General features: G+C 48.7%; 41 protein-coding genes and 1 tRNA gene. 20 read left to right on the forward strand and 22 right to left on the reverse strand.

The genetic code is table 11. The features are described 5' to 3' along the window. On the reverse strand, positions 1–603 hold a 603-nt coding region (locus ACTTKA_RS07670; RefSeq protein ID WP_442724575.1), incomplete at its 3' end, for an RNA polymerase sigma-70 factor. Between the two features lie 131 nt (positions 604–734). Between ACTTKA_RS07670 and ACTTKA_RS07675 the strand changes: the two genes are divergently transcribed. From ACTTKA_RS07675 to ACTTKA_RS07685, 3 genes are read left to right on the forward strand one after another with little or no spacing between them, the layout of a single operon-like run. Then, a complete protein-coding gene (locus ACTTKA_RS07675; RefSeq protein WP_041590785.1) occupies positions 735–968 on the forward strand; it encodes a DUF4492 domain-containing protein in 234 nt (77 codons plus the stop codon). 22 nt (positions 969–990) lie between these two features. Continuing rightward, positions 991–2,541, forward strand: coding sequence for a cytochrome ubiquinol oxidase subunit I (locus tag ACTTKA_RS07680; RefSeq protein WP_442724576.1), 1,551 nt, complete (start codon positions 991–993; stop codon positions 2,539–2,541). Between the two features lie 26 nt (positions 2,542–2,567). Continuing rightward, on the forward strand, positions 2,568–3,722 hold the full coding sequence (locus ACTTKA_RS07685; RefSeq protein WP_442724577.1) for a cytochrome d ubiquinol oxidase subunit II: 1,155 nt from the start codon (positions 2,568–2,570) through the stop codon (positions 3,720–3,722). 341 nt (positions 3,723–4,063) lie between these two features. Here the strand turns inward: ACTTKA_RS07685 and ACTTKA_RS07690 are convergent, their stop codons facing one another. The 10 genes from ACTTKA_RS07690 to ACTTKA_RS07735 all read right to left on the reverse strand — a co-directional run bounded on the left by ACTTKA_RS07690 (position 4,064) and on the right by ACTTKA_RS07735 (position 13,118). Beyond that, positions 4,064–4,318: a hypothetical protein gene (locus tag ACTTKA_RS07690; RefSeq protein ID WP_442724578.1), complete on the reverse strand. Its 255-nt coding sequence runs from the start codon at positions 4,316–4,318 to the stop codon at positions 4,064–4,066. Between the two features lie 16 nt (positions 4,319–4,334). Further along, positions 4,335–4,979: a Crp/Fnr family transcriptional regulator gene (locus tag ACTTKA_RS07695; RefSeq protein ID WP_442714541.1), complete on the reverse strand. Its 645-nt coding sequence runs from the start codon at positions 4,977–4,979 to the stop codon at positions 4,335–4,337. Between the two features lie 156 nt (positions 4,980–5,135). Further along, positions 5,136–5,210, reverse strand: a tRNA-Val gene (locus ACTTKA_RS07700). 412 nt (positions 5,211–5,622) lie between these two features. Continuing rightward, positions 5,623–6,336: a DUF6261 family protein gene (locus ACTTKA_RS07705; RefSeq protein ID WP_442714542.1), complete on the reverse strand. Its 714-nt coding sequence runs from the start codon at positions 6,334–6,336 to the stop codon at positions 5,623–5,625. Between the two features lie 537 nt (positions 6,337–6,873). After that, on the reverse strand, positions 6,874–7,416 hold the full coding sequence (locus ACTTKA_RS07710) for a hypothetical protein (RefSeq protein WP_124751487.1): 543 nt from the start codon (positions 7,414–7,416) through the stop codon (positions 6,874–6,876). A gap of 89 nt (positions 7,417–7,505) precedes the next feature. Further along, the gene (locus ACTTKA_RS07715) at positions 7,506–10,094 is read right to left on the reverse strand and encodes a TonB-dependent receptor (RefSeq protein ID WP_442724579.1); all 2,589 of its coding nucleotides are present in this window, start codon (positions 10,092–10,094) and stop codon (positions 7,506–7,508) included. Continuing rightward, positions 10,095–10,859: a FecR family protein gene (locus ACTTKA_RS07720; protein WP_442724580.1), complete on the reverse strand. Its 765-nt coding sequence runs from the start codon at positions 10,857–10,859 to the stop codon at positions 10,095–10,097. It abuts the gene before it with no gap. An 11-nt stretch (positions 10,860–10,870) separates the two neighbouring features. Continuing rightward, positions 10,871–11,356 carry an RNA polymerase sigma-70 factor gene (locus ACTTKA_RS07725; RefSeq protein WP_260442350.1) on the reverse strand — a complete coding sequence of 162 codons (486 nt, stop codon included), beginning with the start codon at positions 11,354–11,356 and terminating at the stop codon, positions 10,871–10,873. A 286-nt stretch (positions 11,357–11,642) separates the two neighbouring features. Continuing rightward, entirely contained in the window at positions 11,643–12,776 is a 1,134-nt protein-coding gene (locus ACTTKA_RS07730; protein WP_442724581.1) for a PspC domain-containing protein, read from the reverse strand. Between the two features lie 12 nt (positions 12,777–12,788). Next, positions 12,789–13,118, reverse strand: a complete 330-nt coding sequence (locus ACTTKA_RS07735) for a PadR family transcriptional regulator (RefSeq protein ID WP_014224092.1) — start codon at positions 13,116–13,118, stop codon at positions 12,789–12,791. A gap of 274 nt (positions 13,119–13,392) precedes the next feature. Between ACTTKA_RS07735 and ACTTKA_RS07740 the strand changes: the two genes are divergently transcribed. From ACTTKA_RS07740 to ACTTKA_RS07765, 6 genes are all read left to right on the forward strand, one after another. Further along, positions 13,393–14,256, forward strand: coding sequence for a metal ABC transporter permease (locus ACTTKA_RS07740; protein ID WP_385994145.1), 864 nt, complete (start codon positions 13,393–13,395; stop codon positions 14,254–14,256). An 82-nt stretch (positions 14,257–14,338) separates the two neighbouring features. Further along, on the forward strand, positions 14,339–14,707 hold the full coding sequence (locus ACTTKA_RS07745; RefSeq protein ID WP_442724582.1) for a YraN family protein: 369 nt from the start codon (positions 14,339–14,341) through the stop codon (positions 14,705–14,707). 18 nt (positions 14,708–14,725) lie between these two features. Next, positions 14,726–15,079, forward strand: a complete 354-nt coding sequence (locus ACTTKA_RS07750) for an MmcQ/YjbR family DNA-binding protein (protein WP_279172697.1) — start codon at positions 14,726–14,728, stop codon at positions 15,077–15,079. Beyond that, the gene (locus ACTTKA_RS07755) at positions 15,069–15,812 is read left to right on the forward strand and encodes a biotin--[acetyl-CoA-carboxylase] ligase (protein WP_385994149.1); all 744 of its coding nucleotides are present in this window, start codon (positions 15,069–15,071) and stop codon (positions 15,810–15,812) included. Before ACTTKA_RS07750 ends, ACTTKA_RS07755 begins: the two co-directional genes overlap by 11 nt. 106 nt (positions 15,813–15,918) lie before the next feature. Further along, positions 15,919–19,116, forward strand: coding sequence for a glycosyl hydrolase (locus ACTTKA_RS07760; protein ID WP_442724583.1), 3,198 nt, complete (start codon positions 15,919–15,921; stop codon positions 19,114–19,116). Positions 19,117–19,848: 732 nt separating this feature from the next. Further along, complete coding sequence (locus ACTTKA_RS07765) at positions 19,849–21,387, forward strand: YifB family Mg chelatase-like AAA ATPase (RefSeq protein ID WP_442724584.1); 1,539 nt, start codon at positions 19,849–19,851, stop codon at positions 21,385–21,387. 16 nt (positions 21,388–21,403) lie between these two features. Here ACTTKA_RS07765 and ACTTKA_RS07770 read toward each other — a convergent pair whose 3' ends face one another. From ACTTKA_RS07770 to rsmA, 3 genes are read right to left on the reverse strand one after another with little or no spacing between them, the layout of a single operon-like run. Further along, positions 21,404–22,855 carry a potassium/proton antiporter gene (locus ACTTKA_RS07770; RefSeq protein ID WP_442724585.1) on the reverse strand — a complete coding sequence of 484 codons (1,452 nt, stop codon included), beginning with the start codon at positions 22,853–22,855 and terminating at the stop codon, positions 21,404–21,406. Between the two features lie 20 nt (positions 22,856–22,875). Next, entirely contained in the window at positions 22,876–23,823 is a 948-nt protein-coding gene (gene corA / locus ACTTKA_RS07775; protein WP_442714788.1) for a magnesium/cobalt transporter CorA, read from the reverse strand. A gap of 4 nt (positions 23,824–23,827) precedes the next feature. Then, positions 23,828–24,643 carry a 16S rRNA (adenine(1518)-N(6)/adenine(1519)-N(6))-dimethyltransferase RsmA gene (rsmA, locus tag ACTTKA_RS07780; RefSeq protein ID WP_442724586.1) on the reverse strand — a complete coding sequence of 272 codons (816 nt, stop codon included), beginning with the start codon at positions 24,641–24,643 and terminating at the stop codon, positions 23,828–23,830. 176 nt (positions 24,644–24,819) lie between these two features. Between rsmA and ACTTKA_RS07785 the strand changes: the two genes are divergently transcribed. Then, positions 24,820–25,836, forward strand: a complete 1,017-nt coding sequence (locus ACTTKA_RS07785; protein WP_442724587.1) for a lysylphosphatidylglycerol synthase transmembrane domain-containing protein — start codon at positions 24,820–24,822, stop codon at positions 25,834–25,836. Positions 25,837–25,853: 17 nt separating this feature from the next. Here the strand turns inward: ACTTKA_RS07785 and xerD are convergent, their stop codons facing one another. Next, on the reverse strand, positions 25,854–26,759 hold the full coding sequence (xerD, locus tag ACTTKA_RS07790) for a site-specific tyrosine recombinase XerD (protein WP_442724588.1): 906 nt from the start codon (positions 26,757–26,759) through the stop codon (positions 25,854–25,856). Positions 26,760–26,837: 78 nt separating this feature from the next. On the opposite strand from xerD, the gene aroQ reads away from it, so the two are divergent. The 4 genes from aroQ to ACTTKA_RS07810 all read left to right on the forward strand — a co-directional run bounded on the left by aroQ (position 26,838) and on the right by ACTTKA_RS07810 (position 29,977). After that, complete coding sequence (gene aroQ / locus ACTTKA_RS07795; RefSeq protein ID WP_442724589.1) at positions 26,838–27,257, forward strand: type II 3-dehydroquinate dehydratase; 420 nt, start codon at positions 26,838–26,840, stop codon at positions 27,255–27,257. Beyond that, positions 27,254–28,699, forward strand: a complete 1,446-nt coding sequence (gene pyk, locus ACTTKA_RS07800; protein WP_442714793.1) for a pyruvate kinase — start codon at positions 27,254–27,256, stop codon at positions 28,697–28,699. The genes aroQ and pyk overlap by 4 nt, the downstream gene beginning before the upstream one ends. Before the next feature lie 17 nt (positions 28,700–28,716). Further along, positions 28,717–29,346, forward strand: a complete 630-nt coding sequence (locus tag ACTTKA_RS07805; RefSeq protein WP_442724590.1) for an O-methyltransferase — start codon at positions 28,717–28,719, stop codon at positions 29,344–29,346. Between the two features lie 100 nt (positions 29,347–29,446). Continuing rightward, positions 29,447–29,977: an RNA polymerase sigma-70 factor gene (locus ACTTKA_RS07810; protein WP_442724591.1), complete on the forward strand. Its 531-nt coding sequence runs from the start codon at positions 29,447–29,449 to the stop codon at positions 29,975–29,977. A gap of 448 nt (positions 29,978–30,425) precedes the next feature. Here ACTTKA_RS07810 and ACTTKA_RS07815 read toward each other — a convergent pair whose 3' ends face one another. The 4 genes from ACTTKA_RS07815 to purN form a co-directional block, all read right to left on the reverse strand. After that, positions 30,426–33,185, reverse strand: coding sequence for a transglutaminase domain-containing protein (locus ACTTKA_RS07815; RefSeq protein WP_442724592.1), 2,760 nt, complete (start codon positions 33,183–33,185; stop codon positions 30,426–30,428). A 159-nt stretch (positions 33,186–33,344) separates the two neighbouring features. Next, positions 33,345–34,106, reverse strand: coding sequence for a lipopolysaccharide kinase InaA family protein (locus ACTTKA_RS07820; RefSeq protein WP_442724593.1), 762 nt, complete (start codon positions 34,104–34,106; stop codon positions 33,345–33,347). Beyond that, positions 34,103–35,140, reverse strand: a complete 1,038-nt coding sequence (locus tag ACTTKA_RS07825; RefSeq protein WP_442724594.1) for a glycosyltransferase family 9 protein — start codon at positions 35,138–35,140, stop codon at positions 34,103–34,105. Before ACTTKA_RS07825 ends, ACTTKA_RS07820 begins: the two co-directional genes overlap by 4 nt. A 43-nt stretch (positions 35,141–35,183) precedes the next feature. Further along, entirely contained in the window at positions 35,184–35,771 is a 588-nt protein-coding gene (gene purN, locus ACTTKA_RS07830) for a phosphoribosylglycinamide formyltransferase (protein WP_442724595.1), read from the reverse strand. Positions 35,772–35,930: 159 nt separating this feature from the next. Between purN and ACTTKA_RS07835 the strand changes: the two genes are divergently transcribed. The 3 genes from ACTTKA_RS07835 to rnc are packed head-to-tail and all read left to right on the forward strand — an operon-like array spanning position 35,931 to position 38,250. Continuing rightward, the gene (locus tag ACTTKA_RS07835) at positions 35,931–36,167 is read left to right on the forward strand and encodes an acyl carrier protein (RefSeq protein WP_014224504.1); all 237 of its coding nucleotides are present in this window, start codon (positions 35,931–35,933) and stop codon (positions 36,165–36,167) included. A gap of 17 nt (positions 36,168–36,184) precedes the next feature. Then, a complete protein-coding gene (fabF, locus tag ACTTKA_RS07840) occupies positions 36,185–37,441 on the forward strand; it encodes a beta-ketoacyl-ACP synthase II (RefSeq protein ID WP_442714936.1) in 1,257 nt (418 codons plus the stop codon). An 8-nt stretch (positions 37,442–37,449) separates the two neighbouring features. After that, the gene (gene rnc / locus ACTTKA_RS07845; protein WP_442724596.1) at positions 37,450–38,250 is read left to right on the forward strand and encodes a ribonuclease III; all 801 of its coding nucleotides are present in this window, start codon (positions 37,450–37,452) and stop codon (positions 38,248–38,250) included. Positions 38,251–38,809: 559 nt separating this feature from the next. Here the strand turns inward: rnc and pckA are convergent. The 3 genes from pckA to ACTTKA_RS07860 form a co-directional block, all read right to left on the reverse strand. Next, positions 38,810–40,402 (reverse strand): phosphoenolpyruvate carboxykinase (ATP), encoded by a 1,593-nt coding sequence (pckA, locus tag ACTTKA_RS07850; RefSeq protein ID WP_442724597.1) that lies wholly within the window; start codon positions 40,400–40,402, stop codon positions 38,810–38,812. Between the two features lie 236 nt (positions 40,403–40,638). After that, positions 40,639–41,070: a phospholipase gene (locus ACTTKA_RS07855; RefSeq protein WP_074449644.1), complete on the reverse strand. Its 432-nt coding sequence runs from the start codon at positions 41,068–41,070 to the stop codon at positions 40,639–40,641. 31 nt (positions 41,071–41,101) lie between these two features. Continuing rightward, the gene (locus ACTTKA_RS07860) at positions 41,102–42,337 is read right to left on the reverse strand and encodes a 3-phosphoshikimate 1-carboxyvinyltransferase (RefSeq protein ID WP_442724598.1); all 1,236 of its coding nucleotides are present in this window, start codon (positions 42,335–42,337) and stop codon (positions 41,102–41,104) included. A gap of 226 nt (positions 42,338–42,563) precedes the next feature. Here ACTTKA_RS07860 and ACTTKA_RS07865 point away from each other — a divergent pair, with 226 nt between their 5' ends. The 3 genes from ACTTKA_RS07865 to ACTTKA_RS07875 all read left to right on the forward strand — a co-directional run bounded on the left by ACTTKA_RS07865 (position 42,564) and on the right by ACTTKA_RS07875 (position 45,242). After that, positions 42,564–44,255, forward strand: coding sequence for a tetratricopeptide repeat protein (locus tag ACTTKA_RS07865; RefSeq protein ID WP_442724599.1), 1,692 nt, complete (start codon positions 42,564–42,566; stop codon positions 44,253–44,255). Between the two features lie 75 nt (positions 44,256–44,330). Further along, entirely contained in the window at positions 44,331–44,909 is a 579-nt protein-coding gene (locus tag ACTTKA_RS07870) for a hypothetical protein (RefSeq protein ID WP_014224356.1), read from the forward strand. Positions 44,910–45,077: 168 nt separating this feature from the next. After that, the gene (locus tag ACTTKA_RS07875) at positions 45,078–45,242 is read left to right on the forward strand and encodes a hypothetical protein (RefSeq protein ID WP_442724600.1); all 165 of its coding nucleotides are present in this window, start codon (positions 45,078–45,080) and stop codon (positions 45,240–45,242) included. Positions 45,243–45,378 lie beyond the last annotated feature (136 nt).

Below are 45,378 nucleotides of genomic sequence, written 5' to 3' on the forward strand. Positions count from 1 at the left end.
TTTTCCATTCCTACGGAAACGTAGTGGAACTCCGGTTAACGCCAGCAAGAAGAAATATTCTTTCGGCAGATTTTTTCTCAGATGTTGCAAAGCCTTCGTGATATGGAACTCTATTGTCTTCACAGACAAGCCATATCTATCCGCGATCTCCTTATTTTTTATGCCCTGGATACGACTCATCTCAAAAATCGCACGTGTTTTTTCCGGCAACGATTCCATCGCCTTGCTTATTATAAGTCGCAAATCCTCCTCTTCCAAAAGTCCGGAGGCATCATCCTCTAATGTATACAAATGAGCTTTCATGTACATCGCTCCGATATCCATCTCGTCGATCGATACAAACTTATGCCGGAAAGACCTCAAATAATTTATGCATTTATTTCGGAGAATAACCGTCAGATAAGGAATTAATCGAGTATTTTCATCCAAAGAATGACGGTTTATCCATAACGACAGAAAGGTGTCAGACACGATCTCTTCGGATACTGCACGGTTTTGTGTGTATATCATGGCAAATCGGTTCAATCGGCCTTCGCAAGACTGAACGATTTGTCTGAAAACATGCTCATTGCCTTCTTTCAGAAGTCTGAGATCAACATCCATGCGTATAACATTTATCTTATTAGACGGTTATGTTCCTTTGTGCAAATTTATAAAAAAGATGCGGGTGTTGCATGTTTCCAAAAAAGAAATTACATTTGCATAAGCATTAATTTTGTAATCAATACAATGTCATGAACTATCGCAATCTGTCGATGCGTATCTTCCGATTCTATGTTGAGGGCTTCAGGTCAATGACTTGGGGAAGGACGCTTTGGATATTGATTTTGATTAAACTGTTCGTCATGTTTGTGATCCTGAAAATTTTCTTTTTTCCACGATACCTGAACCGGTTCGACACGGCGGCAGAAAAAGAGCATTATGTCTCGGAAGAACTCGTTGAGAGGGCGTTAAATCCATCCAATTAATAAATGACTAAAATAAAACACGATGACTGAAAATTTAGATTCTTCTTTGGTTGATTGGTCGCGGGCGCAGTTTGCCTTGACGGCCATCTATCACTGGTTATTCGTTCCGCTCACCCTTGGGCTGGGAATTGTGATGGCCGTGATGGAAACGATCTACTACCGTACCGGAAAAGAGTTTTGGAAAGAAACAGCCAAATTCTGGATGAAACTCTTCGGTATCAATTTTGCGATTGGAGTGGCTACCGGTCTGATTCTGGAATTCGAGTTCGGCACGAACTGGTCGAACTACAGTTGGTTCGTTGGCGATATCTTCGGCGCTCCGTTGGCGATCGAAGGTATTCTGGCATTCTTTATGGAAGCCACGTTTATCGCCGTCATGTTCTTTGGCTGGAACAAGGTCAGCAGAGGTGCACATCTGGCTTCTACCTGGCTGACGATTACGGGTGCAACCCTTTCGGCCTTCTGGATTCTGGTAGCCAACGCGTGGATGCAATATCCGATCGGCATGCAGTTTAATCCGGACACGGTGCGGAACGAGATGTTCGACTTTTGGGCGGTTGCTTTCTCGCCGGTAGCGATCAATAAGTTCCTCCACACCGTACTCTCCGCCTGGGTGCTTGGCGCGGTGTTCGTGGTGGGTGTCAGCTCGTGGTTCCTGCTGCGGAATCGTCAGCGGCAATTTGCGACGGAAAGCATAAAGATCGGTGCGATATTCGGTCTCGTATCATCCGTATTACTGATGTGGACGGGCGATGGTTCGGCTTACTGCGTCGGACAATATCAACCGATGAAGCTGGCTGCGATGGAGGGTTTGTATAAGGGCTCGAACGGAGTAGAGCTGGTGGCTGTCGGGGTCTTAAACCCTTCGAAGAAAGCGTACAACGATAACGAGGACCCGTTCATCGGAAAGATCGGCATCCCCAAGCTGTTGTCGTTGCTAACGGAACGCGATCCCAACGCGTTTGTACCCGGTATCGGCGACCTTATCGACGGCGGTTATCCTTCGGGCGATGGTGTGACGATATCGGCACAGGAAAAGATGGCGCGCGGGAGACTGGCAATTCAGGCAATGGCCGATTATCGGAAGGCCGTCAAGGCCGGTGACGAGGCGGCGATGCAGACGAGCCGTTCTACTTTGGAAGAAAACTTCCGCTATTTCGGCTACGGTTACATCAAAGATCCGGCCGAACTGATCCCGCCGGTGGCGCTGACGTTCTACTCGTTCCGCGTGATGGTCGGATTAGAACTTTTCTTTATGTTGATTTTCGTACTGGTGCTGGTACTCGGACGGAAAGAACAAATCACGAAACATCGCTGGCTGCAAAAGGTTTCTCTCTGGTCTATCCCGTTGGCTTACATTGCCAGTCAGGCGGGATGGGTCGTAGCCGAAGTAGGGCGGCAGCCGTGGGTGATCCAGGACCTGATGCCGACGGGAGCAGCCGTATCGAAACTGTCGACCGGTTCGGTGCAGTTGACGTTCTTCCTGTTCCTCGTATTATTCACGATCTTGCTTATTGCCGAGATCGGCATCATGACGAAGGCCATCAAGAAAGGCCCTGAAATTTCCGAATAATGACAACCAATTAAAAACGAAACACTATGAATCAAATAAGTTATCAGTTTCTTCAAGAATATTGGTGGTTTCTGGTCTCGTTGCTGGGAGCGCTGCTGGTATTTTTGATGTTTGTGCAGGGCGGTCAATCGCTGCTGTTTACGATAGGAAAGACGGAAAGACAGCAGAAATTGCTGATCAACTCGATCGGTCGCAAGTGGGAGTTTACATTCACGACGCTGGTCACCTTCGGAGGGGCTTTCTTCGCGTCGTTTCCCCTGTTTTATTCGACGAGCTTCGGAGGCGCCTACCGGGTATGGACGCTGATTCTGCTTTGCTTTGTGCTACAAGCCGTCTCGTACGAATTTCAGGCTAAAAAAGGTAACCTCTTAGGAAAAAAAACCTACCGGATTTTTCTGATCATTAACGGAGTGCTTGGGCCGCTGCTGCTCGGTACGGCGGTCGGCACGTTTTTTACGGGCGCCGAGTTCGTGATCGATAAGGCGCAGCTCACCGAGGTAAGCATGCCGGTGATTTCGCGTTGGGCCACGCCGTGGCATGGTCTGGAGGCCGTGACGGTAGTCTGGAATCTGTGCCTCGGAGCAGCCGTATTCTTTCTGGCGAGGGTATTGGCCATCCTTTATTTCGTGAATAACATCGAAGACGACGAGGTGGATAAGCACTGCCGTAAGCGTCTGCCGATCGAAGCAGGCGGATTTCTCGTTTTCTTCCTCCTGTTCGTCGGTCGTCTGATGACGATGGAAGGGTATGCGGTACAGCCGGAGACGGAAGCAATCTTCATGCAACCGTACAAATATCTGAACAATCTGCTGGAGATGCCGGTCGTACTGGTACTTTTCCTCGCAGGAGTCGTACTGGTGCTCTACGGTATCATCGACACGATGCTCTCGAAATATCACGTCAAAGGGATCTGGTTCGCCGGGGCAGGGACGGTACTGACAGTGCTGGCGTTGTTGCTTTGTGCAGGATGGAATCATACGGCGTACTATCCGTCGACGGTCGATCTGCAAAGCTCCTTAACGATTCAAAACAGCTCGTCGAGCCATTTTACCCTTCAGACGATGATGTACGTTTCGTTCCTGATTCCGTTCGTGCTGGCGTATATCTTCTATGCATGGCGGGCGTTGGATTTGCATAAGATCAACGATCAGGAGATACGCGAGGGAGAACATACATATTAATTAAATGTATAGTTGTCTGTTGTTAATTGTCATGCCGGGTACATGATTCGTGTACCTGGCAAATAACCATCAATAACCAACAATTGGAAAACAGCCCTGAAAGGGCGTGTTAATTCAGCCCAATGCGTAGCGAAGCAAAGCGTTGGGAAAAAGGATGCACCCCCGATAAGAGGGCTGCATGCCTGAATTAATCAGCGTTCGTCATTCGTAACTTATAATTCGTAATTCTCCTACCCTGTCATTCAGAGTGTCAGCGATGAATCTATTTCTGTCACTTTGGGCTTGACCCAAAAGTGACCCAAAGGTCAAGGCTTCGTGCGCTTCACACGCCTTCGCGACGCTTACAGGTCGAAAATCAGGTAACTCGCTTCGCTTCGGACAGCCTGATTTTCTTTCGTCCTGCTCGCTGCTCTCGTCGGCTCACCGCCCGATGCCCAAGTACGAACGCCGAAGCGTTCGAGGCAAGATTCCTCACTACGTTCGGAATGACAGGAGGAGGCGTTCGTCATTCGTAATTTGTCATTCGTAATTTTTACGGTGGTTAGCCGTCTCAGCTCTTCGAAAGTTGGGAGAAGTGCGGAGGGGAGTGTCAACACGGCACGCCCTTTCTTTTTATGAATCGGATTTCGGAAGCGAGCGTTTCAGCAGGGTGATTTTTCCGTGTTCGAGTTTAACGATTCCTTCGTGACACAGTTCCTGCAACACGCGGTTGAGTGAAGGACGCGCCACGCCTAACCGGTCGGCGATTTCCTGCTGTTTTCCGTAGTGCTCTCGCGTGTGAAGATATTGCAATAATTGTTCGCGAAGCGATTTCAGGGCGAAGCTATGGAGTCGTCCGGTCAGTACGGCACACTTGTCCGAAATTTCGCGCAGGAAATTTTCCATCATACGCAGGTCGGCATGCAGCATCTTGAGCAGCGTGTCCTTGTTCAGCACAAGCACTTCGCAGGGCGACGTGGTTTCAATATTGACAGGGAAGACGTTGTGCGTAGCCAACAGAAAAGCAGGCGCAAGCACCGACCAGTCCGTAAATTGCTCGACAATAATCTGACGCCCTTCGTGATTAATCATCAAAGCGTTGATATGGCCGTGGCAGAGAATAAACAACGAACGACACGTCTCGCCTTGCATCGCCAGAAACGACTGTTCGGGATACGAGCGGAGCGCATAGCCGTAGCGGTCGAACAAGTCTTGGACCGTCTCCGGCTTCACACCCTGAAACAATGTGCAATGTGCTGTTAATTCTTGAATAAGCATACGGCAAAGATACTGTTTTTTTTCATCATTGACTCTGCCGGATATCGAGAAATGAGATTCGGATACAAAAAAACCTGCGAATCATCATCGATCAGCAGGCGTAACTTATTATTAATTTGTCCTATGAAAACACTTATGCTTGTATTTTTTTCTTCGTGGGCGCTGAGGGATTCGAACCCCCGACCCTCTGCTTGTAAGGCAGATGCTCTGAACCAGCTGAGCTAAGCGCCCGAATAGACCGGGAAAAAAGTTTTGTCTTCCTCTGAAAGACGCTGCAAAGATAGATGATTTTTTATTCCCCACAAACTTTTTGAAAAAAAACTTTTCGGATAAGAGAAAAAAGTAGTCAGAGTAGTTAAGGTAGTAAAGAATGACGGATGACGAACGCCGTCTTTGTCATTCCGAACGCAGTGAGGAATCCCGCCCCCGGGAAAGGAAAAAAGATTCTTCACTTCGCTCTGAATGACAAATTAATTGTTAATTGTCAATGGTTAATTGTTATGCCGGGTTATCAGAACGCAAATTTCGCGAATGGACGCGAATGGACACGGTACGCGCCGTAGAGACGCAAATCATGGCGTCTCTACAACATGTACCACGCATAACAATCAATGGCCCATGGTTAATGGCGATCTTAAAAACATCACGATGCTTCGGGCGTTTTTCCCGTGCGACGGGCAATGACGGCATTCATGTCGTCGATCACCTTTTCGACTATGGCCGCGAACGAGGCATACTTGGCACGGTCGACCATTACCATCGTGTCGATATACGTAAGCAGTCGGCCGTTGATCAGTTCGAGCAACGTTTTTCTGATCTCGGACGCGTTAAGTCCTTCGGCGCCGTGCGCCAGATGCGTTTCGTAGGCGATGCGCTTGGCGGTGAAATCGGTTTGTGCCGTGCGCAGGGCGGCAATCGCTTCAGGCATTCCTGCCAGCGCATCGATATGCAGCTGGGCTTCGGCGGTTGAGAGATCGAGCAGCAGGGATTCGATAAGCGACGATTCGGAGGCATAATTCTCGCGGGTCATCTTCATGCCGTACTTGGCAAAGACGGTCCAGAGCGCCGCGGCCGCATTGCTTTGTGCCGGCAGGGGCAGGGCGCGGTAGCCGCGGATAATGTCGCGCAGGTCGCGCACACGGTCGTCACGCAGGGCATCGGCCGAGTCGAGTTCGGACAGGGCACGGTCACGTTTAATCGCTTCCGTAATGCCATGCGATTGGGTACGTATCTCGCCGAACGTAGCGGCAAGAAAAGGATCGGCTGCAAGAGCCGGGTGCGTGTCATAGACGGCAATCAGACGGTCGGATACGTCGTCCACCTCGGTGGTACGAGCGTGAGAATTGAGCTTTTTCATATCATTCAATTTTAAAAAGATGTTTCATATTTAAACGTTAATGGTTTTCTCCGCACAGCGTTTTCATTTTTTGTATCGTCTCCGTTAATTACCCGAAGACCGCTGCACTTTGTTTCAGCTTTCGGGCGATTGCCCGAAGGCTTCTTCATTTTGTTTTAACACTCGGGCAATTACCCGAAGCCTCCCACACTTTGTTTTAACATTCGGGCAGCTACCCGAAGCTTCCCACATTTTGTTTTAACATTCGGGCGGTCACCCGAAAGCTCCCGCACTTTGTTTTAACATTCGGGCGATTGCCCGAGGCTCTACCGTTTTTTATTCTTTTAACGATTCGAAATTACGTCATTTTCCGAAACCGACGAAATAATTACAGTATGTTTTACAACATGTTTTCCCGATTTTATAACGCAAGCTAACTTCGATTCGTATAATCCCATACAAAAGCCATATCCGACTTCAATAATAATTGACTCAGACATGGCTTGTTTTACAATATTATTTTTTTGATTTTTATCGATGCAATACAACAATCACTTTTCAATTTTTGTATCGACCTTCTTTCTTCAACTGATCGATAAATTTTTTCCATTCCGACGCGATGGTTTGTCTGTTCTCGTTACGCAGTTTCTGTGCTTCCTGCGGGTCTGACAACACGGCCACTTCGGGATAACCATCCAACAGGTAATATTTGTTTTCCACCATATTGTAATAAAGTACCAGACTGTTAAATATCTGCGAATTGAGGCTGCTCACACAAATCATGGACGAAAACAAATATTCGTTACCGATATAGATTTTTACCGATTGGTGAATGGAAATCACGTTTTTCATCGACACATTTTCTTGAAAACGAATTTCTTTTGTTGTTTCATTAAACCACAGGATATCGCTTCCCGTAAAAACGACCGATTCTCGTCCTTTATCTGCCACAAACGAACTTCTCATAAAAGTTTCCGTATGAGAAGCCCTTGCGATTATTTCGGATAATGTGGTATCCGGTTTGTCTTCTTCCAGCTCTTGTTCGCACCCACCGGATAAGAGGCAGATGACTGACAGGAACAATAAATACATCTTTTTCATACGATTGTTTTTTATTTATACGTTACGCGTTATACTATTATACCGTGCGAACGAGCCAATACCCTACCTCCCGGTTCTGAAAACGAAGTCTATCGTTCCGGCTTATGCAGCATCTTTATGGTTTTGTTTTCAACCGGTTCTTTTCTCGTTCCATGGTCAAAACGAAGACCGACTTTCAGCAGCAATGTCGGATGGTACGAAGATAAATCGGTCGTTGTTCTTTCTTTGTAGAGCGGTGTGTCCAGATATTTGATCCTGTCGTTTCTGACCCCGAACTCAATCGGCGGAATATAAGACAACATCACGGAGATACGATTATTCCACAGTTCTTTTCGTGCGGTAATACTCCAAAAATCCTTTCCCGACATGTAATAACCTTGCCAAAGAATATTCTTTTTCATATTTCGATAATATCCGAACTGTATCCCGGCCGCCCAATCCGGGTGGTAGAAATTACCATCGGAATAAATCATCCATCCATTGACGGAATTCCGATTTGCCTCATATAATGCGTCCTGATGATAAAAGGTAAGGGAACTTTTCAAACGAAAATATCTTCCGAACGATTGATTATACGATACATTCAGGCTATATTCACGAAAATCGATCTGATTGAACGTACGGTAGAGTTTATATGCTTTTCTGTCATATACTTCACTGATACCATCGTTAATAAAAACAACTTGGGGCATAAGTTTCAATTTATCCCCCAGTGAAATCTCCATAAAACCATGGTGACGAACGGCAGAGGTTACATCAGGATTGCCAATCTGTGTCAAAAATGTATCGACGACAATACTCATCGGGCTAAGCTGGTAAAGAGACGGATAAAGGCTATTAGCCGTATATCCCGCAATAAGGCTTCCTTTTGAGGTGATTTTAACGTTCATCCATACATAAGGAAGTATCCGGGTAGTATGCTTTCCGATTATTCCGTTATGTGAATATATATGCTCGAATACGACACCGGCCCTCATGCGCGTTTTATCTGAAAAGAGACGGGAAAAATAGACAGAAGCTCTATTCCTGTTTTCTTTATAGTTTAAAAAACCTATCCCCTGGCTGCTTTTAGACGCATATCGACGAGATAGATTGGAATATCCTGCCTCTATCGACATGTTATGTGAAAGGCTGTATTTCCCTTCGAAATTCAATCCGGTCTGTTTCTTATATTCATTCCATAAGTCCGAATACCGGTAAACATCCTCTCCTCCCTGACGGTATTCATTCTTCATATCGTTATCGTAATAATTGTACGAAAAATCAGCGTAAACATGCAGACGATTGGCAAACTGACCTTTATAAAATAATGAACCTGTAAATGTATGTGCCTGTATGAGATTTTCCGTTTCGCTCGTAAAAGAGCGATCGTAATTATTCGACAGATCGGTTCGTCGCATCGTGTATTGTTGAAGCGTCTTAGTGCTCCCACGCGTATAATCGGACTGCATACCTAAGATTTGAAAAGGAGTCAGATGATAATTGATCCCTCCGTTTACGGTATGATTGTCGTACCGATATCGATGCGCAGGATGAGCAACAGAATGAGAAACAAGTTTATATCTGTCGTATGTTAAAGATTTAGCCGCATGATAATTACTTTTTTCACGATCATATTCATACATTCCGAAAAAGTTCAGGCGATGAGTCGTATAGATAAATCCCAGAGAAGGATGATTTTCCGGCAAGTGATGGTTTTCGGCAGTCTTCGAAAGATTCATCCAGACAGCATTCGACGCATGCAAATCATATCCGGTATAATTTTTTTTAAGAACGAACTGAATAATTCCGGCATAATCGTCAGAAACAAACCGCCCCGACACGGCTTGAATCACCTCGATTGCTTCGATCCTGTCAGGAGAAAGATGTCGCAGATATGTCTCGGAATAGGGTACGCCGTCTACTAACAATAAAATATTGGCGTGATGGTTCAGCCAAACGGAGTTTGATGATCGATCAAAATATATGCCGGGGATTTTGTCCGACAGTTCCAGCGCATCATGTACCCCACGCAACATCTGCGGAGTGATAACGTAAGTCGTATGGTGTATCTCCTTCGAAGTCTTTTCCGCTGTTACGACCACCTCACCCAATGGAATCATGCAATCATTCAGATGAATAACACCAAGATTTCCATCCACGTCGCGGATGTTTTCATATCGTGTTCGGTATCCCAGACTGCCGATTTTTATGCTTGCCGGAACACGTGACGTCTTGATTGCAAATTGCCCTTTATCGGTCGTAAAACCTGTCGCTATGGGAATACTGTCTGCATCCAATAAACTCACAATGGCATATTCCAACGGTTCACCGGTTGTTTGCGATACAACCGTTCCTTTAAAACTAAAAGGCCGAACTTCTATATTCCCGAAGACACGGTCTGCAGGATTCTCTTTTTGATTATCGCACGGGATAATCACATATACATTTTTTATTCTCTCTACACGGAAAGGCTTGTCCTCGAGTAGCCACAATAATGCAGACTCGGGATTTTTAAACGATTTCGAGACCGATATATTATATTCCGACAACGTCCGATCATCAAACGACAACTCTAACTGCAGCCTGCTCAATACCTTGTTTAACGGCTCATTGTGCACATCCATTCTGACCGACTGCGAACAAACCGTCGCAGCCGTCACCCACAGGAATAACAAAATAATACCGGTGGGTCTCATTTATTCGATCCTGAATGTGATTCCAAAAGGCTTACCGATAATTTCGAGAATCTCTTCGGGCTTCTCGGTTTTCGAAAAGTTTCCCGAATAAATATGATGGGGATAAGACGCAGGAGTAACATGAATGTTGTATTGACGTTCTATTTCTGCAATAACATCTTGCAGCGGCATGGCGATAAATACGAATTTTCCTTGCATCCACCCAATCACGGTCGAGGATACGACATCACGATCAATGCGGAAGGTCGAATCGTGAGTCGTTACCTGCATATTGGAATGAAGCACAACAGATTTTTTACCTGAATTTACCTTTACCTCTCCCGAAAGACAGGTCACACGATACATTCCGGAACGGGCATAGACATTGAATGCAGTACCTACTACTTTCACCGTGTGACGATCTGAATGTACGCTGAATTGACTGCCGGGTTTTACATCGAAATACGCTTCACCTTCAAGGTCTACCTTTCTTGAAAAAAACCATGCAAGGGGTTTATATGATAATTTAGTCGCTGCATTCAACGTTACGGTTGAGTGATCCGGAAGTTTTACGGTCGAATGTTCTCCTCTCTTCGCTTCTTCTGTCACTGTATAAAAATAACATGCTAAAAGAACAGCCACTGTCAGCCCCGCCACATAGCCCCATATGGGAATTCGTTTCAAGAATGTTTTCGGGAGCTCTTGTTCACTGATATTTTCAAAGACTTCATCCCAGATTTCTTCTTTACTTTTAGGCCAAACCGGTTTCATCTTCATATTCTCCATCTTCATTTCACTTATAAAAGTCTCTTTTTTAAAAATCGTAATGCCGCACTTATGTACTTTTCGACAGCTTTTTTACTGACATTAAGACAATCAGCTATTTCCGCATACTTCATTCCGTCTTCCCGATTCATAAGAAAGACGATCCGCTGTCGTTCAGGCATCTGTTGCAATGCTTTGGCATATGTAACAGACAGCTCCCTGAACGATGCTTCATCTTCGGGCGAAAGCTCTCCATCTTTGTTGAATATCATCTCATGTTCAAAATTCATCCGGATTTGGTTCTTTCTGTAATAATCCGTACAACGATCCATAGCCATTTTATAAAGCAGGGATTTGACAGAATGGCTGTTCAGCATACTTCTCTTTTCCCAGACCTTTAAAAACACATCCTGCGCAATATCCGAAGCCATCTCTATATCACCACACCGATAATAGATAAAATTTCGGATCGCATCAAAATGAACATAAAAAACTTCTTTAAATTCGTCCTTGTTCATCACGGCTCTTTTTTATTTTATGTGGGCACTTACAGTTGCAACGTAAAGATATGTATCGTTATTGTGTGTATGCTGTTCCGGTATTCCTTCCTTATTCTCTTCCGACCATTCCATCAACCCACAAAGGCGTCCCGCCGAAACGGAACGCCTGTGGAAAGAGATCGTAAGATCGGGAAAATTAGCATCACTTTTCTTCTCTTTTTTTCGGCAACGGCTGCCGTATGCGGTCTATGATCTTACATCTTTTGCGAGATGTAAGCTATTTTACAAGCGACTTCTTCTTTCATCATGCCTGTCCGAACCATGACGAAAGGGCCGGGAGCGTCTGACTGATTGTCTCGAAATAGAATCCGCCGTATTCTTTTAGTGCCCAGACTCCGATCGCGCAAACGCCTACCAACGAGGCGAGCCAGACGAGAAGCAGAACCCATTTCACGGCCCCGGCCATCGGGCCTAAGTTCAACGAGCGTCTGAAAAGCCGGTACAATAACGCCATCAAAGGAATTCCGAGCAGTAAGATACCGGAGATGCTTCCCCATACGGCCATATAGTTGGGCATCTCGGATACGAAGTACATATCCGAATCGATCGGCAGGTAACTGAATACGGCGCTCCACCCTCCGACAATCAGCGCGAAGACAACGATCAGCAGAATAAACAACACAAAGATAAACACGGGTATCAGCAGGATACCCAACAGCACGGCTCCTACTTTGAACACGGCGGCAAAGAACGAAACGATAAAATCAGCGATTTTCTGGAACTGCGTGCGCGGCGCGTTTGTACGGATATAAGCCCGCATATCGTCCGATGCTTTCTCGAACCCGTCCGTCACCGTCCGCCCGATATTTTCGAGATTGACCGGTTCGCCACGCATCACGAGCCGGTCGGTAGCCGTTCGCGCAAGCGGCAGCACGAGCCACAGTACGATGTATATGATCGTGACGGGAACCGTCATCGACACAATCAGGAGCAAGATCATGACCAGTCGCAGCAACGTCGTATCGATCCCAAAATAAGCGGCGAGTCCGCTGGCTACTCCTCCGAGCATCTTATCGTCCGGGTCTCGCATCAGTCGCTTGCGGAACTTCCCCTCGGCAGTGCCAGCCGTCGTTTCCGTAGCGGCAGAAAATTCGCTTCCGGCATTTTTTTCTTCTCCGGCAAACAGTTCTTCGGGCTTACCCATGCGCTGAATCACCTCTTCCACATGTTCTATCGTGATCACACTAAAGCCAAGGCGTATTCGCTCGTTGAGCAATTCGGAGATACGCGCTTCGAAATCACTCATAATCTCGTCCGAGCCTTCTTCACGGCTGAAATGAATGCGCAGATTGGTCAGATAGCTATCCAATAATTGATATGCATCCTCGTCGATATGAAAGACGATTCCGTTTAAATTTACGGTGAATGTTTTTTTCATTGTCTTATTATTTTATTCGTTATTTCTAATATGATTAATCGTATCGTTCAGCTCTTGCCACGAAAGCTCCAGCTCCTTCAGAAACGCTTCTCCCGCTTCCGTCAGCCGGTAATATTTCCGGGGCGGTCCCTGCGTCGACTCGATCCATTGGTAACTTAACAGTCCGCTGTTTTTCAAACGCGTAAGCAATGGATACAATGTACCTTCCACAACAATCAACCGTGCTTCTTTCAACTTCTGAATCAGATCGGAAGTGTACGACGGCTCCTTTTTTAAGAGCAGGAGGATACAATATTCCAAGATCCCCTTCCTCATCTGCGATTTTACATTTTCTGCATTCATATTGTTCTATGTTTTGGCACAAAAGTATGTATTGCAAACAACCTATGCAATACATAATACCATATTTAAAATTATTTAACATGGCGTAAATTGTCATATCCCTCCTTTTTTACATCTATATCGCTCGAATTTACAGCCCGTGGCCGTGTGCCGTTTCAATTCTTTTATTTATCTTCGTCCGCTATTTCGGAGAACCGGAATAACAACGGACCAAGCGCTTTATAGAGCGTGTGCCCGAAACCGTCGAAAAAAAAGAAAAAGAAAGGACTGTCTGATGGAAATCTTGCGTTATACGTTTTTTCAGAATGCCCTCTGGGGCGGTTTATTTACGGCCATTGCCTGCGGTATCGTGGGGACATACGTCGTTTCGCGCCGGCTGGTATTTATCAGCGGAGGCGTCACGCACGCCTCGTTCGGCGGACTGGGGTTAGGCTTTTACTTGGGGATTAACCCGTTTCTGACGGCACTCGGATTTGCCGTGCTGTCGGCTTTCGGTGTCGAATGGATGAGTCGTTCACGGCGGGTGCGCGAAGATTCGGCCATCGCCGCCATCTGGTCGTTAGGCATGGCTATCGGCGCGATCTTCATCGTGCTGACTCCCGGTTACGCCCCTAACCTCTCTTCTTATCTGTTCGGTAATATCCTGACCATTTCGCGTACCGATATTTACTGGACCGGCGGATTCGCAGCGGCCCTGAGCCTGTTCTTTACCTTATATTATCGGGCAGTCCTGTATTCGGCCTTCGATCGCGACTTTGCCCAGACGCAGGGGCTTCCGGTCAAAACCATCGAATACGTGATGACACTTTTTATTTCCGTGACCATCGTACTGTCCATCCGGCTCGTAGGCATTATGCTGCTGATGAGCCTGCTCACCGTCCCGCAGATGACGGTCAATCTCTTCACCTCCGACTTTCGTAAAATCATCTTCGGAAGCATCGGCTTAGGCTTTGCTTCGTGCGTCACCGGACTGTATCTCTCCTACATCCTCCAGATACCTTCCGGCGCATTTATCATCGTCGTACTGATTGCGTGTTTTTTAGCGGCAAAACTCTTTCACCTCATTGTACGTAAAAAATCCTCCGCGTCCGCGACATGTCCGGCTTCTCCTCCAACGCCTGCCGATCGTTCGCGCTAAGACCCGGAAATGCCAAAAGCTCAACTTGCCGGAATTGAAAATTATCCCGTACATTTGTCCTGAAAAAGCGAGAAAAAGAAGCATGGCCGAGAAAAACGAAACAGGAAAGACGGGCGAACACATCGCACGCTCCTATCTGGAGCGGCATGGCCTGACGGTTCTGCATACCAACTGGCGATTTCATCGATACGAACTCGATCTGATCGCCCGTACACAGACGGAGCTGGTCGTGGTCGAGGTCAAGACCCGTTCGAAAGGCTACCTGCTCTCGCCCGAAGAAGCCGTCGACAGGAAAAAAATCCGTCGGATCGTCGCAGCAGCCGACGCCTACGTGCAACACTTTCAAATTACTCTGCCCGTTCGTTTCGACATTGTTTGTCTGATCAAAAACGGCCATTGCTACGAGGTGGAACATATCGAAGACGCGTTCTACGCTCCCCTGAAACGCTAACCCATTTTCCGAAACGCAATGAATATAGAAGAAGTACGCGACTATTGCCTGACCCTGAAGCATACGACGGAGTCGTTTCCGTTCGATGAGGTGACGCTCGTCTTCAAGGTCGAGAACAAGATGTATCTGCTGATAGCGCTGGATGCGGCGGATCCGCATATCGCCGTCAAGTGCGACCCCGAGCAGGCCGAAGAGCTGCGGGCTCATTATGCGGCCGTCGAACCGGCCTATCATCTTCATAAGAAATATTGGAACGGCATCTATCTGGAACGGGATATGCCCGACGACGAAATCCGCCGCTGGATACGTCACTCCTACGAAGAGGTGCTCCGAAAACTGCCTAAACGAATCCGCGAAACGTATGGTCTCTGAAACACCTGCCATCATCCGTCTGCGGGAAACGCAGTCGACGAACCGGTATCTGCAGGAACAATTGCAAACCGGACATATACCGGCCGACGAGACGATTGTGGTCACCGATTTTCAGACGGCCGGCCGCGGACAGACCGGCAACACGTGGGAGTCGGAAGCCGGACAGAACCTTACGTTCAGCCTGCTCTATCATCCGGCATCGCTGCCGGCCAACGAGTCGTTCCGGATCGCACAGATCGCCGCGCTGAGCGTAAAACGTATGCTCGATCGTTATGTTCGGGACATAACCGTCAAATGGCCGAACGATGTGTACCGAAAAGAGCAAAAAATCTGCGGTATCCTGATCGAGAACCTTCTTTCCGGTAAGTTTATCGCCCATTCCATCCTCGGCATCGGCCTCAACATCAATCAGCAGATTTTTCGCAGCGATGCGCCCAACCCGGTTTCGCTCGCGCAAATCACCGGGAAGACATACGATCGGATGACCCTACTCGAAGCATGGCATACGGAATTTCGTCAACTGCGCGCATTGCTCGAAGCGGGAGATGTCGTAGCTCTTCACGCCGAATATCTCCGTTCGCTCTACCGACGCGACGGCTTTCATCGCTATCAGGATGCCTGCGGAGCCTTCGAAGCACGGATCGTCGATATCGAGCCGGACGGACACTACGTGCTCGAACGGCGTGACGGATCATTCTCCCGCTATGCCTTCAAAGAGGTGAGCTTCATCTGAGAACAACCGAATGACCTTCTGTCATATTATAGCAGCGTTCTTCCCATGCAAAATTTCGAGACGTACTCTCCACAGAATCTCCGGCTTTTTCGCTAATTTTGCTCGCATGAAACGCAGAGACAGCATGAAAAGCATGGCTTGTTACAGGAGATCGCTCCTCCGGACGCTCTTCCTCTCCCGGGTGATCGGTCTGATCATCGGGGCAGCCCTGTGTTTTTGCTGTATCACCTGCAAACAAAAGGAGGCGGCCGCTCCCGCGCCGACGGAACCGGCACAGGTAAGGCTCGGCAGCGAAAAGCGCACGAACGACGTCACCCGGTTTAACGACAGCGACGACCTCGAAAGCGATTTTCTTAATCCGCCCGCCTATGCACAGCCGCGCATCTACTGGAGATGGCTCGAAGGAAACATCTCGAAAGAAGGTATCCGGAATGACTTGACGGAGATGAAGAAAGTCGGTATCCGCGGTGCGGTCATCTACGATACCGATTCATTATCGTATGATCAGGTAGAACGTACCAAGCCGGGACCCGGCTTTATGAGTCAGGCATGGCGTGACCTGTTCCGGTACGCCTGCGAGGTGGCAGACAGCCTTGATATGGAAATCACCCTGAACCTCGGCAGCCGATGGCATAACGGAGGACCGTGGATCACCCCGGAACTGTCGTCGAAAAAATTAGTCTGGAGTCAGATCGATGTAGACGGAGGCAGACGCATCCAGACGAAACTGAATCTTCCGGAGGGTCTGCTCACACGCCCCGGCTCGGACGAACTCTACTATGTGCCGGTGGCGGTACTGGCCGTCCGCCTCGACGAGGATAACATGTACACCGCTCCACTCGAACGTTTTAAGATCAAGGCCCTGCACACCATTCACGATATCCCCGAAATCAGCGGGCTGGGTTATCACTGGGAGGCCTTTATAAAAGAAGAAGAGTCGTACGATGACGATTTCAACACGCGCCTGAGCGATATTTACGACATCAGCCACAAGACAGATGTGGAAGGCAATCTCTCGTGGGAGGCGCCCGAAGGACGTTTTCGTATCTTCCGCTTTGTTTATACCGGAACGGGGCTTCAGGTTTCGTCGTCCGGCACAGAAGGGTTAACCATGGATTTTATGAGCGCCGAGGCGATGGACGTCCACTTCGACCATAGCGCGACGGTTTTGCTCAAAGACATGCAGGGCAAACATTGCGACAGTTGGAAATACCTTCAGGACAATTGTTGGGAACCGGACGCCGCAAATTGGACGGAGTCGCTACCCCGGGAATTCAAGAAAACCAACGGCTACGACATCACCAAATACTTGCCCGTCATCACCGGACTGATTATCGAAAACCGCGACGTGTCCAATCGTTTTCTGTACGACTTCCGGCGTACCATCAGCGATCTGATCTGCAAGAATCACTACGGACGTTTCAAGGCGCTGGCGCACCAATATCGTCTGAGCATCCATCCCGAAAGCGGAGGGCCTCATCCGGCGCCGATCGACGCCCTGCAAAACCTCGGTCAAAACGACGTCCCGATGGGGGAATTCTGGCTTCGCGCGACGACTCATCGCATCCGGCCCGAAGAGCGCTTTTTTATCAAGCAGGCCGCTTCGGCCGCCCATATCTACAACCGCCGGTTCGTTGCGGCCCAAGGCCCGATGTGCATCGGCCCGATGTGGGAAGAAGATTTCCGTTACATGAAACCGACGCTCGACCGTGCGTACTGCGAAGGCATGAACCGCGTCATGCTTCATTGTTTTACGCACTCACCCGCGTCGGCGGGAAAGCCGGGCAACGCCTACTTCGCCGGCACTTGCTTCAATACGAACGTGACGTGGTGGAAGCAATCGAAAGCTTTTCTGACATGGACTGCCCGTAACTCGATGATGCTCGCGCAAGGCAAACCCGTCAGCGATGTCTGCATTTATTATGGCGACAACACCCCGAATCAGGCTTATCTCAAACACCTCATCCCCGGACTGGGCGAAGGCTATGACTACGATGTCACCAACACCGAAGTCATCCTGAACCGCATGAGCGTGCGAAACGGACGGATTGTCTTGCCCGACGGCGTCAGCTATCGAATACTCGTACTGCCCGACCGCAGAGGGATCAAAGCCGAAGTACTCACGAAGATCAAGGAACTGGTAAGAGCCGGTGCGACAGTCGTCGGGCCGAAGCCCCGAACATCAGTCGGTTTACGTAACTATCCGGATGTCGTGAAGCAGATACAGGCCGATGCAGATTCGGTATGGGGCAAATCGTTCACCGGACGGCATCACTTCGGAAAAGGACGGGTGATCTGGGGCAAACCCTTGCGAACTATTTTGCAGGAGGCAGGCGTCGCTCCGGATATGGAATACAAAAGCCGGCGTTACGGAACGTACATCGATTACATCCATCGCACGCGGCAAGACGCGGAGATTTACTACGTGGTCAACCGTAGAGAGCAGCCCGAATGGGTAACCCTCACCTTCCGGGTGAAGAAAATGCAGCCCGAAGTATGGGATCCAATCGACGGCTCCCTTACGACACAACGCATTTTCACCGTCGAGAAAGACAACCGCATCACCCTGCCCGTATTTCTCGAGCCGTACGGCTCACGATTCGTCGTGTTCCGCAAACCGGTAACGGGCACTCATTTTACCGAGCTTTCGCGTAATGGCGTCTCACTCTTTCCCCGTCTGCCGGCACATACATTCTCCGGCGCTCCGGTCGTCACCCTGCCGGACGGTTCGTTCTATTTCCTGTCGGGCAAAAAGTACGAGTTGAAGAAGCATACGGGACGAAAAATCACGCTCTACAACTACGAAACGGAGACGATGGTGATCCGTACTCCGTGGAACGTATCTTTCGATCCGGCTTGGGGAGGTCCTGAAAAGACGACGTTCGAACGACTGATCTCATGGCCGCATCATCCCGACAAAGGCATCCGTTACTACTCCGGCGCCGCCGTGTATGAGAATCGTTTTATACTGACGCCGCAACAGCGAAGAAGAAACCGGGTGATCCTTACGCTCGGCCAGGTGTACCATGTTGCCGAAGTGACGATAAACGGTCATTCTGCCGGTATCTGGTGGAATGCTCCTTTCGAAAAAGATGTAACCGAGCATGTCAAAAGCGGAGTGAATACCCTCGAGGTGAAGGTTGTCAACCTTTGGCCCAATCGCCTGATCGGCGATCTTCAGCTGCCCGAAGAGGAACGGTTTACCCGCACGAACGTCCGCAAGTTCACGAAAGACGCTCCGTTACTTCCTTCCGGACTGCTCGGCCCGGTCGGATTAACCTTTCGTCCCATTAAAAAACCGTAGGTACATCCGCCAACACAACACAAAAAAAGGGCAAACAAAGAGGTTCGCCCCTACATTGACGACCTTTGACCACTTTAACTACTCTTTCCCGGTCATTCATCGCCGACGCTCTGAATGTACAAAAGAAGTGAACAGGGACCTCTGCAAAAGTCTTTTTACCGCGAAATAACCTTTTTCTTACATCGAACTCACGTTAATCCCAGATTACGCAATAGAAGAAATAAGAATGAATTTAATTCAGGCCTTCAGCCCTCCGAACAAGGTCCGGATGTCGATACCCCACCCTTGCGGGATGGTTCTGAAATAATTCGGGCTTTCAGCCTTTTCGGACAATGGTTAATGGTTATGCGTGGTACACACCGAATCATGTACCCGGCAAATAACCATTGACAACCAACAATTGAAAAACAGCCCTGAAAGGGCGAGATAATTCAGCCCAATGCGAAGCGGAAGCGAAGCGTTGGGGAAAAAGCAATATCCCCGTTGAGAGAGCTTAAGCCTGACGTAACCATTGTCGTACATTCGCACATCCATTATTAAATGGTAAACGCCGAACAATCTATCGCGTAATTTGGGATAATTAGTATTCAGCTATCAGTAGTCATAATGTTTATACCAGCCTTTATAACTCGTAATTTCATAATACGTCATTTTAAATTTGTAACTCTCCGCAAATTCTTATAGCTTTGCATGTGTGATTTGTATATTGCAGTTAACGAAACGAATACGCCTATGTTAGTCAAAACGTATGCCGCCGCCGTACATGGGATATCAGCCACGCTGATCACCATCGAGGTCAATTGTACGAAAGGGATTCAGTTCTTTCTGGTCGGCCTGCCCGATGTGGCCGTGCGCGAGAGCCATGAACGCATCGTCTCAGCTTTGCAGGTGAACGGTTATGCTTTTCCACGCAGCCGTGTGGTGATCAATATGGCGCCGGCCGACATCCGGAAGGAAGGCTCGGCCTACGATCTTCCGTTAGCGATCGGGATTCTTGCAGCCGCCGGCACTTTAAGCGACGAGCGTCTGAGCCGGTTCATGCTGATGGGCGAACTCTCGCTCGACGGCAGCCTGCAACCGATCAAAGGGGCGCTGCCCATTGCACTCAAGGCACATGAAGAAGGTTTTAAAGGACTGATCCTGCCAAAGCAAAACGCATGTGAAGCCGCTGTAACCGACGGATTGGAAGTGTATGGCGTAGACAATATCCGTGAAGTGATCGAATTCTTCAGCGGGCAGCGTGAGTTGGAGCGAACGACGGTTGATATGTACGATGATTTTTTTCGCCGACAGCAAGATGACGGGATGGATTTTTCGGATGTGCGCGGGCAGGAAAACGTCAAGCGTGCCCTTGAGGTAGCTGCAGCAGGCGGACATAATCTGATTATGATCGGCCCGCCGGGTAGCGGCAAGTCGATGCTCGCCAAGCGCCTGCCTACCATTCTTCCGCCCCTCACGTTGCAGGAGGCTTTGGAAACGACAAAGATCCATTCCGTAGCCGGAAAAACGGGCACGAACACGGGATTGTTGGCACGGCGTCCGTTTCGGGCACCGCATCATACCATCTCCGACGTTGCCATGGTGGGCGGTGGCACTTTTCCGCAGCCCGGAGAGATCAGCCTGGCGCACAACGGCGTGCTTTTTCTCGATGAATTGCCCGAGTTCAACCGCAGCGTCCTCGAAGTGCTTCGTCAGCCGCTCGAAGACCGGCATATCAGTATCTCGCGTGCACGTTTCGCCGTCGATTATCCTGCCAGCTTCATGCTCGTGGCCTCGATGAACCCTTGTCCATGTGGCTATTATAATCATCCGTCGCGGCCGTGTGTCTGCTCTCCGGGGGCTGTACTGAAATACATGAACCGGATTTCGGGCCCGTTGCTCGACCGCATCGATATACAGGTGGAGATTGTACCTGTACCGTTTGAAAAGATATCGGAGCAGCGGCCGTCGGAGCCGAGCGAGGCGGTGCGCGACCGTGTCATCAAAGCGCGCGAAATACAGAAACAACGCTTTGCCGGACATCAGAGTCTTTATTGCAATGCGCAGATGGGTACGAAAGATTTGCATCGGTATGCTGTGCCCGACACCGAGAGCCTCGCTCTCCTGAAAAACGCCATGCAACGACTCAATCTTTCGGCACGCGCTTACGACCGCATCCTCAAAGTATCGCGTACTATCGCCGACCTCGAAGGAGCAAACCGTATAAGAGCTCAGCATATTGCCGAAGCGATCGGATACCGCAATTTAGACCGCGAAACGTGGGGAGCATAGAGGATCTCTGCGTCTTCTATTTTTTTCCTTCCGAAATCAGTAAGAGTTTATCGCCTTCATGCAAGCGCAGAGTGCCGTTGGGAATTAGAAATTCGTCGTTACGTTTGACAATCATCACCAGTGTGCCGGGAGGCAGATTCATGTCGCGAAGGGTGTCAGCCTCTTCAAGCATCTCGGTCGTGACGGTTACCTCCGAAAGGTCCGATCCGATTTCTTCAGGCAATTCCACACCGAACTCGTTTCCGGTCTTTTCGAGTGGAGCGGAAAGCTTGAGAAAACGCGCTGCCTGTGAGAGGGTTGTTCCCTGAACAACAAGCGAGATGATCGTGATAAAGAAAACGATATTGAAAATCAGATCGGAATCCTCGATACCTGCTACGACAGGATAAGTCGCAAAGATAATGGGCACAGCTCCACGTAGTCCCACCCACGAGATAAAAAGTTTCGACCGCATTGCGATACGCCGGAAAGGGAGTAGACAAAGCATGACACTCACCGGGCGTCCGACAAAGATCATAAACAGCCCGATGAGCAGTGCGACGAGCGCCACATCGAGCATCTCATGCGGGTTGACAAGTAAGCCGAGCATGATGAACATGATAATCTGAAAAAGCCACGTAAGTCCGTCCATAAATGTGGCGATGTCGCGACGGTGCGGGATACGGCTGTTACCGATGATGATCCCGGTGATATAGACCGCAAGATAACCGTTGCCTCCCATCAGGTCGGTAGCCGAGAGCGTGAAGAAGGCTACGGCGATGAGCAGAATCGGATAGAGCGATTGGTTGTCGATGTTCAGTCGGTTCAGCATCTTTACCGCAATCCATCCGAGCATGTAACCGACTACACCACCAACCAGAAACTGCACGATAAACATCTGCACGATCCCTCCAAACCCTGTCCCGGAGCCTGCCTGTACAATCTGTATCAGTACGATGGTTAGCATATAGGCCATAGGGTCATTACTTCCGCTTTCGAGTTCGAGCATCGGACGCAGGTTGTTCTTGAGGTGCATCTTCTGTGAACGCAGAATGGCAAAGACCGATGCCGAGTCGGTCGATGACATCATGGATGCCAATAATAGCGAAGGGATAAATGCGAAATGGATGTTTGTCCAGCCCATGCCCGACAGCCACCAGACGAAGGTACCCGTAAGCAAAGCCGTAAGCAGCACTCCTGCCGTCGAGAGCACGGTTCCCGGGACAAGCACGGGGCGGATATCGGAAAAGCGCGTATCCATACCTCCTGAAAACAGGATGATACTTAACGCCACCATTCCAATGAACTGGGCAATGTACATGTTATTGAACTGTAAGCCCAACCCGTCGCTTCCGAAAAGCATTCCCACCAGCAGGAACAGTAACAAGGTAGGGACACCGAATTTATAGCCGGTCTTACCCATCAGAATGCTTACGAAAAGTAGGATGGAACCGATAAAAAGAAAATTGTCCGATGTAATATACTCCATAGTTGTCCGTCAGCAGTCGGTTACAGCCACTTCTTTCGTTTGAAGAACCAGAGAATACCCACGACGCAAAGCACCATCAGACTCAGGGAGAAACCGTAGCCATAGCGCCAGTCGAGTTCGGGCATCGTCTTGAAGTTCATCCCGTAGATACTTGCAATCAGCGTGGGAGGCATAAAGATGACGGACACGATCGTAAAGATCTTGATAATTTTATTTTGTTGGATGTTAACCAAACCAAGGAAGGTGTCCTGCATGTATTCAAGACGTTCGAAACTGAACCGGATATGTTCAAACAAAGAATTGATGTCTTTGATCAGGATGCTCATCTTTGCTTTTGCATCGGGCGGGAAGAGCACACTCTTGATCATATTCGAGCAGACGCGCTGCTTATCCACGATGTTCTCGCGGATAATCATCGTTCTTTCCTGCAGATTTTTGATGGAAATCAGGATTTCGTTGTCTACATCTTCTTCCGATTTCATTTGGTTACTGAGCTCTGCAATCTCGCGTGTCAGTTCCTCTATCAGGTCGGCATCATAATCGACACGTGTTTCGAGGAGCGTAGTCATAACGTGATATCCTGTGGGGTAATTGCGCGAGTTAGCGAAGATTTTGCGCGTCGTTTCGTTGAACGAGGGCAAATCCTGACTGCGCACCGAGACGAGGATGTTATTTTTAACAATGAACGAGACGGTCTCTTCCTCATAATTTTTCAACAGGAAGCGCGAATTAGCCACGAGCGAGTTTTCCGTTTCCATATACCGGGAACTGATCTCGATCTCTTCCATCTCTTCCTCTTCCTGAATGTAGATTTTGAGGAACTGTTCAAGGCGGCTCTCCGTCTCTTCAGGCATATCGTTCAGATCGATCCACAGTAAATGGTCCATAGGAACTTCTTTCAGGATTTCGATATCTTTCGACATTTTCAGCCGATTCTCCTCGCGATAAAAAATACGAATTTCCGCCATGATGTTAATGGTTTAAAGTTTGTTCTACATTGCATTCCTTACTTCTCAGATACGTATCCGTCATCTTCGTGAGCCGGACGAAGTCGTCAATGCCAAGCTGTTCCGGCCGCTTGTCGAAGATCATATCGGCATAATCGGGATAATCCTTGCCCAGCAAAGGCTTCATGGAGTTGCGCAGCGTTTTACGACGCTGATTGAACGATGTTTTTACGACTTTCTTATATAGCACTTCATCGCATCCTAAATCCATGCGACTGTTCCGCGTCATTCGTATGACAGCACTCTTGACCTTGGGTGGCGGATCGAAGACCTGTTCGCTCACTGTGAAGAGATATTCCACATCGTACCACGGTTGGATCAGCGCACTTAATATGCCGTATGTCTTACGTCCGGGCGAAGCCGCCAGCCTTTCGGCCACTTCTTTCTGAATCATTCCCGAACAGCATACCACACGGTCACGATGCTCCAGGACCTTGAAAAAGATCTGGCTCGAAATATAGTACGGATAGTTACCGATGACGCAGAAGGACGAGTCATAAAGACGTTCGAGGGGCATCGAGAGGAAATCTTCGTCGATAATGCGTCCGCTGAGCGCCGAAAAATGCGTGCGAAGGTAATCGATCGAAGCGTGATCGATTTCAACGACCGTCAGGTCATGCCCCGCAGCCAGCAGGAACTGAGTGAGCACACCCGTACCCGGCCCTACCTCCAGAACGGGTAAGCCGCGATATGCCGCCAGCGTTTCTGCGATACGCTGCGCAATCCCGAGGTCTTTGAGGAAGTGTTGCCCCAAAGACTTTTTCGGCCGGATAATCGTCATCTGTTCCCAATTTTTTTTGTTTTTTTATGAAGTCGCGGCAAAGATACGAAAAAAAATGGCTCATTTTTTCTTCCAGGCTAAAAAAACGGGATTATGTTGCACACCTTTTTCGGAAGATATGTTTTGACGAACTCCCCGAATTGCACTATCTTTGCCCTCTGAAATAAAGGTTTTTTATGGATTTCAGGGCAATCATCAACAAAACAGTCAAAATCATATTGCCGCTTACGTTGGGAATCTTACTGTTCTGGTATCTCTATCGGGAACAGGATTTCGGAGAGATGATGGAAGTGATCAGGCTGGGCGTGCGTTACGATATTCTTTTGTTTTCATTAATTTTCGGTCTGGGGGCGAATGTAGTGCGCGGTCTCCGGTGGGGCATGCTTATCGATGCGCTGGGTAAACGCGTGCGACGCCGCAATGTGGTTTTTGCCGTGTTAGGAAACTATGCCGTTAATATGGTACTGCCGCGTGTCGGCGAAATATGGCGTTGCGGAGTGACGGCGAAATACGAAAAAGTTTCTTTCACGAAACTGCTTGGTACTTTGCTCGTCGACCGGGTGATGGATACGCTGATGGTGGGGCTGTTGACGCTTTGTCTCTGTGTCTTTAATATCGGCTTTTTCCGTCATTTCTTTGCCGAAAACCCTCCGACGATTATTGCAACGCTTTATCTGCTGATCCGTTCACCTTGGACGTATGTCGGGTTGGCTGGGTCCGTCGTGGCACTTTGGTTTGTTTTTGTCAAGATGAGACATTTGACCATTGTGCGTAAAGTGAGAGATATGATCGGGAATGTTTGGGAAGGTATCCGAAGCCTTTGGAAAATGGAACACAAAGCGCGGTTTATTATCCAAACATTTGCCATCTGGGGAGGCTATTTTCTGTATTTCTACATCACTTTTTTTGCGTTCGACTTTACGCGTGATCTGGGCATTCGCATCGGGCTGATCGCTTTTGCCATGAGCAGTCTCGGTGTAGCAGTGCCGGTGCAGGGAGGAATCGGCGTGTGGCATTTCATGGTGATCTCGACGCTTGTCGCCTTCGGAGTAGGCGAGACAGATGCGGCCGCATTTGCATTAGTCGTCTTTACCATACAGTCGATTTGGGTCGTTCTTACCGGGCTGTTCGGTATCTTCGCTTTGCCGCTTGCGAATCGTAAAGAGAAATCGCCGGAGACACTTCCCGAATAACGAGGAGGCTTCTTTCTTTACTTTCTATTTCGAGGGTGATGATTGATAATCTCACGGCGCAGTGACTCACGATCAATATGCGTATATAACTCGGTTGTCGTGATTTTTTCATGCCCCAGCATCAATTGAATGGCACGTAGATTGGCTCCTCCTTCGAGCAGGTGGGTGGCGAATGAATGGCGGAATGTGTGGGGACTGATCGTCTTATGAATGCCGGCCGCTTCGGCCTGCGTACGGATGATATGGAAAACCATCATGCGGGTCAGACGGGCGCCCCGCCGATTCAGAAACAGGGTATCTTCAAAGCCTTTCTTGACAATCATCTCATTGCGATCGTAGAGGTATTTCCGGATTTCGTCCAGAGCTGTCTCCGAGATGGGTACGAGGCGCTGCTTGCTACCTTTTCCTTCTACTCGGATAAATTGCTCGTCGAAATAAACATCCGAATAATTCAAGCCGATCAGCTCCGAGACACGCAGCCCGCAACTGTAGAGCACTTCGAGCATGGCACGGTTGCGTTGTCCCGTAGGAGTCGACAGATCGATGGAGTCGAGTAGTCGGTTGATTTCGCCAAGGGTCAGGGTTTCCGGGAGCTTCATCCCGATTTTGGGCGCTTCGAGCAACTCGGTCGGGTCACTGCGCAAGTAGTCTTCGAGCATGAGAAAACGGTAGAACGATTTGATGCCGGAGATGATGCGCGCCTGTGAGCGTGCCGAGATGCCAAGGTCGTAAAGTTGCGCTACGAACTGTTGCAGGTCGGCATACTCAATTTGCAGAATCGGCCGCTGCTCTTCGTCCGCGAACCGAAACAGCTTCTTCAGGTCGTCCAGATACGCTTCTACGGTATTCTCCGACAGTCCTCTTTCAAGACGTAAGTAAGTCTTGTATTTCTCAACCGGGTCGTTTTTCTGATGATGGTTCATATTGAGAATCTCAAAAAAAGCACTACTTTTGTGCGTTGAAGAACGACAAAGATAGCATATTTTAATAAAAAACGTGGTGTGAAAAAGATTCAAATCATCAACGGACCTAATCTGAATCTGTTGGGGAAACGGGAGCCGAGAATCTACGGCGACGTCTCGTTCGAAGATTATCTGGAACAATTGAGGGCTGCTTATCCGCAATGTGAGATTGCCTATTTCCAGAGTAATAGCGAAGGCGACCTGCTCGATAAGATTCATGAAACGGGCTTCGTGTGCGACGGTATCGTGCTTAATGCGGGCGCATATACGCACACTTCGATCGCGTTGCACGACGCGATCAAGTCCATAACGGCGCCGGTGATTGAGGTACATATCTCGAATGTTTACGCACGTGAGGAGTTCCGGCATCGCTCGTTTCTCTCGTGCGTATGCAAAGGAGTTATTCTCGGATTTGGAATGGATTCATACCGATTAGCGGTGGAGGCGCTTAATAAATGATTAAACATACGAAAATAGTAGCGACGATCTCAGACCAGCGCTGTGACGTCGAATTTATCCGTTCGCTCTACAAGGCGGGGATGAATGTCGTGCGACTGAATACGGCGCACATGGATGAAGAAGGGTTGAATCGCGTGGTGATGAACACGCGCATGGTCTCCGGGCGGATCGGGATTCTGATCGACACGAAAGGGCCGGAGATACGTACCACAAAAACGCTTGCTCCGATCGAGTTCAAGGCGGGCGAACAAGTGATGATGAAGGGCAGTCCCGATACGGAGACAACGCACGAGTGCATTTGTGTTTCGTATCCCGATTTCGTCAAAGACTTGTCGATCGGCAGCGGTATCCTGATTGATGATGGTGACTTGGAGTTAAAGGTAATAAAGAAAGAGGCCGACCGGCTTGTCTGTGAGGTGCAGAATAATGCGATCTTGGGAAACCGAAAGAGTGTGAATGTGCCCGGGGTACGTATCAATCTGCCGTCGCTCACGGAAAAAGATAAAAAGAATATCGAATGGGCGATTGCCAACAAACTTGATTTTATTGCTCATTCATTTGTTCGAAATAAGAAAGACGTGCAAGCTGTGCAGCGCATCCTTGATGCCCACAAAAGTGCGATCAAGATAATTGCCAAAATAGAGAATCAGGAAGGTGTCGATAATATCGGCGAGATCCTTCAGGTGGCTTATGGCGTGATGATTGCACGAGGCGATCTGGGTATCGAGGTACCGGCTGAGCGGATACCGGGTATCCAGCGTATGCTGATCCGTAAATGCGTAGAGGCAAGACGGCCTGTGATCGTTGCTACCCAGATGTTGCACTCTATGATTAACAATCCTCGGCCGACACGTGCCGAAGTGACCGACATTGCCAATGCGATTTATTATCGTACCGATGCATTAATGCTCAGTGGAGAAACGGCCTACGGCAAGTATCCTGTTGAAGCGGTGAAGATGATGGCCAAAGTAGCGCGTGAAGCGGAAAAAACAAAACTCGCGGAAAACGATATCCGCATCCCGATTGAGGGTACTGAGATGGATGTGACATCGTTCCTGGCCGAGCAGGCCGTGAAGTCGTCGGCTAAATTAGGTGTTCGTGCGATTATCTCAGACAGTTATACGGGACGTACGGCACGTTATCTGGCTGCCTTCCGGGGGCGTGCGACCGTCTTTGCCATTTGCTATCGACAGGAGGTGATGCGGATGCTCTCGCTCTCGTACGGTGTTTGGGCTGTATTCCAGCCGTGGCAACCAAGCCGGCGCCAGTATTATTACGATGCCTTAAGTCAGTTGATCACAAGCAGTATGCTTACCGAACAGGATAAAGTTGCTTACCTGAGCGGCAGTTTCGGAGAAGGCGGCGGTACGACCTTCCTCGAGATTAACGACGTACACAAGGTGCTTCAAGGAGGAGAGGAGTACCAGTTACCGACGTTTTAATATCCGATACTACGGACGTGGGCATTAAAGATTATATCCTTGAACATAGCGATGCCGAGCCTCCCATGTTGGCGAGGCTCAATCGTGACGCTCATGTAAAACTACTTCGTCCGCGTATGATTGCGGGGCCGTTGCAGGGCCGCGTGCTGAAAATGTTTTGCCGCATGCTTCGTCCCAAACGAATCTTGGAGATCGGAACGTACACGGGATATGCTACGTTTTGCATGGCCGAAGGGATTGATGAGGATGCGATCATTCATACGGTCGAGATCAACGATGAGATGGAGCCGTTCTTCCGGCCCTATTTCGAGCAGTCGCCTGATAAGAAAAAGATACGTCCTCATTGGGGCGATATATGCGAAGTACTCCCGACACTCGACGAAATTTTCGACATGGTTTACATCGACGCTGATAAGCGTGACTATTGCATGTATTACGACCTGGTTTTTCCTTTGGTGCGTCCCGGCGGACTGATTCTTGCCGATAATACGCTCTGGTCGGGGAAGGTGGTAGAGGAGAAGGCTACTTCATCCGACACTCAGACTCAGGGCATTTTGACCTTTAATAAAAAAATAAAGGCCGATGAGCGAGTCGAGAAGGTAATCCTCCCCCTGCGCGACGGACTGACCCTGATCTGGAAAAAATAACGACAGGGAGATTGGCTGCACTTCTCCGTCTCAAGTCGGACACAAAAATCATCCGTATGTAGATCGTGCGTGAGGTTCTTAATTGGCGATACCGGGAAAGATGTTAGATGAACAACAGATATTCGATTATTTAAAGGAAGGGGATGAAGAAGCGTTTTCGTCTCTGTTCCGTAAATACTACAGGGATCTGGTGTTATTTGCCGGAACGATTCTTCCCGATCGGAAGGAACTTTGTGAAGATATCGTACAGAATGTGTTCACGGATTTGTGGAACCGACGTAACGAGAGAGTTATTAAAACTTCCATCAAAGGTTTTTTATTACGATCGGTTCGGAACGGCTGTTTAGATGAGTTGCGACATGATGGAGTTGTCAGGGTACACGCCGAATACATGGCTTTTTCAAGAATAGATCGTCATTGGGAAACAGAAGAATATATCTTACATTCCGATCTTGAAAACCGGCTGAGAAAGGGCTTGGACAGACTGCCTGAAGAATGTCGTAACGTATTTGTATTGAGACATATTAAGGGTTTAAAGAATAAAGAAATAGCAACAGAATTGCAGCTATCGGAAAGAACTGTTGAGGAGCGAATGGCCAAAGCATTGAAATTTCTGCGTCATTTTTGGTGAAGTAAAGAATTACGGATTACGAGAAATGTAGTTAATGTAGGGGCGGACCTCAGTGTTCGCCCTTTTTTGTGTTATGTCGGGGAATCCGAACGCAAATTTCGCAAATCAACGCAAACACATCATTGTATACGCCCTGTGGAGACGCAATGATTTGCGTCTCTACACCGTGTACCCGGCATGACAATTAACTATTGACAATTAAATTATGCTGTCCCAACCGAAGTGAGTTACCTGATTTTCCGACCTGCAAGCGTCGCGAGGGCATGTGAAGCGCACGAAGCCTTGACTTTTTGGTTACTTTTGGATCAAGCCCAAAATAATAGAAAGAGCGCTCTGAATGACAAAAGACTGAGCGAGACGGTACATCTCCCCTTCCCCCTTTGAAAGGGGGAAGGGATGAATGCCTTCAACATCTAAACAAATAAACAACTAAACATTTACTTGTCTTTTACAACTGATGAATCACCTTCATCATCTGTTCACCCAGTCCGATGGTATATCCCTGCGAGACGAAAACGACCCGTCCGAAGGTATCGGCAATGATAAAGATCGGGAGGCTGTCGGGATTCGAGAGTTTCATCGCGTCGGTAATCATACGCGAAATCTCGCCGTTCTCATCCGTTCCGAGCGTGATGGTCGAAGGTAATTCGCCGAACTCATTCCGGTCGAAAAGTTTAAAATTTTGTTCATTTTTGAAAAGCAGGATCATACTGCGATTCCATTGTTCAAAATCGGCCTTGAGTTTCGCAATATCACGCATGGCATGGTTCGTCGGCTCCTGACGTGCACCAAGAATACCGATGACGAAGTAACCGCGTCCCGTGGTGTTGAGGATTGTCGTTTCCTCACCTTTCTCGGTACGATACTTCGCTTCGGCATTGATGTTTCCGATCACTTGAATATCGGCATCGTCGTGACGCATCACAAGGTCGACCGTCGTTTTCTTCTCTGCTTCGATGGGGAAGAAGCTCAGACGTGCCAACACCTTCCCGCTGGCCATACGCGTACCGCTGACAAGCAGGTAATTTCCTTCGTCCAACCGTAACGAGAAAGGCGATTGCAGCAGGTCTTTCCATGTATCGCCCGCCCCCATGTCGGCTTCCGTTTCAAAGTTCAGCGTCTGCAACCGGGCATCGTCCTTCAGCCGGGCAATCGTGAAATGACTATAGTACTTCGGATTGTCGAGCCCTCTGATCGGCTGATAACCGGCCGAGAGTTCTCCCTGCGAAGCATTCGCCTGACCGACGGCCGCCTCGAAATCGACGTCGAGCCATCCGCGGCAGTAATATTGGACCTTGCCGGTGACCGATTCGATACGTGCAGGGATGCCCAAACTGCGTGCCACAGCGACGAAAAAGATATTGCGTGAATGTGTATCGGCTATGCGCGCCTTCCAGACCCCTATAGGCATTATCGGGATACGTTGCGGATTCAGGTCGTTGCGCACAGTGATATGTTGTTTCACCCATTCGACTAATGCTTGCGGATTCTTGCGTGCCTCGGTTGCTAATGAAGCATCGATTCGCTCGGCGAAAAACTTCTTGTAAGGTGTCAGATACTCATTCCATATACGCGGATTCATAACGAAAAAATAGAAGAGGCTCTCAAGTTCCGAGGGAGCCTTAGAGACGGTCTTCTTTATTTCGTAAAGATTCTCCGGGATCTTCGGTGTATTGTCTAAATGATCGAGCAGGACGTCGGCGGGAGTATCGCGCAAATCTTTCTCGGAAATTCTATACAGCAGGAAGATCGCCTCGATCGGCACGCTTCCGGGTTGGGCTCCGGCCATCTCGGAGTAGATATCTTTGTGGTTGACCGATTCGCGGAGGAATTTCTCTATTTCTGCATGGTTTCCGCGGCTTTTCCGCATGATTTCCTTCAGTTCGTGATTGGGCACCGACAGTTCTTTTGCCAATGCAACAGCCATCGTGTCCGTAAAGAAAGTTGCGACGTAACGGTTTCGAATCTCGTCTTCCTCGTGCATCCGTCGGGCGTTTTCTTCTTTTTGTTCGTCAGTCACCTCACTCTCGGCAGCGATTGTACCTTCTACCGGCGGTACGATATCGAGTTCGACAGTTGCCGTGTCGCCCGGTGTTTTATCGAGGGTAATCGTTACCTCATCATCTTTCCCGAACGATACCTTATGATACCCAAACCGTCCGTCTTTCGTAGCCCATACAAGCATATCGCCTTTCCCGGCAGAGAGCGAGCACCGGCCTTCATCGTCGGTCTTCTTACGCGCCACGGAATAAAACTCGGCATAGTTATACAACTTGAACTCCACCAGCGCGTCTTCTACCGGTTTGCCTTCGCTGTCCGTCACGGTTACAACGGTCTTGCCGGTCGGTGCATAATGATCGATGACATTGATTTCCGTATAACATGCCGTCTGTTCCATCACCTCTTCCGGGCCGTTATACGCTCCGAATGCTTTGGTATGCATCAGCATGCCGCGATACGCCGGAGCGTTGAACCAGCCCAGGTTAAGTACGGGTTCAGGCTCGCAGGCACCCAGAAAATACCACTTGCCGTTGACCCACGCCTCGACCCACGCATGGTTATCGTCGGTATGGGCCCAGCGAGGCGTATACACCTGACGGGCAGGTATGCCGACCGAACGCAGAGCAGCCACCGTAAACGTAGACTCTTCACCGCAACGGCCATACGCCGTGCGTACCGACGCAAGCGGCGAGCTGGTGCGTGCATCCGACGGCATGTAAACAACTTTCTCGTGACACCAGTGATTGACCTCCAACACGGCATCGCGCAGCGACAAACCTTTTACACGATCTTTCAACTCCTCGTAAAACACCATCCGGCTCTCGTCTAAATTCTCGTTATTGACCCGCACGGGAAGCACGAAATGACGGAAAATCATTTCGGGAATATCTTTGCCCCAAGGCATCTCCTTGCGTGCAGCAAACGACGAACGCACGTTCTTCAGATAAAATTGCCCGTCGTAGTCGGCAATGTCGCCCACCGGCATGTAGGCATACAAGAACTGCATGGCCTCGCGTTCGGGCACAGTCATCTCCGTATCAAAAACGGCAAACAGGGACGAGTCGGCAAATAACTCGGCTTTCGCATCGAAATCTTTCGACACTTGATCTCGGTAAGTAGAATCGGTGATAAAATGTTCGGGCTTCTTGCATCCGAAAGTCACACACATCATCATGATTGCTCCGGCAATAAATCGATTTGCTTTCATAGTTATTTTATTTAATTTATACTCCGGCAATGCCGGCAACGTTATTGAATCGGCCAAAGGTACGAATATTTTCAGCATCGCCGGCCATAACATACCGACGATTTGCCTGTCCATCGCCAGAAAACAGATCATGCTACACGGACGAATAACATCTTCTCCTTATTTGAATCTCTTCAGAAGTGCTTTCCGTTTGTGCCTGCGTTCATCATAGCTCCGCTTAATCTCTATCCCCCGGGAAAAACAGGGTTCCATTTCCCACCCCATACATTCAATATATTTCCTCAACACATAACGATACAATTCATCTTCCACATCGAACCGGGTGAGGTTATCGAGGCACTCATATACCGTAAAATTTCGCCCGAGGGCTTTGAAGCGCATCCGGTTCGTATCGATCAGAGAAAAGGTATGATGCCCGTCTTCGCGTGTGCGGAACAGCACATTCGTCGGGTTCAGATCGCCGTGCAGAATGCTCTTTTGATGCAATGCGGCCACCAGCGCTGCAAAACCGTTAGCAATTATACGATCGAAAGGTCGCTGTGCGACAAGACGCTCGTAGATAGCCGGCGCACCATCTTCTTCCGCAAGAAAATAGCAGTAAGAAAGCAGCCCCATCCGACGTTGTTCGAGATAGGCAATCTCGTGCGGCGTACCAAAGCCGCGATGACGCAAAACAGCTGCATAGAGGTAAGCACGTTGAGCTTTTGTTTTCCTGAAAAATCCATAGATGATCCGCTGAATCAGGATCGGTTTTTTGAAACGTTTCACGACCACAGGACGTCCCGAAGGCAACACGAAACGTTTTACCTGATTGCGTTTGTCGTAAAGCATCTCTCCTTCTCCATTAAATACCATCGGCAGTCGCTTCAGAAAAGTTTCAACCTCATCGCCGGAATACGCCGGATGAATCGCGAATCTCATGCCTTATTCAGATAGTCGTTTATCTTTCGAACAATTTGCTCGGCTGTAATTTGCGACAGACAAGCCCAGTCGCCACGATGACAAGGTTTATTTCCATACGTCGAGCATGGCCGACAAGGCAGGTCGGCCTGTATCGCCAAGTCGTAAGGCTGTTTGTAGCCATAAAACCCGGCATACGGGTGGGTGGCTCCCCAAATGGAGATCACCTTCGTCCCGACGAGCGAAGCAAAGTGCATATTCGCCGAATCCATGCACAAAAAAGCATCCAGACGACTGATCAACGCCAACTCCTGATCGAGCCGGAACTTCCCAACCATGTTCCGGGTGTTCGGATATTGAAACTCCCACTGATCCAGAATCGCCTCTTCATAGCCTTTTCCGCCGAACAGGAAGATCGTCACGTCGTTTTGTCCTGACAGGGCTTTAACCACTTCTTCCATCTCGTCGGTAGGATAAATCTTCCCGCGATGCTTGGCAAACGGCGCAATGCCGATCCATTTATCTTTCTTCTCACCGGCCATGGATGCAATCAATGTATCATTGACAGGGTGTTGCTCGTCGTACAAAGAAACAAACGTATCGGTAAAATGGAATCCGGCAGCCCGAAACACATCGGCATAACGCGCCGATACGGGACGCAAAGGACGGATAGTCTTCGGGGGTCTGCCGGTCAGGTATTTCCGTTCCTCCCTTATCTTATCAACTCGATATACCGGCTTACGCTGCAACCGAAAGGTAAAATCGATCACCCTGCTGCGAATGACATTATGCAAATCGAGAATCTTATCGAACTTATACCCGGTCAGGGCAAAGGCAAAGCGCAACACGCCCCACAGCGTCTTTTCCGTACTGTGCGTGTTAAGGCCGATGATTTGTACATTTTCGGGACGATGGATGAAAATCGGTATCAGGAATGATTGGGTCAGTACGGTAAACGAATCCTGAGGATTTGCCCGCGCCACCGAATAAATGACAGGGATGGTCATCGCCACGTCACCGATTGCCGATAATCTTATGATCAATACTTTTGCCATTCTCTTGTGTCAAAAATCATACGCTCAGCACAAAGATACGATACTAAATCGACTCGTGCAAGTTTTCACCGCCCAGAACACGCTCGATTACGACAGGGTAATGCGCATATTCGAGGGCATGCACTTTGGCCGCCACATCTTCGGGTGTATCGGTCGGCGTGACCGGACAACGCGCCTGAAAAACAGCTTGTCCTTCATCATACCGGTCATTGATATAATGGATGGTAATCCCTGATTCCGTATCGCCCGCGGCCACGACAGCCTGATGCACGCGCATGCCGTACATACCTTTTCCACCATGTTTGGGGAGCAAGGCCGGGTGAATATTGAGAATTTTTTCCGGATAAGCATGTAAAATGACATCCGGAATCTTCTTCAAAAAACCCGCCAACACAATAAAATCGGCAGCATCTTCGGTCAATTTTTTCAAAACGGGGGTGCCATCCGCAAAACTTTCTTTCGGAAAAGTCACGGAAGGAATTCCCAACCGTTTTGCACGATGATGTACCCCGGCAGAAGCATTTTCGGAATACACAGAAATCACTTCAACTATCTTATTATCACGAAAATATTGTATAATATTCTCTGCATTTGTTCCATCGCCCGAGGCGAAAATAACGATCCTTTTCATAGCCTTTTCAAAAACGAGAAATGCACAAAAAACATAAAAATGTGCAATATTCGGCTTTTTTTGCTTTAAAAATTTGTTCTGTAAGATAAAAAATTCTTTCCTTTGCACTGCAAAAATAGAAAGTATTGCAAAAACAGTATTCATTTAAATTAAAAAATTATGTCTGATGTAGCATCTCGCGTAAAAGCGATTATTGTTGACAAATTGAGTGTTGAAGAATCGGAAGTAACAAACGAAGCAAGCTTCACGAATGATTTGGGAGCAGACTCTCTTGACACGGTGGAGTTAATCATGGAATTTGAAAAAGAGTTTGGCCTTTCTATTCCGGATGACCAGGCTGAAAAAATCTCTACGGTAGGAGACGCTATTGCTTATATTGAAGCAAACGCGAAGTAATCTGCTTTTTATTCAGTATGGAATTAAAAAGAGTAGTAGTAACGGGTCTCGGTGCTCTTACTCCTGTCGGCAACAACGCCGCGGAAACGTGGGAATCGTTGCAGAAGGGAGTAAGCGGCGCAGGGCCTATTACTCAATTTGATGCATCCAAGTTCAAGACACAATTTGCCTGCGAAGTCAAAGGATTCGATCCGTTGCAGTACTTCGACCGGAAAGAAGTACGTAAGTACGACCGGTATGCACAACTCTCGCTCGTCGCAGCGACCGAAGCCGTGACCGACTCGGCATTGGACTTGGAAAAGGAAGACTTGAACCGGATTGGAGTGATTTTTGCCGCCGGTATCGGAGGTATCCGTTCGTTCGAAGACGAAGTACGGGACTACGATCCGGAACGCGGACCACGCTTTAATCCTTTCTTTATACCTAAAATTATCGCAGATATTGCCGCCGGTCATATCTCGATGAAATATGGTTTCAGAGGCCCGAACTTTGCAACGGTTTCGGCATGTGCTTCCTCGACGAATGCCATTGCCGACGCGTTCAATTATATCCGTTTAGGCAAAGCTAACGTGATCGTGGCCGGAGGTGCCGAAGCTGCCATCGCCATCGTGGGCGTGGGAGGTTTCAACGCCATGAATGCGCTCTCGACACGTAATGATTCGCCCCAGACGGCTTCCCGTCCGTTCAGTCAAAGCCGCGACGGTTTCGTCATCGGAGAAGGAGCAGCTTGTCTGATCCTCGAAGAGATGGAACATGCTCTGGCACGCGGTGCGAAGATTTACGCCGAAGTAGCAGGAGCAGGTCTCTCGGCAGACGCTTACCATCTCACGGCAAGCCATCCCGAAGGATTAGGCGCGAAGCTGGTGATGCGAAATGCGCTGGAAGATGCAGAAATGAAACCGGAAGAAATCGACTATATCAACGTACATGGCACGTCTACTCCTGTGGGCGACATATCCGAAGCAAAAGCCATCAAGGATGTCTTCGGTGAACATGCCTACAAGCTGAATATCAGCTCGACAAAATCAATGACTGGTCACCTTTTAGGTGCTGCCGGCGCGTTGGAAGCCACAGCCGCTGTGTTGGCCGTACGCGATGATATCGTTCCTCCGACCATCAATCATGTCGAGGGCGACGACGATCCGGAGATCGATTATAAACTGAACTTTACGTTTAACAAAGCACAGAAACGCGTGGTACGGGCTGCATTATCCAACACGTTCGGATTTGGTGGGCACAATGCCAGTGTAATTGTGAAAAAATTTGAAAAATAGACGTGTGTTTGTTCTTTCAACGACTAAAAAGGCTCTTTATTCCTCGGAATAAAGAGCCTTATCTGTCTTTATCCCAACTGTTGGGATTCCATCCGAACAATGTAAAACTCTACGAACAGGCGCTAACACACCGCTCGTCGCACTTACCCGACGGTAAACGTCCGTGCAATAACGAACGACTCGAATTTCTTGGCGATGCCATCCTCGGAGCAACTGTGGCCGATATTCTATACAAACATTTTCCGAACAAAAAAGAAGGTTTTCTGACCAGCGTACGCTCTAAAATCGTACAGCGCGAAACCTTGAACCGTATAGCCCTCGAAATGGGGCTCGACAAGATGACCGTTGCCTCCATTCGCCCAAACTCTCACAACAACTATGTATATGGCAATGCACTCGAAGCGCTGATCGGAGCCATCTATCTGGATCACGGATATCGGAAATGTTTCAAGTTTGTCAAGGAACGAATGATCGGTCATTATCTGTCGCTGGAAAAATTAGCCCGCAAAGAGATGAACTTTAAATCAAATCTGCTGGAGTGGGGACAAAAAGAGAAATTAAGAATTGATTTCGAACTCACGGACACATACTCAGACAAAAACAAAAACCAAATATTCCATACCGCTGTATCGGTTGGAGGTAATCCGTTAGGTACAGGCACAGGCTACACAAAGAAAGAGTCGCAACAAGCAGCTGCCAAGAAAGCGATTCGAAAAATTCGCACAGATAAAAACGTGCAAAGCCTGATCGCCGAACTGAAACGCCAGTCTTCACCCGAACCCGAGGAAACTCCTATCCACGAAGAGTAACGCTTTCCCCGTACTGTTTTTGTAGGAAATCACTGAGCATTTATTTCCTAGAAACAAATTCGTTACAATACGTCTATCCCTAAATTTTGGATAGCATTCTTTTACCCTGACTAACCATCAGGTCATTGCTGTCGGATAAAAATGATCCTGTCCTAAAAAAGTGTGTAAAGTAGATTTTTATTCATTGTTGTCCGATAAAAAGACACTATTTCTTTCGAAAACAACTTTTATCGGACAGCATTGATTCTATTGGTTAAAAAAATAGATAATTGATGGATAACACTTTATCAACCTATTCAATGCTTGAGCGCAAAAAACATTTAGGACATTATTGCGGATAGCTATATTTTAGCCCGTGTTATTACAAATACGAACTTGGAGAAAGTTGGCTATGCAACCTTGCCTGATTTATATCTCGAATGGAATAGAAAATAGGAATCGTCGTATGCGGAATCGCATCTACTACGGTGGTGTAAGAGATCGGATAATGATAATAGGAGGAAAACGACCTTCGCCATTTTCCTCCTACTTGATTGCTTGTTTCAAGCAGACAGTTGGATTAGTCTAACTGCGGTCCCGAAGGGATCAATGCCTTAGCAGCATCGTTGTCGCAGTACTGCTCGAAGTTCTTGATGTACATCGCGGCCAGTTTCTTGGCTTTGGCTTCCCACTCGGCAGCGTTGGCATAAGTCGTACGCGGGTCGAGGATATCGGATACCTTTTCCAGTTTGGCCGGAATGGTGAGGTTCATAATCGGAATGTGTTTTGTTTCCGCTTTCTCGATTGAGCCGTCGATGATGGCATCGATGATGGCACGGGTATCTTTCAGCGAGATCCGTTTTCCGGTGCCGTTCCATCCCGTGTTTACCAAGTATGCTTTGGCGTTGTGCTTACTCATCTTTTCCACCAGACGTTTGGCGTACATCGTGGGGTGAAGCGTGAGGAACGCTTCGCCGAAAGCGGGCGAGAAGGAAGGTTGCGGTTCGGTGATGCCGCGCTCGGTTCCGGCCAGTTTCGAAGTGAATCCGCAGAGGAAGTGATACTGCGCCTGATTGTTGTCGAGGATCGATACCGGAGGCAATACGCCGAAGGCGTCGGCCGAGAGGTAGATGATCTTGTCGGCATGTCCGGCACGCGAAGGCAACACGATCTTATTGATGTGGTAGATCGGGTAGGAAACACGGGTGTTTTCGGTCGTCGAGCCATCGGCGTAGTCGATGTTGCCTTGGTCGTCCACCGTTACGTTTTCGAGCAGTGCGTCGCGACGGATGGCGCGCCAGATGTCCGGTTCGTTTTCTTCGCTCAGGTTGATCACCTTCGCGTAGCAACCGCCTTCGTAGTTGAACACACCGTGGTCGTCCCAGCCGTGCTCGTCGTCGCCGATGAGGTAGCGTTTCGGGTCGGCCGAAAGGGTGGTTTTACCCGTTCCGGAGAGTCCGAAAAATATGGCCACGTCGCCGCCCTTGCCCACGTTTGCCGAGCAGTGCATCGAAGCGATGCCGCGCAGGGGCAGATAGTAGTTCATCAGTGAGAAGATACCTTTCTTCATCTCACCGCCGTACCAAGTACCGCCAATCACCTGTATTCTTTCGGTCAGGTCGAACAGAGTGAAGTTTTCGGAGTTCAGTCCGTGCTCCTGCCATTTGTCGTTGGTTGTTTTCGAACCGTTCAAGCAAACGAAATCGGGTTCGCCGTAGTGCGCCAGTTCGTAGTGCGAAGGACGGATGAACATGTTGGTTACGAAGTGAGCCTGCCAGGCTACTTCCATCACAAAACGCACTTTCAGGCGAGTGTCTTCGTTCGTTCCGCAGAAAGTATCCACCACGTAAAGTTTTTTCGCTTTCGAGAGCTGTTCAACCACGCGGCTTCTGCAGTAATTGAACGCTTCCTTCGTACACGGACGGTTGATGGTGCCGTCCCACCAGAGGGTATCTTTGGTAACGTCGTCTTTTACAAAATATTTGTCTTTAGGCGAACGGCCGGTGAATTTACCGGTGTAAACAGCGGTGGCGCCGCTTTTGGTGAGTTTTGCCTTTTCGAATCCTTCGTTGGACGGATTCATCTCATCCTGAAACAATACTTCGTACGACGGATTGTGTACAATTTCGAAATTGCCTTTGATGCCGTACTTGCTTAAATCTAAATTTGCCATTTTACGTTTAAGAATTAATTGATTAAATATTATATAATGTTCTTTTTCTCTTTGTTTTATTCTTGTCAGGAATGATAACCTCTTCCTTATTCGGGTTACAAAAGTACGATGATTTTTCGGAATAGACGATTCAATTAAAGAAATTTTTCTCTATTTCTGATTTGTTTTTGAAGATGCAGATTGATTTTGTCATATTTACCTGTCGGATATCTCTTCTTCCGAAAGTTGGCCTTGTGTTATTTTCTTCGTTCGCCTACGATCAGGAAGGTTTCGTCTTTGACCGCATCGGGGAGAAGGATACCGCGTAACTGGAGGCTTCGTACCCAACCGGCGACTTCCTCTTCACGCAGGGTGTAGAGGACTTCTCGAAATTCTTCGACAGCGTTATCGGAATAAGCGTCCGACGGTGTACCGCGATAAGCGTCCAGCTCTTCATCGTCATAATATTCGACAGTTCGGCTGACGGCTGCCAGCAGGCTATCCCGTTCGCACAATTCATGCTGCCCGCAACATTCTGAGGAAGCAGCGACATCAGTCGACGGCTCATCGTCGTCAACGTGCTCAATCTCGCCGCGCTCATACCTGCGGCGTCGCACATACCTTTCCCATTGTCCCAGTCCTGCGGCAATCAATCCCAGTACAACGATACTTAACAGAATATACCACATAATCACCATTCCATTTATTTTATCTATCCGATTAAGAGTTTGTTTGAAATCCAGCGGTTTGAAGATCGTCCCAAAAGCAGGGATAGCTTTTTGACACGACTTCGGGGTTTGCGATCCTGATCCCTTCTTTCCGCCACAGCGCGACAGGAGCAAAGGCCATCGCCATCCGATGGTCGTCGTAAGTAGCGATGACCGGTTCCGGCTCGGCTTCGCATCGGCTGCCATCCCATTCAAGGACCTTCCCGTCGTGCTCTGTAAGCATGACGCCGAGTTTGCGCAGTTCCGTCTGTAACGCTGTCAATCGGTCGGTTTCTTTGATCCTCAGACTCTGCAACCCGCTCAACCGAAAAGGAATGCGCAGCACGGCACAAGTCACGGCAAGCGTCTGAGCCATATCGGGGATGCGCACACAGTCGTAGTCGAAGCGGCCCGGCAGGGTAACGGCACGTCGCGTAAGCCTGACACGCCCTTCGGATGTAAAGTCAGTGTATACGCCGAACGACCGGAAGAGCGACGCGATGGTTGCATCACCCTGCAAGCTGTCGGGAAGCAATCCGAGCAGTTCCATCTCGACCGGCGTTTGCGACAGAGCCGCTATTTCGTACCAATAGGAGGCCGCGCTCCAGTCGGCTTCGACCGTAAAGGGTATGGGACGAACAGTCTGCGGACGGACGGTAAATGTCTGCCCTTCTTCTTCGACGGCGATACCGAATTGCCGCATAAGCGCGATTGTCAAGCGGAGATACGGTTCGGAGACAAGCGTGCCCGTCAGGTGCAGACGTATTCCGTGCCTCGTGGCGGGAGCTATCATCAGCAGGGCGGAGATATATTGAGAGCTGACGCCTGCGTCGAGGGTTACTTCTCCTCCGCTCAAGCCTCTGCCGGTAATCTTCAGCGGTGGACAGCCTTCTTTTTCCAGATAATCAACCTCCGCGCCGAGCGTACGCAGGGCATCGACCAGTATGCGGATAGGTCGGTTACGCATCCGATCCGTTCCGGTGAGTGTCCGACAGCCGGTTCGGGAAGCGAAGTAGGCCGTGAGAAAGCGCATGGCAGTGCCGGCGGCCCGAAGGTCTACGGTCTCACAGTCGGTACGTAGCGCATCGAGCATCACAGCCGTATCGTCACTGTCGGAAAGATTGTACAGTGGCTGCGGAGCGGGAGATAAAGCATTGAGTATCGCCACGCGATTGCTGATGCTTTTGGAGGCCGGCAAGGAGATCGTCGCACAGATGTTATTGTTGGGGGCTTTGACTGTTACATCCATAATCGACCGCAAAATTACACAATTCTTCGTAACGATATCGAGGGTTAAGCAGGTGTTGGGATAAGGGTTTGTTTAATTTGTGTTAAATCGACACTTTTGAGCATCTAAAGAATGTGAATTCGGAGAATTTATCTTAGTTTTGCAGTCCGTATTCAGGACGCATGGGAAAGATGTGACGAAGCTATTGGAAGACATATAAATAAATATAAATTTAACAACACGCATCATGAACAAAAAGATTTTTCTGCCATTCCTTGCAATGGCCGTAATTTTTGCATTGACTTCCTGTTCAGGGAAGTTGAAGCCGTTATCAACTGACTATATCAAAGCTGATCCTCAGCCGCTCGAAGTAGTGGGCGGTCAGGTGCCTGTCACCATCAACATTGCCTATCCGGCGAAGTGGTTTAACAAAAACGCCGTAGTGACGATTACGCCGGTGCTGCGTTATGCTACCGGCGAGACTTGGGGAACGGCTTATACTTATCAAGGAGAAAAAGTAAGAGCCAATAACCCGACGATACCGTACGGTACGGGAGGGAATGTGACGATGAAGTCGTCGTTCAAATACAAACCGGAGATGAAAAAGTCGGCGCTGTACCTGACATTCGATGCTAAGATTAAAAATAAGGTAGTGCGTCTGCCGGACATCAAGATTGCCGACGGGATTATAGCCACATCGGCGCTTGCCAATGCGGCAACTGCTAATCCGGTAGTCGGAGCAGACAAGTTTCAACGCATCATTAAAGAAGCTCACAACGCAAATATCCTGTTCCTGATTCAACAAGCCGAACTTCGTTCGAATGAACTGAAAAAGAACGAGCTGAGTGACTGGAAAGACCGGATCAAAAGTGCCAATGACGCTCCCAACCAGAATGTATCGGTTGAAGTTTCTGCTTATGCATCGCCCGATGGCGGCTTGAAACTGAACGAAACGCTGGCTGAGAAACGCGAAGCCAATACGACGCGCTATGTGAAGGGTGAATTGAAAAAGCAGAAAATCGACATCCCCGTTGATGCCAATTACACCGCGCAGGACTGGGAAGGCTTCAAGGAGCTGGTATCAAAATCGAACTTGCAGGACAAGGATTTGGTCCTCCGCGTATTGTCGATGTACAAAGATCCGGAAGAACGTGAACGCGAGATCAAGAACATCTCGTCCGTATTCAAATCGCTGGCCGACGAGATTCTGCCACAGCTGCGCCGCTCACGTCTGACGGCCAATATCGAAATCATCGGTAAGTCGGACGAAGAAATCAGCCGTCTGGCTCAGGCAGACCCCAAAGCGCTGAATGTGGAAGAGCTGCTGTATGCCGCTACCCTGACGGATAACGACACGGATAAGGAAGCCATCTATACGAAAGCCAGCCAGCAATTTCCGGACGACTACCGTACATGGAACAATATCGGGATGCAGCGTTTCTATGCGGGCGATCTGAAGAAAGCAGAAGAGATGTTTAATAAATCGAACAGTGTGAAGCCGAACAGTGAGGCGAACATCAACCTCGGTCTCATCGCCCTCACGAGAGGAGAGAAGGAAAAAGCTCAGCAACTGATTGGCGGCGCTTCGGACGTAGCCGGGCTGGGCGAAGCGCTGGGCATCCTTTACCTTGAACAGGGCGACTATGCGAAGGCGGTCAGCTCGTTCGGCGCGGCGAAGACGAACAATGCCGCTTTGGCTCAACTTATGACGAAGGATTATAGCAAGGCTTCGCAAACACTCAATGCGGTGACGCGCCCGGATGCCGTAACGGATTATCTGAAAGCCGTCGTAGCCGCGCGTACCAACGATACGGATGGCGTGATCAACAATCTGAAAGCCGCGATCGGTAAAAAACAGTCGCTGGCCAAAGAGGCAGCCAACGATCTCGAATTTGCGAAATACGCAACGAACTCGACTTTTATAGACGTGATTCGATAATCGTTTTGTTTTTATACCCAAAGGGCGGCGAAATCTTGAAAAAGGATTTTACCGCCCTTTATTATTCCAAACCGTATGAAAAAGTACTTTTTATTGATCTGTACACTCTGCATGATCACAGCCTGCAACCAGAAAACGGGCAAAGCAAGGCAGGACAACGCGGCCGAGCAAGATTCGACGAGCTTGTCCGACGAAGGATTACGTTCTTTGTATACCGACTGGAAAGTCATCGACCAAAAAGATTACACCATCCGCTATCCGAAAGACTGGATGCGGAAAACCGATGTGGAAGGGTCGGAGTTTTTCATCTATTCTCCGCAAACAGATGCCGACGATCAGTTCCGGGAAAATATCTCGCTCGTTACCGAGAACCTGAAAGGCACGGGATATGACCTCGACCAGTATGTCAAGGCCGCCCTGAAGATGCTTCGGGAAAACATCATTGAGAGCAAGCGCATCCAACGTGCCGGACGCGACTGCCAAATGGTCGTCTATACCCAAAATTTTCCGGAGAAGTTCACGACCAAAAACGAACTATATATCTGGGTAAAAAATGGAAAAGCATACATGCTCGCTTTCAGCTATGTAATCGCGGACGATAATCCCGCACAATCGGCCGGAAGGGAAATTCTGCGCACTTTCGTACTCAAATAGCGGATAGAACTATATGTATCCGTAACCGGCATTTGCAAAAAAAAGCGAAGATGACCATTAAACGAGTATGTCTTATTTATTTTTTGAGGGGAAAATCGTACGCGAATGCCCACAAACGGATCATACCGGCCAAAACGCAGACATGAAAATGAGATAAACAGATCAAGTATGGCAAGAATATACGATAATATAGAAACTAAATTTGCAGAAGGGCTGCAGGGGATTATTACCAATGCAGGAGTAAAGCGTGTGGACTTTTGCGTAGGATATTTCAACAAGATTCTTGCCATTCATTATGGCTTTACCGAAAGAGGCGCTGGACTTTATCATTAACTACGACATCACGTACCGTATGGGTGACGAGCTGAATGAAGAATAAAAGATATAATCATGATGGAATCAAACAGAGACGACAATATGCTCATCTACAGGTCGGAAGATGGAAAAATCAAGATAGATGTCCGATTCG

The sequence above is a fragment of the Tannerella sp. genome (assembly GCF_052170195.1).
In the GTDB taxonomy this organism is placed as follows: Bacteria; Bacteroidota; Bacteroidia; order Bacteroidales; family Tannerellaceae; genus Tannerella.

Excerpts from the sequence above, each read along its gene's own strand:
- pyk (WP_442714793.1), top strand. The coding sequence starts at position 27,254 with ATGATTAAACATACGAAAATAGTAGCGACGATCTCAGACCAGCGCTGT.
- ACTTKA_RS07705 (WP_442714542.1), bottom strand. The coding sequence starts at position 6,336 with ATGAAAAAGCTCAATTCTCACGCTCGTACCACCGAGGTGGACGACGTA.
- ACTTKA_RS07810 (WP_442724591.1), top strand. The coding sequence starts at position 29,447 with ATGTTAGATGAACAACAGATATTCGATTATTTAAAGGAAGGGGATGAA.
- ACTTKA_RS07875 (WP_442724600.1), top strand. The coding sequence starts at position 45,078 with ATGGCAAGAATATACGATAATATAGAAACTAAATTTGCAGAAGGGCTG.
- ACTTKA_RS07715 (WP_442724579.1), bottom strand. The coding sequence starts at position 10,094 with ATGAGACCCACCGGTATTATTTTGTTATTCCTGTGGGTGACGGCTGCG.
- ACTTKA_RS07820 (WP_442724593.1), bottom strand. The coding sequence starts at position 34,106 with ATGAGATTCGCGATTCATCCGGCGTATTCCGGCGATGAGGTTGAAACT.
- ACTTKA_RS07760 (WP_442724583.1), top strand. The coding sequence starts at position 15,919 with ATGAAACGCAGAGACAGCATGAAAAGCATGGCTTGTTACAGGAGATCG.
- ACTTKA_RS07765 (WP_442724584.1), top strand. The coding sequence starts at position 19,849 with ATGTTAGTCAAAACGTATGCCGCCGCCGTACATGGGATATCAGCCACG.
- ACTTKA_RS07785 (WP_442724587.1), top strand. The coding sequence starts at position 24,820 with ATGGATTTCAGGGCAATCATCAACAAAACAGTCAAAATCATATTGCCG.
- corA (WP_442714788.1), bottom strand. The coding sequence starts at position 23,823 with ATGGCGGAAATTCGTATTTTTTATCGCGAGGAGAATCGGCTGAAAATG.
- ACTTKA_RS07720 (WP_442724580.1), bottom strand. The coding sequence starts at position 10,859 with ATGGAGAATATGAAGATGAAACCGGTTTGGCCTAAAAGTAAAGAAGAA.
- ACTTKA_RS07710 (WP_124751487.1), bottom strand. The coding sequence starts at position 7,416 with ATGAAAAAGATGTATTTATTGTTCCTGTCAGTCATCTGCCTCTTATCC.
- ACTTKA_RS07825 (WP_442724594.1), bottom strand. The coding sequence starts at position 35,140 with ATGGCAAAAGTATTGATCATAAGATTATCGGCAATCGGTGACGTGGCG.
- rsmA (WP_442724586.1), bottom strand. The coding sequence starts at position 24,643 with ATGACGATTATCCGGCCGAAAAAGTCTTTGGGGCAACACTTCCTCAAA.
- ACTTKA_RS07695 (WP_442714541.1), bottom strand. The coding sequence starts at position 4,979 with ATGCTTATTCAAGAATTAACAGCACATTGCACATTGTTTCAGGGTGTG.
- ACTTKA_RS07745 (WP_442724582.1), top strand. The coding sequence starts at position 14,339 with ATGGCCGAGAAAAACGAAACAGGAAAGACGGGCGAACACATCGCACGC.
- purN (WP_442724595.1), bottom strand. The coding sequence starts at position 35,771 with ATGAAAAGGATCGTTATTTTCGCCTCGGGCGATGGAACAAATGCAGAG.
- ACTTKA_RS07735 (WP_014224092.1), bottom strand. The coding sequence starts at position 13,118 with ATGAATGCAGAAAATGTAAAATCGCAGATGAGGAAGGGGATCTTGGAA.
- pckA (WP_442724597.1), bottom strand. The coding sequence starts at position 40,402 with ATGGCAAATTTAGATTTAAGCAAGTACGGCATCAAAGGCAATTTCGAA.
- ACTTKA_RS07680 (WP_442724576.1), top strand. The coding sequence starts at position 991 with ATGACTGAAAATTTAGATTCTTCTTTGGTTGATTGGTCGCGGGCGCAG.
- ACTTKA_RS07740 (WP_385994145.1), top strand. The coding sequence starts at position 13,393 with ATGGAAATCTTGCGTTATACGTTTTTTCAGAATGCCCTCTGGGGCGGT.
- ACTTKA_RS07755 (WP_385994149.1), top strand. The coding sequence starts at position 15,069 with ATGGTCTCTGAAACACCTGCCATCATCCGTCTGCGGGAAACGCAGTCG.
- ACTTKA_RS07815 (WP_442724592.1), bottom strand. The coding sequence starts at position 33,185 with ATGAAAGCAAATCGATTTATTGCCGGAGCAATCATGATGATGTGTGTG.
- ACTTKA_RS07770 (WP_442724585.1), bottom strand. The coding sequence starts at position 22,855 with ATGGAGTATATTACATCGGACAATTTTCTTTTTATCGGTTCCATCCTA.
- ACTTKA_RS07865 (WP_442724599.1), top strand. The coding sequence starts at position 42,564 with ATGAACAAAAAGATTTTTCTGCCATTCCTTGCAATGGCCGTAATTTTT.
- ACTTKA_RS07835 (WP_014224504.1), top strand. The coding sequence starts at position 35,931 with ATGTCTGATGTAGCATCTCGCGTAAAAGCGATTATTGTTGACAAATTG.
- ACTTKA_RS07750 (WP_279172697.1), top strand. The coding sequence starts at position 14,726 with ATGAATATAGAAGAAGTACGCGACTATTGCCTGACCCTGAAGCATACG.
- ACTTKA_RS07730 (WP_442724581.1), bottom strand. The coding sequence starts at position 12,776 with ATGAAAAAAACATTCACCGTAAATTTAAACGGAATCGTCTTTCATATC.
- ACTTKA_RS07685 (WP_442724577.1), top strand. The coding sequence starts at position 2,568 with ATGAATCAAATAAGTTATCAGTTTCTTCAAGAATATTGGTGGTTTCTG.
- ACTTKA_RS07870 (WP_014224356.1), top strand. The coding sequence starts at position 44,331 with ATGAAAAAGTACTTTTTATTGATCTGTACACTCTGCATGATCACAGCC.
- ACTTKA_RS07860 (WP_442724598.1), bottom strand. The coding sequence starts at position 42,337 with ATGGATGTAACAGTCAAAGCCCCCAACAATAACATCTGTGCGACGATC.
- ACTTKA_RS07675 (WP_041590785.1), top strand. The coding sequence starts at position 735 with ATGAACTATCGCAATCTGTCGATGCGTATCTTCCGATTCTATGTTGAG.
- ACTTKA_RS07725 (WP_260442350.1), bottom strand. The coding sequence starts at position 11,356 with ATGAACAAGGACGAATTTAAAGAAGTTTTTTATGTTCATTTTGATGCG.
- fabF (WP_442714936.1), top strand. The coding sequence starts at position 36,185 with ATGGAATTAAAAAGAGTAGTAGTAACGGGTCTCGGTGCTCTTACTCCT.
- ACTTKA_RS07855 (WP_074449644.1), bottom strand. The coding sequence starts at position 41,070 with ATGTGGTATATTCTGTTAAGTATCGTTGTACTGGGATTGATTGCCGCA.
- xerD (WP_442724588.1), bottom strand. The coding sequence starts at position 26,759 with ATGAACCATCATCAGAAAAACGACCCGGTTGAGAAATACAAGACTTAC.